Origin of the sequence: Sphingomonas paucimobilis NBRC 13935, from assembly GCF_000739895.2 — a bacterium.
GTDB lineage: Bacteria > Pseudomonadota > Alphaproteobacteria > Sphingomonadales > Sphingomonadaceae > Sphingomonas > Sphingomonas paucimobilis.
On record NZ_BBJS01000063.1, the window covers coordinates 1 to 57,671 of the forward strand.

A 57,671-nucleotide genomic window follows, 5' to 3' on the forward strand; every position below is an offset into this window, starting at 1 on the left:
CACGCCGCTGCCGCTTGATGACTGCCTCTACGCATTGCAGCCGTCGATCCCGCACCTGACGCGGTCAGCGCTGCATCGGTGCCTCCAGCGACACGGTATCTCCCGCCTGCCAGATGTCGAAGGCGGCAAGCCGAAGCGCCAGCGCTTCAAGGGCTATCCCATCGGCTTCTTCCACATGGATATAGCCGAGGTGCAGACAGCCGAAGGCAAGCTTTACCTGTTCGTCGCCATTGATCGCACGAGCAAGTTCGCAGTCACCCAGTTGGTCGACAAGGCCGACAGGCGAACCGCGTGGGAGTTCCTCGAGCATCTGTTGAAAGCCGTGCCCCGTCGGCACGGCAAACCGCCTTCCACGGCCGCAACAATCCGGTCCCGCAGATCACGCAATAGAGCTCGACCCATTCGTGCCAGCCTCCTTCGCCAGCACGGATCGTGAATCAGAAAACGCTCACCGTATGGGTCCCCGACGATTCAGTTCGGCCGAAAAACGCTTTAATGGGTCTGGCAGCGTCGATCGGGCTACGTGCCACCGCACCGCTTGGAACATTGACCGGCGTGCGATGGCTGTTCGTGCTGACCGAAACGCTTGGAACGCTGGTCAGCGTCCTAGCCTTCCTGTCCCGCAAGCTACGCGGGCGATAGGAAGATCATAAGGACCATGCCGCGCCGATCCTGATGGTTCGAGGTTGCAAGGGCGTCCACTGCGTTCGCCTCATATAGGCCAGCGGATTGCCCACGGCGAAGCGGTTGCCCGCGACATCAAGCAGGTTGGAGACATCGAGGGTCAGCGTCCTGTGTCGGTGGGTCCAGGCTAGTCCCATATCCGCCTGCGCATAATCGCCCTGCGGCAGATGGAGCGGCCCGACACCGACCCACGAGCGTCCCGCATAGCGAACTGAGCCGCGCAGCAGGAGGTCGTCGCCGGTGGCAAGCGACCATCGCCGGTCCAGCGCTACCCGCGTCGAAACCGCCGGAGTGTTAGGAAGAGCCTGCTGTCGGCCGCGGACAAAGGGCGGAGCAGGATCGGTCAAGACGCTGCGGGTCAGGACGAGCGCGCCGGTCAACCGAATGTTCCAGGCGGGCCGCCACTGCGCCGTCGTCTCCAGCGACCAGACTTGCCCATCGCCGATATTGGTGGTGTGCGGTCCCGCCATCCCGTAAAGGTCCGCCTGGATGCTACGCCAACTCGCGAAGGACAGCGCGGTTTGCCCGTGGAAGCGCGATGCGGGATCGCCGAACCGCAGGCCCGCTTCGATGGTGTCCAGCGTGTCGGGTCGGAACACGACATAGCCATCATCCGGCGATATGTCATCTGGATCGACCGACATTTCGGTGTCCAAGCCATAACCACCGACGCGCAGCCCGCGCTGGTAACGGAGATAGCCGGTCAGGCCGGGCTTCCAGTCCCAGCGCAGGGCGGCACTGGGCAAAAAGGTCACGTCGCCGCCATTGGGCACCTCCACCGCGAGCCCCTGCTCGCGCCCGCCGGGCAGGATGGTGGTGCCCGAAAAGTCGAGATAGGTCGCGCGCAAACCCATGGTCGCCATCAGCCCATGCCCCAACGCCAGAGTCGCTTCGCCGAACAGCGCCACGTCGACCACGCGGTTGCCAATACCGCGCAGCACCGTCCCGCCATCGCGACCCACGGTTGAATGGGTCAGCCAGTCGTCGCTGACCGTGGCATAACTGCCCAGTACGAAACCGTTGCCGCTGTCGCGGTGCCGGGCCAGGCGCAGTTCTCCGGTCAGGACCCGCGAGCTGCTTGCCGTCTCCAGCGCGGTGGCATCGCGCACCAGCCCCGCCGCATCATAGCGCGCCATGACGTTGTTCCTGACCAGTGACAGCGCCGCCGTCAGCGTCTGTCCCCCGGCGCTGCGACGCTGGACCGTGACCGAGCCCATTCGAAAGTCGTTCGACGACGGCTCCGCGACCGGCACCGCACGGGTCAACGGCGGGGCCGCGCCATCGACATATTGGGCATCGCGATTGTCGATCCGCTGATAGACGCCGCCGATATCGATCGTCCAGACATCGCTGGGGCGGATGCGCAAGGTGGCCCGGCCACCGCCCACGTCGCTGCGGTTCACGCCTTTCCCGCCCCGAAGCGTATCGTCGATATAGCCCGGCGTGCGCGATCCATAGCTCAGGATGCGCAGCGCGACGCTGTCACCCATTGGCGCGTTAAGGACCGCCATGGCGTCGCCGCCGGCCCCGCCATGTGCGATCCCCGTCGCCCCCAGGCCGACCGCACCCGACCAGCGCCCCAGTTCCGGCGGTTTGGGTGTGACGCGCATCACCCCGCCCAGCGCCCCCGTGCCGTAGAGCGTACCTTGCGGCCCCTCCAGCAATTCGACCGAGGCGATGTCATAGAGCGCGAGGTTCGGATCGGGCGCGCTATAATTAAGCTGAACTTCGCCCAGATACTGACCGACGGTCGCCTGGCTGCCGCCCACGAAACTGCTGTCGGCGATCCCCCGGACGAACAGCTTCTCGCGCCCCGGCCCCAAGCTCGTCGTCGTCAGCACCGGCAACAAATTCGCCAATGCGCGAGTGTCGGCATGCCCCCCGCTACCGATCGTCAGATCGTCGGCGGTCAACATATGGGCGTAACCGGGATAACCGTCGATCGGGACGCCGCGCTTGCTGGCCATCACGACAATCTCCGCCCCGACGACCGGAGGCGGAGGCGGATCGTGGCGCGGCGGCGGGGGTGCGGGATCGACGACGTGAGGAGCGCGCTCGATCCGATAGACCTCGGACGCGGTCCGCACCGCGACCAGGCCTGTACCTGCCAACAGGCGGGCAAGCGCCTGTTCGACGGTCATGCGGCCCCGGATGGGTGCACGCAAACGGCGCTGTGCCAGGATCGGGTCGGTGCCCGCCACGCTGACACCGCCTTGCAATCCGACCGTCACCAGGGCGCGAGACAGGGGCACCATCCCAATATCGAACCAGCGCACGTCGCCGCTCGCCGGACCTCGTCCGGCGGCGGCTATCGCAGACAGGATCATCGGGATCGTCACCCCGACGGCATGCAAAGCCCTCACCGTCGCACAAGCTCGTCCGGCATCAGGGGCCCATCCCCGCTCTAGCGCGCCGGGACGAACGACAAACGACCATGGGTCGTCTTCATACGAATAGGCAGTGCCGCCTCGATCTGGCGGCGGAACTGCGATCGGTCAGCGACCTGGAAGATCGCGCTGATCTTCATGCCGCGCAGCGCCGGGTCCACCGAAATGGGCGCGCCCATATAGCGGGACAGGGTGTGTGCAATCGACTCGATCGGCTTGTCGGTGAACACCAATTGCCCGTGCTCCCAGGCCAGCGCCTGATCGGGATCGATCCGCTCGACCGTATCGACCCGCGCGCCCCGCTCCCGGCTGAGCGCCGTTCCGGCTGGCAGCTTCGTGACGACGCCGCCGTCGACTGCGGGCGAGACGGATACCAGCCCCCGGCGGACCGCGACCGCGAAATTGCCCCCTTCATCGAGCACGTCGAATTCGGTTCCCAGCACCCGGACGTCACGCCCCGCCGCCATGACCGTGAAGGGCCGCGCCGCTTCATGGTGCACGTCGAACAAGACCTCGCCGGTCGCAAGCGTCGCTGTGCGCCGGTCATCCTCCAGCTGGACCGTCACCGCGCTGTTGCGGTTGAGGGTCAGCCGTGACCCGTCCGCCAGCGTTACAACCTTCGTCTCCTCGCCGCCGGTGCGATAGGTCTCGCCCGGGGGGTCGATCATCCACGTGATCTGCGGACCGGCCAGCACCGCCACCGCCGCAGCAGCAGCCATGCTCAGAAGTGGGAGCGCCCATCGCCGCGACCGGTCACGCTTCGCGCGCGCCTCGGCTAGGGAATGGACCGCCGCCCTCTCGCTCTGCGCGGCAAGCGGCGCTGCATCGCGCAGATCATCCGCCGCAACCCACAGGTTTTCGACCCTAGCATAGGCGGCGGCATGCGCCGGATCGGACTGAAGCCATGCGAGATGCGCCTCCCATAGCTGTTCGTCCTCGCAATCCTGCAGCCGAACGAACCACTGGATGGCTACCTCGTCCGCATCATCGGTCGTCATTGGTGCCATCGCGCTACCGCCCCGTCCTCCACTGGTCCCCCGATATCATGGACGAAGTCATTCCATGGGCTCCGCAAAATCTTTTGATGTCCGGGCACAGGACTATCGGTCAAGGCGCTGCGAGAGGTGCCGGAGGGCCGACATCATATGCTTTTCGATCAGGCTCCGCGACACGCCCATCCGCTCGGCCACCTGCGCATGCGTCAGCCCGTCGATCTTGTGCAGCCGAAAACTCGTCTGCACTGCCTGGGGCAGGTCGGCAAGCGCGAGACGCATCCGTTGCAATTGATCGCGGGCGATCAGCGCTTCGTCCTGGGGGACCGTGTCGCTGACCTCTTCGCCGCCGACCGAGGCATGATGATGCACCTCGTGCCAGTCGCTGTCTCGCCGGACACGGGCACGGTCCTGCCGCAGACGGTCGAGCAGGATATTGTTGCCCAGCCGATAGAGATAGCCGCCGGGGTGCAGCACCTCGGCATTACCGCGCGCCGAAACGACGCGTAGATAGATTTCCTGGACGATGTCTTGTGCGTCGGCCTCCCCTATCCGGGCCGCGAAATAACGGAGCAGCGCCGCCCTGCGCCCCAGGAAGGCGTCGAGCAGCGCCGTGGACGGCGACGGGGGCGGCACGATGTCGTTCATCGGTGACTTTTGCACGGGTGGTTCAGGATCGGGACGATCGGCTATCATCCCCGACGCGCGCGGCCAATGGAGCGCCGCGCCATCTCCACACGGCCTCCACGGGGTCTCCACAGAAGCGTTCGTTCCCGACGCGGGACGCGCGATGGCGTGGGTCACCGTGCGCCCTGCCAGTCCCGTATCCGCATACGCTCGACGAACAGCTCGCGCCGGGCGAACCGGCGGCCCAGCCAGCGGAAATAGCGGTCCTTCAGCGCGAAGGGTGTCAGATGATAGGCCACCCGCTCCGTGAGCGTCCAGCGTATCGGCACCCGCCGTCGTTCGGACGGACTGCACCAATGAGATGGCGTCATGCGCTGGCGTCCCAGCTTCATGACGCGATGCATGACCTCATGATCTCCTAGGACATAGGGCCAGCGGCACATGTCATAGCCGCCCGCCGCCCGCAGGGCGTCGGTGCGAAAGCAATGCCCCGCCGCACCGACATGGGTCTGCCGCGGCAATAGGAGATTGGCGATACATTGATGCATCGTCATGACGGCTGCCCTGGCTCCAAGGTTGTCCGAGGGCACGAAACAGGCCGACGCCGCAACGGTTCGCCCGCTGCGGTCGTCGAGCAGACGCTCGGCCTGCGCCAGATAGCAAAACGGATAGTAGGTATCGGCATCGCAGGTCGCGACGAACTCCGTTTCCACACGCGTCAGCCCGGCGGTGAAGGCGGCAGTCTGCCCGGGGATCTCGCTTTGGTGCAGGACGACATAATCGATGCCGCGACCGGCCAGGGCGCCATGGCATAGCGCGACCGAACAATCGGTCGAGCCATTGTCGATCAGGATCAGCTTGAACGGCCGCGTCTGGCGGCGAAGCTGCCGCAGCGTCGCGACGATCGTATCGGCTTCGTTGTAGAAGGCCAGCAGGATCGTCCACCTCGGGGCGGTGGCGACACCGGCAACCGGTTTATGCCACCAATCCTCATCAAAGGCGATCGTCTCATCGTCGGGTTCGTATCCTGGCATGCGCCATAGACGAAGACCACGCGCCTCCACCTCAAACCGGTTACGACTTTTCGAATTGCTGGCGTTGAGGTGCCCATTCGACCGCGTCGTCTCCTGATCAGACCGATGGAAATTAAGCGTGCGTGCCGTTGCGGCACCGGCCGAAGGGGGCATTGCGTTGATTGCTGCACCGATGATGGCATTGCTGGCGACGATGTCCTCGCCTTTGCAAGGGACGGTTCCGCCGGCCGGGGATTTCGACGCGGTCTCGATCACCGTCCCGCAGGTCCATGCGTTCGACCCGGCGGACTTCGACCCAGCCCCCACGAAAGAAGGCGCCCCCAACACGGACGATGAAATTGTGGTTACGGCGAGCCGCCACCGAGCGGACGATCCCCTGCGGCAGGTGAATAAGGCATCCTTCGCGCTAACTGAGACGGTGGACCACGCGGTCATGGCGCCGGTCGCCCATGCCTATGAACGCACGACCCCGAAGCCGATCCGAACCGGCTTGCGCAACATGTTCGCCAATCTGCGCGAGCCCGTGGCCTTCGCCAATTTCCTGCTCCAGCTCAAATTCGGCAAGGCGGTGGAAACGGCGGGCCGCTTCGCGATCAACTCGACGCTGGGCCTGGCCGGGGTCATCGACGTCGCGCGCCGGTGCCCGTTCAACCTTCCGCGCCGCCCGAACGGCTTTTCGGATACGCTGGGCTTTTACGGCGTGACGCCGGGGCCCTTTCTATTCGTGCCACTGATCGGGCCAACGACGCTGCGCGACCTGGTCGGCGGTACTGTGGACGGCGTCGCATCGCCGCTGATCATCGGCGGGCCGTTCCGCAACCGGGCTTATATCATCACCAGCAACGTTTTCCGCACACTCGATCGGCGCGCCGAAATGGATGAGGAATTGCGCGCGATGCGCGAGCAACCCGATCCCTATGCAGCACGGCGGGATCGCTATCTCGATCGGCGAGAGGCGCGGGTGCGGCGGTTGAAGGGGCAGGCCGATGGCGAGATATCGGTGGCGGAAACGCCCTATGGCCGGATCGATCCGTCAGCGAACGCCCATGCCTGCTACCATGGCCGAGACCATCGCGAGTGACCGCGACCGTCAAAGCTCCATCTTTTTTCTGATAGACGGATTGCGGAGCCCCCGCATCGACTTCGTCCATCGCACATCACCGCCATGCTTCAGGCGAACGGATGACAGGACGAATGATGCGACTTCTTGCCTTTTGCCTGGCCTCTCTTCTGCTCTCGGCAACGCTGATCCCCAACACCGCGCACGGCCAGAGCTGGCACTGGGATGGATATGATCGCAGTGGGTATCACGACTATCGTGACGGCTATGACGATGGCGGAGCCGACGGGTATCGCGACGGTCATGATGACGGTTACGAGCAGGGGCGTGGCGACGGCTATCATCGCGGCTATGCCGATGCCCGGGACGATGACCGTCCTGTCCACAATCCCTGCCGCGCCCAGGGTGGCGCCGGGGCCCTGCTGGGTGCGGTGGGCGGTGGCCTGGCGGGACATCTGGTCGCAGGACGCCGCGACAAGCTAATCGGAACGGCGCTCGGCGCGCTGGCGGGCGGGGTCGCAGGCGATGCCATCCACCGCCGGGACCGCTGCCGGTAATCGACACCCAATAAGAATAATGTTCCGACCGGTTGAGGTGATCCCCGAGCCATTTCGTCACAGCATCGATGGACGACGCCATCGACAAATATATTACGATACCGGGATTTTATCGACATGCCCAAAGTCTATACCCTGCTGATCCTTTCCATCGTTGCCGCTGGAACTGCCCTGTCGACACCGGCCTCGGCCCAGACAACTATCGGCGGACCCTATATCGTCGGCCGCGTCGGTTCGCTGATCGATTCCGATCTGAAGATGAAGGGACCGAATATGGCGCCGCCCTCAACCTTCCCGGCGAATGTCGACTTCCGGCGCGGCAAGTCGCTGGAGGGCGGCCTGGGCTATGATCTGGGCGGCTTCCGGCTCGAAGCGACGGTCGGCTACACCGCAGCCCGCGCCAATGCCAAGCGCCTTGATAGCGCGTCGCTGGTATCCGATGGTCGGTCCAAGACGCTCAGCCTGGGCCTGGCAGGCTATGTCGACGTGCCGGTGGAAGGCCCGCTCCGTCCCTTCGTCGGTGGTGGTATCGATGTCGTCCGCGTGACCGAACGCCTGTCACGCACGACGCGGGCCGGCGGCCAGGGCAGCTCCATGAACGGGCGCGACTGGGGCCTGCGTTGGCACGCCGATGCGGGTGTCGGCTATTCGTTGAGCGACAGCACCACGGTCGAACTCGCGGGCCGCTACGCGCAGACCACCGGGCTTCAGTTCGCAGCGCGGATGCCGCTCGCCAATGGCGGGACCGTCGCCACCAGCTACAAGCCGAAACTTACGGCTACCTCGATCACCGTCGGACTGCGCCAGCGCTTCTGACGGTGCGGCTGGCGGGCGGACACTCCCTGCCATCCGCCAGCCCCCCTTCTTCATCACCCGAGCCGATCCCGGTGTCCCATGGCCTGTCCCGGGGGCGTATCATGCCCTGTCGGCCGCCCGTTCCCTTCAGACTGGACGTTCGCTTCATGCCGCTGATCTGTTGTGCTGGAACGCCCTTTTGAAAGCTCACTCAGGGCTCCATGACTTTCAAATCGTCAGGCCGACGAAGATGGCCCCCGTCCGGCCACGATCCTGTGCCACCTCGAACGCCTCGTTGATTTGGTCGAGCGGGAAGCGATGGGTAATCAGCGCCTGCGTCTGCAGCGCGCCGCGCGCCACCAGATCGAGCACCTCGACCTGTTCGGCATGGATGTCGTGAAAGGCGAAGCTGGCGCTGGGGATCAGGGTGATCTCTGACATCTGGATGCGCTGCCATTCCAGCGGGATGGCGATGTCGCCAGCATCGAAGCCACCGACGATGACGACCTTGCCGCCGCGCCGCACCAGCCGCGTGGCGAGCGGCAACGTCTCGGGCATGGACTCGCCGCCCGCGCATTCGAACACGATGTCGGCGCCCCGATCATCGGTCAGCGCGCGGATCGCGGCCTCGGGCTCCTCGTCATCCGAATGGATGGTGCGGTCCGCGCCCAGCCGCGCTGCCAATGCGAGGGCGTGCGGCATCTTGTCGATGATCGTCACGGTCGCGCCGCTGGCCTTGGCGAGCATCAGCTGGCCCAACCCGATCGGCCCCGCCCCGATGATCGCCACGCGCGCCCCGATGGTCAGGCCGGACAGATGCTGGGCATGTAGCGCCACGGCATAGGTATCGAGCAGCGCGGCGTCGTCGAACCCCACGCTGTCAGGCAGGCGGTGGAACTTGTGCTGCGGACCGACGACATATTCGGCATAGGCGCGCGAGACGCTGGCGCGGCGGGTAGGATAGAGATCGGGGCAGCGATTATATTGCTGCACCCGGCACCATTCGCAGTGGCCACAGCCGAGCACGGATTCGACCAGCACCCGGTCACCGACCGCGACGTGGGTGACCGCCGGACCGATCTCGACCACCTCGCCCGCCAGTTCATGGCCCATGATACAGCAATGCAGTTCTTCTTCGGCCTTTTCCCAATGGCGCAAGTCGGTGCCGCAGATACCCGCCATCCGCACCCGCGCCTTGACCCAGTTGTCGGCGGGCAGGCGCGGTTCCTCGACCTCGGCGATCTCAAAACGGCCATCGGCGGTCTTGCGGGCGGCTTTCATGGCGTCGCTCCCGGATGGGCGGCGGGTAGCTCCTGCCCCGCCGCTATGGTGGTGGATGTCAGCCCCCTGCCCCCAAACGGGATGTCGCCGTCCGCCAGAGCAGCGACCAGCGCCCGCCCGTCGCGCAGCCCCGCATCCCACCGCGCCCGCACGGAGCGGGGCGAGAAATCCAGCGCCTTGCCCGCGACTTCATCCTGCTGGTCGGTATAACGCAGCTGCACCAACGTGACCGATGCCGCCGCCTTGTCTTGAGCGGTGGCATAATGCTCCTGCCAGCGCACCATGGTCCGGCGCGACTGGGCGGCGAAGACCAGGTCCTGCGTTCGACTGATCAGACCGCCAAGAGTCGGCGCGCGCGGGCCAGCCAATGGCAACAGGTCGACGGCAATGCATAGCAGCGGTGCGTCGCCAGGATCGGCCAGCACGGGATCGAGCGGTAGATTGGCCGACAACCCGCCATCGACATACAGCGCGCCGTCGATCGCAACCGGAGGAAAGGCAGGCGGCATGGCGCAGCTTGCGCGGACATGGTAGGGCATGATCGGGTCACGCGCGCTGTCGAAGACGACTTCCTCACCGGTATCGAGCGTCACCGCCTGCGCCATGTAGCGGACTCTGCCATCATTCAGCCGGTCGAAATCAACAAGACGCCTCAGCGTATGCGCCAGCGGGGTCGTGTCATAGAGCGCGGGCGCGTCGCGCTCGGCCAGGGCGGTGCCCAGCGGCGCGAACAGGCCCCGCCGCCCGCCGAGGAGCGTCGCGATCACCTCGCCGCTGCGCCGCCAGCTGTCGATCATATCATCCCAGGCCGAGACGGTGATGGCGCCCGTCCCTTCGGGCCGCCACAGGTCGGACAGCCGCGATAGACGATACGACGGTGCATTGCCCGCGATGATCGCGCCGTTGATCGCGCCCACCGAGGTACCGACGACCCAGTCGGGTGAGATACCGACCCCATGCAGGGCCTCATAGACCCCGGCCTGATAGGCACCCAGCGCATTGCCCCCGGCCAGGACCATGGCGATGCGGAGATCGGGCGGCAGGAGCAGCGTCATGGACCGACAAACCCGCGAACGCCGGGATGGTGGCGTGGCAGGCGCAGTAATATCGTTAAAACTCAATGATATGGATCAGTCCCCGCGGACATTGATGGCAACCCCGGCCGCAAGCGGGGCGTTGCCCGACACCCATGCCCCTGGACCCGCAAACCGAGCTGACCACCGCCGATCGCGAGCGCGGCTTGCGGCTGCTTGTCGTCGAGGCGGGGTTTTCGGGCGGCGCGGCCGCGCTGACCAGCGGGGTGATCCTGACCGCCTTCGCGCTGCATCTGGGGGCGTCGAACGTGATGGTCGGCATCCTCGCCGCGATGCCGTTCCTCGCGCAGTTGCTTCAGCTTCCCGCCATCCAACTGGTCGAGCGATGGCGGCGGCGCAAGCGGATCGCGGTCCTGTCCAGCCTGGTCGGGCGCACCATGTTGGCGGTGATGGCGGTACTCGCCTTTTTCAGCGGGACGACCGCGCTGCTGATCTTCCTGGGCGCGCAGATGCTGCTCTGCGGACTGGGTGCGGTCGGCGGATGCGCCTGGAATAGCTGGATGCGCGATCTCGCGCCCGATGATCGATTGGGCGACGTCTTTGCCCGGCGGACGGTATGGCTGACGGCGATCAGCCTGATCCTGGGGCTGGTCGCCGCGCTGGCACTCGATTGGACGCGCACGGGATCACCCGCGCGAGACATGGTGTTCGCCGCGATGTTCGCGAGTGGCTGCGTCACCGGGCTGATCAGCGCACGGATCGTCGCGATGATGCCGGAACCGCTGATGCCGCACGCCCCCGGCCCCATCAGACTGCGCGCCCTGCTGGCCCAGCCGCTCCACGACCCCAATTTCCGCCGATTGCTGGTCTTCGTGGCCAGCTGGCAGTTCGCGATCAACCTCGCGACACCCTTCTTCACCGTCTTCATCGTCCGCCAGCTGCATTTCGCAGTCAGTTTCGTGCTGCTACTCAGCGTCGCCAGTCAGGTCGCCAATATCCTGGCGCTGCGCCTTTGGGGGCGGCTCAGCGACCGGTTCGCCAACAAGTCGGTGCTGGCGGTGTGCGCCCCGGCCTATATCTTGGCGATCGTCGCGATGATCGGCGCGTCGCAATTGGGCGACCGGGGCGCGGTGAAACTGTGGCTAATCATGCTTCACCTCGTCATGGGCGCGACGATCGCGGGTGTGACGCTGGTCAGCACCAATATCGCCTTGAAACTGTCGCCAAAGGGGTCCGCCACCGCCTATGTCGCGGCCAATGCGATGACCACCGCCATCGCGGCCGGGATCGCACCGATCCTGGGCGGGTTGCTGGCGCAGTTCTTCGCCGCCCGCCAGTTCGAGCTGGTGGCGCGCTGGCGCAGCCCCAACGGCATCTTCTCCCTGCCGATCACCCTCACCGCCTGGGACTTTTATTTCCTGCTGGCCGGGCTGATCGGCCTCTATGCGATCCACCGCCTGTCGCTGGTGCGCGAGCAGGGTGAGATCGAGCGGCGGGCCATGGTCGGGCAGGTGCTGAACGAGACGCGGCGCAGTATCCGCAACATATCCTCGGTCGCGGGGCTGCGTGCCGCGACCGATCTGCCCGGCGCACTCCTGCGCGATGCCCGCACCCGCATCCGGTTGAAGCGCGCGCAGGCGGCGCGGGCGGGACGAATGCACTGACCCAGTTTAGCGGAACGTAATTCGTCAGGAACTCCACACTTTCTCAACGGGTTGGCGATCATCCCGTCCCCCTTTCGGAGTTGTGGCATGCCCCGAACAGCGACGGCCGAAGCGCCGCCCGCGATCAGCCCTCATCTGCTGGACCTGCGCGAGCTGCTGCGCGACGAACCCGCGCCGCTGGCTGATTTCGCCGTCGGCGATCTGACGATCCGGCTGCATCGGACCGCGACTTCGGTGTTCGCGATCGTGCGGCGCAAGGGCAGCACCGGCGGGCTGGCGGTGCGCGCCGCCTTTGTGCCGACCAGCTTCGATTGCGCGGTTCTACCGCCCGAGGATGGCGAGGTCGCCCGGCTCCGCCTGACCAGCGCCATGGGCGAGCATATCGTCTCCTGTTTCTCCGACCGGCTGGCGGTGGAGCGACTGCGCATCACCACGCGCTTCACGCCGGCCCGACCGATGATCCTGCCCCCCGCCCCGCGCGACCTCTACCCCTTTGGCACGAACGACGATCCCTTGCGCGCGCAAGGCGTGGTCGAGGCGTCGCAGCGCGGGCTGAATACCGGGCTTCTCTATTTCCGGATCGACGCGCCCGCCTTTGGCAACATCCTCTACATCCAGAATTTCACCGCCTCGAACACGTATTTTCAAGCCACCGGCACCGTCCCGCGCGAGGCGGTGGCGGGCAGCTGGCCCGAGCTGGGCTATGCGCTGCCCGTTCCCGAGGCCGACGCCGATCCCGCCGAGGTCGCGTTACCGGCGGGAGAGTGCGTGACGCTGTCTGACACGATCCTGGTCTTTCGCCACCGCGCGCCCCCGCACGAACGCGAAGCCGCGCGCCAGTTCGTGCAGATGCTCGGCAGCGCCTATGATCTGCTCGATCCGTCACCCGTCGCCTATCGCGACTGGATCGACCGCGCCGAGCGGGCCGCGCGCGATCTGGACGAAGCCCCCGCCGCCACGATCCGCCATTACGGCCATCGCTATGTCCACCCCTATACCGCTGCCGAATATCCCGACATCATGGTGCAGCTGTCGGTCATCGCCGCACTGCACCGATGGGGCAATTGGTGCGGCGAGCCGCATCCGCTGGAAGCCGCGTTCAAGGCGGGGTTGCCGCGCTTCTTCGACGAAAAGCTCGGCACGTTCCGCCGCTACCTGCCCAATGTCGGCAAGGATAAGAATGCCGACGCGGTCGACAGCTGGTATCTCTATCACCCGCTGCTCAACCTCGGCACACTGGCGCTGGACGGTGATGAGGATGCGCGGGCGCTGTTTCTGAAGGCGATCGATTACGGCGTGCGGGTCGCGCGGCATTTCGATTATCGCTGGCCGATCGAATATGACGTCACCGACTTCTCGATCATCACCCTGGAAGCTCCGGTCGACGGGCGCGGGCAGACTGATGTCGGCGGCATCTATGCCTGGGTTATGCTCCAGGCGTTCGAGCTGACCGACGACAAGACCTATCTCGACGAAGCACGCGCGGCAATCGACGCCGCCATCGGCCTGGGCTTCAACCTCAACTATCAGGCCAATCTGACCGCCTGGGGCGCGGCGGCCTGCATGCGGCTGTGGCGGATCACCAATCGCGACGTCTATCGCGAGCAGAGCTATGTCTATCTCGCCAGCTTCCTGCACAATGCGGTGATCTGGGACAGCCGGATCGGCCATGCCGCGCATTACGAGACGTTCCTGGCGGTCACCTGTCTTCAGGACGCGCCGTACATGGCGATGTACGAATGTTTCGACAGCTATGTCGCGTTCGAGCGCTATCTGGACGATGGCGGCCCCGACCTCGACCCCGAGGCGCGGATGCTGATCGGCGAATATTGCCGCCATGCCCTATCGCGCGCCTGGTATTATTATCCCGACGCGCTGCCCCCCGAGGCGATCTCCGGGAAGCAACGCGAGGCCAATGGCCATATCGACCACGCGCTCTCCTTCCCGCTGGAGGATCTCTATCCCGATGGCCAGCCCGCCGGACAGGTGGGACAGGAGGTGTACGGCGCAGGCGCGGCGTTCATCTTCGCGACCAGCGCGTTCCACACCGTCGAAGGCGCCCCCTTCCGCCTCTATTGCGACATGCTGGTCCGCGCGGTCGAGCGGGTCGGCGACCATGCGCTGTCGATCACGCTCGACGGGGGCGAGACGCGCACCGCCTGGCTGCGCCTCGTCCGGCTCAAGCGACGCACGCTGACAGACAGCCGCGTCACCACCGCGAGAGGCGAGACCATCGAACCCGATACGGTCAGCGCCGACCGCATCGATTACCGCGTGCCCGCACATGGCCGCCTGATCCTGACCTGGGAATAACGATGACCAAAAACCCCACCATGCTGTCCGGCCGCCGCATCCTGCTGACCGGGGGTACCACCGGCATCGGCCGCGCCGCGCTGAAGGCACTGGCGAACGAGGGCGCCCGCGTCCTGACCTTCGGGCGGCATCGCGACACGCTCGACGCCGCGCTCGCCGGGATCGATGGCGAGGTGATCGGCATCGTCGAGGATGCGGCGACGCGCGAAGGCATCGACCGGGTCTTTGGCGCCGTCGACGATCGGCTGGGGGGCATCGACATGCTGGTCGCCTGCGCCGCACTCGGCGCGCAGCCAATCCATGAGATGGCGGACGATGACTGGCGCTACGTCATCGACGCCAATCTGACCGGCTATCTCGCCTGCGCCCGCGCCGCGATCCTGCGCATGCAGGACCAGGGCGGCGGCCATCTGCTGTTCGTCGGATCGATCAGCGCCGAGATCAAGGCGGCGGGCGAAAGCGTCTATGCCGCGACCAAGGCGGGCATCCAGGCCTTTGCCGAGACGCTGCGCAAGGAGGTCGCCGACAAGCGCATCCGCGTCAGCGTGATCCAGCCCGGATCGGTCGACACCGAGATGCAGGAATGCAGCGAAGAGGAGAAACAGGCCGCCGTCGCGGAAGGCCGGATGCTGCCCGCCGAGGATGTCGCCGACGCGATCCTGTTCGTCCTCAGCCGGTCGGCCAATTGCGACATCGTCAATCTGCGCATCGAGCCGCTGATCCAGAAGACCGCCTGAGGCGGGACGTTAAAGCCCCACCCGCCTTACGACCAACCCCACCGCCGCGATCCGTTCGACATCGACATAGGTCGGCTTTTCCAATTCGTCGCCAAAGATGTCGGGATCGAGCTCGGAGTAATCGATCTCAAAGCCGATAGCGGGCAGATGCTCGGCCAGCGCCATGCGCAGCACGTCCTGCCCGTCGACGACCGAGGCTCCCGTATGCAGGATCAGCCGTCCCCTCGGCTTGAGCAGTGCCAGGGCCTGTACCGTCCAGTCGAGCGAAAGCTGGCCACCATACAGGTCGCCCCCATCGCGGTAAGCCCGGCGATCCGCATCGATCATGAACGGCGGATGGGTGACGATCTGGTCGAAGGAGTCGCTGAGTTCCTTTGGCGCCAACACCCGCTTCACGCTGTGCGCGACACCGGCATGTTCGGCGTTGATCGACGCGAGGAACAGCCCGCGCGGATTGATGTCGGCCAGCGTCAGATGCGAGCCGCGCGCAACCCGCGCCGCGACGATCCCGCCGACCCCGGCACCCGCGCCATAATCGAGGATGCATTTCGCGCCCGTATCCATCCGCCCGATGATCAGCTTGGCGAACCGATAGCTGTCCGGCCCCAGAAACACGGCGTCCGTGGCCGTGGTCGGATAGGCGGAATGGAGGAACAGCGTCCCCTCGACGCGTGACACACGCAACGTGGCTTGCAAGAAGCCGTCATCGCGCTCGACCAGCATCTCCGCAGCGTCCAAGGCGGCGCGAAGCTCGGCGTCCAGCACCGACGCCGAAAAGGGCAGGCTCCAGCCCAATATGTCCCGCACATCGGTCGCAGGCCGATCCCCGCGATTGACGAGGACCCGCGCGTGGGTGGCGGGCGTCGGCGTCACGAACGCATAACCCCGTACTTCCAGCAATTGCAGAAGGCGCAACAGGCCCTCGCGCTGCTTTGCCGATCCGGTTGGGGCCTGGATCGCTCCCGGAGGCTGGTTCGTTTCCTCTATCACATTATTATCCCTATGTTTTCTCCCTCAATATCAAAGGCTAAGCGCGGTTCCCGGGTTCAATATGGATCAGCCTGTTGGTCGGCCCGGCTGCGCTTGCTCGATCGCTTTTTGCCGTCCACGCCCGGCTCCGAAAACCAACATGGCCAAGATACCCGCCGCCCCGGCGACGAGCACCGAAGGACGGACCCCGAGGCGGACCGCCGTACGGTCAAGCATCACCTCTCCTCGACCGACGGCGTTGACCAGTCGCGGCACTAGCTCCGTGTCGATGAAGAATTTGGGGGCCGAAGGGCCCGTCGTCTTTTTTAGCATATAGTCGCGGCCGACCGTCATGGCATTTCTCCTTTTTAAATCCGTATCTTAGATCAAATTTGGGATAGCCGCCGCCGCCACAGGGTTAACGACAAGACCCGGCGAATGTTTCGCAAGGAAACGCCCGCCACCCCGGCCGGAGATACCCGATGAAAGCCACGTACAAGCCGTATCGCCTCCCCTCCGGCGGATGGGGCTCTGCTCGCTCGGTCGGCAACATTCTGCGCCGGGAGGGCGTGCTGGGCAGCGCCAGCGTCGCGCTGTCGCGGCATAACAAGGTCGATGGCTATCAGTGCAACAGCTGCGCCTGGGTCAAACCCGCCACACCGCTTCCGTTCGAGTTCTGCGAGAACGGCGTGAAGGCGGTGGCGTGGGAATTGACCGCGCATCGCTGCACACCCGCCTTCTTCGCCGAACATACGGTCAGCGAGTTGCTGACGTGGGACGACTATCATCTGGAACAGCCCGGCCGCCTGACCCATCCGCTGCGCTATTATCCCGCGACCGACAAATATATGCCGGTGTCGTGGGGCCATGCCATCGCGGAGATCGCCCACGAACTTCGCGCCGTGGAAGACAAGCAACACGGCACCGTCTTCTACAGCTCCGGCCGGTTGTCGAATGAAGGCAGCTATCTTTATCAGCTGTTCGCCCGGCTTTACGGCAACAACAACCTGCCCGACAGTTCGAACATGTGCCACGAGACGACCTCGGTCGCCCTGCCCGCCAGCATCGGCCAGGGCGTCGGCACGGTTGATCTGGGGGACTTTGCGACCACCGACTGCCTGATGTTCTTCGGTCAGAATCCGGGCAGCAATTCGCCGCGCATGCTGCACCCGCTTCAGGAGGCCAGCCAGCGCGGGGTGCCGATCATCACCTTCAATCCGCTGCGCGAACGGGGACTGGAACGGTTCCTGAACCCCCAGTCGCCGACCGAGATGCTGACGGGCAAGAATACGCGGATCAGCTCGGACTATCATCAGGTCAAGAATGGCGGCGATCTGGCCGCGATCGCGGGCATCTGCAAGGCGGTGCTGACGCTGCATGACGACGCCTTGGCGGCGGGTGAGCCGCCGATCCTCGACCTGGCCTTCATCGAAGAGCACACGCACGGCTTTGAGCGCTTCGCCGAATGGCTGCGGGTACAGGATTGGGACGAGCTGGAACGGCGGTCGGGTCTCCATCGTGCCGATCTCGAAGCGACCGCGCTCATCTATGCGCGCGCGCACTCGACCATCGGCATTTACGGCATGGGCCTGACCCAGCACCGTGCGGGGGTTGAGACGGTGCAGATGCTGGTCAACCTGCTCCTGATGCGCGGCAATATCGGGCGGTCCGGCGCGGGCATCTGTCCGGTGCGCGGCCACAGCAATGTCCAGGGCCAGCGGACGGTCGGCATCACCGAAAAGCCCGAGCTATTCCCGCTCGACCGGCTGGGCGAGCAGTTCGGCTTCGAGCCGCCGCGCGAGGCGGGATACAACACGGTCGAGGCATGTGAGGCGATCCTCGAAGGCCGGGTGAAAGCGTTCTTCATGCTGGGCGGCAATTTCGCCCGCGCCATTCCCGACCAGGGCCGGATAGAGCCCGCCTGGCGCCGGATGCGGCTGACCGTCAACGTCCTGACCAAGCTCAACCGCACGGCGCTGCTCCCCGGCGAGATCAGCTATATCCTGCCGGTGATCGGGCGGCTGGAGATAGACGAGACCGCAGCCGGGCAGCAGGTGCTGTCGATGGAGGACACCTCCGGCTGCGTCCACGGCAATCGCGGGATTCGCACACCGGCCTCTCCGCATCTCATCAGCGAGATACGGCTGCTGTGCGAACTGGCCAAACAGGTATTCGAGCCCCACCCCAAGGTGCGGTGGGACGATTATATGACCGACTATGCCGAAATCCGGCGGGAGATCGCGGACACCCTGCCCGACAATTTCCACGACTATGAAACGCGGATGTGGGAGCCCGGCGGCTTCCAGCGCGATCTGCCCGCCAAACGGCGCGAATGGCAAACCGATACCGGCCGCGCCAATTTCGTCACACCGGAGGCACTCGACGAGGATCTCGACATGCCGGACGTCGGGCATGACGTGCTGCGGCTGATGACCCTGCGCAGCAACGACCAGTTCAACACCACGGTCTATGGCTATAATGATCGCTTCCGGGGTATCGACGGCATCCGCAACGTCGTGCTGATGAACCGCTCCGACATCGAACGCCGCGGTCTGAAGGTCGGGCAGGCGGTAACGTTGCGCACCGTCTCCGATGACGGCGTCGACCGGCATCTGTCGGGGATGATCGTCGTCGCCTACGACATTCCGGTCGGGTGCATCGGCGGCTATTATCCTGAGTGCAACGTCCTGATGCCGGTGTGGCATTATGCCGTGGGCAGCAAGACGCCGGCCGCCAAATCCATTCCAGTGACGGTCGAAAGCGACGGCGACGCGATCCTGGAGCCGGGAATGGAGGATCGTTCGACGGCATGACCGCCGTGAACAGGTTTTTGACGATCGGCGGTCAATCCAGGGTATAGAGATAGGCCGCGATCGCGCGCGCTTCCGCCTCGCTCAGCCCTTGTTCCGGCATACCAGTGCCGGGACGCATGCTCTGGGGACGCATCAGCCAGCGTGTCATCGTGTCGGGATCGTTGGGCAAGGCGCCCGCAATATGCGCACGGGTGGCGATCCTGGACAGGGGTGGCCCTACCCTGCCGGACGCGCCCGTGATTCCGGGAATATCGTGACAGCCGCCGCACCCGCGTCGCACGATGGCCACACGCCCGCGATCGATCCGTCCACCGGTGATCGCCTCGGCATGCGTGCGCGTCTTTGCGCGGGTCTCGGCATAAAGGGCTATCCCTCCGATGACCGCCGCGAGCATCGCGAGCCCGAACAAGGCGGCAAGCCACATCAGTGTCGCAGGCACCGGGCGTCTATACATCGGCAGTCCTCAGCAGACGCCGCATGACGATCAACGCGGCAGCCGCATGGACGACACCGCCCGGCACCCACATCAGCAGGCCCGCCAGTTGCTGATCCTCGGCGGGCGTCAGACCGAAGGGCGCAAGGCCCAGCCGGGCATAACCGACATACCACGGGCTCGTCGCAAAGGCCATCAAGGCCCCCAGCGCGCCCGAGACGATCGAGGTCGCGACCAGGCACAATGCGGCGGTTCCGGCCGCGACGTGGCGGCCGAGCATTGCACTCCAAAAGAACAGCGCACTGGCCAGAAACGACAGGTGCTGCGCCGCGTGCCAGCCTTCATGGGCGAGCGCCAGGTCGAACAGGACGGGCGCATGCCACAACCACAAGGCCGTCGCCTGAACCAGCGTCGCCGTCACGGGGGCCGAAACCATGCGCCACGGCACCGCGATGACGGGCGCCATGACCAGCGAACCGATGGCGCGCCGCCCGGCCGCCGGGAAAGCCCACAGCATCACGGGCAAAGGCTCGGCCAGCACCAGCAACGGCGCGGCGACCAGCATGATCAACTCATGCTCGAACATATGCGCCGCGAAGGATCGCTCCCCCGCGTCATGGAGCGGCGAGACGAGCGCGATGCCGAGGATCAACCACCCCGTCGCGAATAACCATGCCCGCCGCCCCCATGGCGCCCTGCCCCGGCCCGAACGCCGTGCCAGCCGCCGCCACCCGGTCGCGAACAGCAGCAGCGCGAACAGCAGTGGTACGATGATCCAGGGATCGAGAGTCCAGCCGGGTGGCTCGTCATGGGGCTGCCCAGTGTCATGCGCCCAGGCGGGCGCGGCGAGGAACGCCAGCGCGGCCATAGCTTTCACGCGACGCATGACGGAATCCATAGAATGGCGAGCGTCTGGAAGAGGATCGCGAGCGCGAAGAAGCCCGCTACCAGCATGGCGGACCGTGTCAGCCAGACATCCGAAAGCGGGCTCTGCCGCGTCCGATACGGCCAACCGAACCACAGGGCACCAAGGCACAGGGCGAGGCTGATGACACCCCAGCCGATCCCCAAGCCCGAGCGCGTGCAATCGCCGTGCAGCACCGCCGACAGCCCCTGCTCGAAGGCGAACCAGATGATCGGCGGCAGGACGAGCGCGATCCAGGCTCGGGCACGGATCCTCATAGCGCCCTCGGCGCCCAATAGATCAACGCATAGAGCGGCAGCCAGGTCAGGACGACAAAGGACCAGTAATTGGCATTGTCCTCCACGTCGGAGAATTGGTCGTCACCGATCTCATGGGTGAACAGCCAGATCGCCTGGACCGCGCATTCGGCCCATTCGGTCACGATATGCGTCGTATGGAGCACCAGCAGCAGCCACAGGACCGAGCCATAGCCGTCCCGGTCCCATCGCACCCCCAGATGAGCGAACTCCGCCGCGCGCAGAGCCATCAGGATCAGGCCGATCAGGACCAGCCCTGCCATGCCCCAGCGCACCGCCGCCGCCTTTTTGGCGCGGGCGCAACGCAGCACCCAGAGGTTCGGCACGGTGCTGAGCACCAGCGCGGCGGTGAAGACCCCGCCCCACAACAGTCCGGGCAGCGCATCTCCGACTGGTGGCCAGACGGTGCTCTGCGTCATCAGATAGAGATAGGCCGCCGCCGCCAGTGCGAAGCCCGTCCCTTCGATGACCATGAAACCGACATTGCCCCACCAGACCAGGTGCCGAGCGCCGATCGCACCGGACGGCAGGCTCGACAGGTCGGCGACGACCTCGAACGGGCGTGGGGGTGACGTGGTCATCCGCAGTTCCTTCGCGGGCGCTGCGGCCAGAACCAGCCGGTCAGGGCCGCGCCGATCGGCACCGCTCCGACCACGATCGCCCAGGGCGTGAAGATGCTGGCGATGAACATCACGCTGACCGCCAGCGCGGACAGAAGCGGCCAGATCGAGGGCGACGCGCTTTTCTGGCGATAAAGCGGATCGGCATCGGTGACGGAGGTGATGAGTACCTCGCGTCGCTCGATCGCCACCCCGTCCGCGACGCGCAACGGAGCGCCGCCGTTCCACATCGGCGTCAGGCTGTCGACCATCGGGGTATAGGCGAGGTTCCAGGACGGCGCGGGCGCCTCGCCCGCCCATTCCAGCGTCGAGCCGCCCCATGGGTCCGCCCCGGACGGCGCCCCCCGCCAGTAACAGACCAGGGCATTGGCGACGAACACCAGACCGCCCGCCACCGCAATCACGCTGCCCAGGGTCGCGACCTGGTTCAGCCCTTCCCACCCCATGCCCGCAGGATAGGTATAGACCCGGCGCGGCATGCCCAGCAGGCCGAGCAGGTGCATCGGGAAAAAGCCCAGATTGAACCCGCCGACGATCAGCGCAAAGGCGATCCGCCCCCAGCGCTCCGACATCATCCGCCCGGTCGCCTTGGGATACCAGTAACAGAACGCCCCGAAGAGCGGGAACATCGCGCCGCCGACCAGCACATAATGGAAATGCGCCACGATGAAGTAGCTGTCGGTCAGTTGCAGGTCGAGCGCCGCCGACGCGGTCATCACCCCCGACAGGCCGCCGATCACGAAGGTCGTGACGAAGCCGATCACCCACAGCATCGGCGTCGCCAGCCAGGGCCGTCCGCTCCATATCGTGGCGATCCAGCAAAAGATCTGCAGTCCGGCGGGCAGAGCGATCGCCATGCTGGCGGCGGTGTAGAAATTGTTGCCGAGACGCGGGAGCCCGACCGCGAACATGTGGTGCACCCACAGACCAAAAGCGAGCGCGCCGATCGACAGGATCGCCAGCACGATTACCGAATGCCCAAAGAGCGGGCGGCGCGAAAACGTCTCGACGATCGCCGAGACGAATCCGGTTGCGGGCACGAAGATGATGTACACCTCCGGATGGCCGAAGAACCAGAAGAGGTGCTGGAACAGCAGCACGTCCCCGCCCCCGGCGGGCGAGAAGAAATGGGTCGAGACCAGGCGGTCGGCGATCAGCATCGACGTCACCAGCATGATCGCGGGCATCGACAGGATCGTCATGATCGACGCGACGAGCATCGCCCACAAAAAGACCGGCATCCGCGCCAGCGTCATGCCGGGCGGTCGCATCTTCAGGATCGTCGCCGCGACATTGACCGAGGCGGCGAGAGCCGCGACCTCGGTAAAGGTGATCATCTGCGCCCAGATATCGGCGCGGTGGCCGGGGGCATAGGCAGGGCCGCTGAGCGGGGGATATTCGAACCAGCCCAGATCGGGGGTGATGTCCAGGGCATGGCTGATCCACAGCGTCAGCACACCACCGAGATACAGCCAATAGCTGAACGCCCCCAGTCGGGGAAACGCCATGTTGCGCTGTCCCAGCATCAAGGGAACCAGCCAGAAGGCCATGGCCTCCATGACCGGCACCGAGACGAGGAACAGCATCGTCGACCCGTGCAGCGAGAAGCTCTCATTATAGAGCTGCGGCCCCATGCGGACATTTTCAGGTGTCGACAGCTGCCACCGCATGTCGAGCGCCAACATGCCCGCGAGGAACATCAGGAGCAGCGCGGTGACGATATAGCGCGCCGCGATCCGCTTGTGATCGACGGTGGTCAGGAACCCCCACAACCCCGGCGGGTCGCGCCACGTCAGCGACAGCCGGTCCAGCCGCGTCTGATCGGGCCTCATCGCAGGCGCTCCAGATAGGTGGCGAGCGCATCGGCATCGGGCCCCGACAATGGCACGCTCGGCATCGCGGTGCCGGGCTTCAAGGCCTGGGGCTGGGCGATCCAACCCTGAAGATTGCCCCGCGTCATGGTCAATGTCCCTGCCGCGATCGAGCGGCGCGTTGCAACATGGGTCAGGTCCGGCCCCACCCGCCCCGACGCGCCTGTTCCGCGTATGGTGTGACAGGCGGCACACGACCCCGCGAAGACCGCCGCCCCGCGCGACGCGATGGCGGCGGCCGGTCGCGCCTGCGTCGCCAGCCAGGCATCGAACGCGGCGGGGCTCTCTATCTTCACGTCGAGCGCCATATGCGCGTGCTGGGTTCCACAGAATTCGGCGCACTGGCCGCGAAACCAGCCGATCCGGCGCGGCGTCAGGTCCAGGATATTGCGGCGCCCGGGGATCATGTCGAGCTTGCCCGCGACATTGGGCACCCAGAAGCTGTGGATCACATCCGCCGAGCCCAGCGCAAGCCGCGTCGTCCGGCCGCGTGGCAGGTGCAACTCGTTGGCGGTCTCGATCCAGCGGCCGGTGGCTGGGTCGCGATATTCGATCCGCCACCACCATTGGTGTCCGGTCACGCGCACGATCATCGCGCCGTGCGCTCGCGAGGCGAACACCGCGCGGTCTGCGACGAAGCTGCCGATGATGAGGATGGTGAGACCGACGACGATCACGATGGCCACCGCCCACAGGCCATGCTCGGGCACGTCCGCCGCCTCGCTTGCGGAACGGACGCGCCACAGGCTCCAGCCCAACCCGCCGAGAACCAGCGCATAGATGACGCCGCAAACGCCCATCATCAGGAGGAACAGACCGTGCAACGCCGCCGCCTGATCACCCCCCGGTGCCAGCGGCGACTGAATGCCCTGACACCCGGCCAGCGACAGCAGCGCACCCGTCACGATGATCCGCATCATTGCGGTCCCGACCATGCCGCCCCCCGGGGTTCGGCCTGCTGGTCGAGTGCCTGTCGCCGTCGCTTCTCGGGCGTGTGGCGCTGCAGATCGCGGGCATAGGCGGTCAACTGCCAAAGCTGCTCGACCGGAATGCGCGTCGCATAGGCCCGGTCGCCATGACCATGCGCGATCGATGTGAAGACCGTGGCAAAGCCCCCGCCCCGCTTCCATCGGCGATCGGTCAGGTCGCGCGGCTCCGGCGCGCCCTCGCCATGGCATCCGGCGCAACCATAATAGAGGAAATATCGGCCGCCCTGCGCGATCTGCCAGAAATTGTCCTGATAATACGGGATGCGCGGGTCCCGCTCGCCGATGGGTGCTGTTTGCGGCACGGTCGGACCGACCTCACGTGCCTCCTTGCTGCACCCGCAAAGCAGCATGGCGAGGATAGCAGATCGTGCCCCCCGCATATCAGTCGCGGACATGGTTCGATGCGCACCGGATCAGGCTGGCATCACTCCCCTGCTTTCGCCTCTCCGCCACACCGCGCTCCGACAACAATGACGGACATCTTTAATCGAAAATTCGAAGTTTTCGATGATCCATGTCAACATATCGTGCTCGCGGCTCTCATGGATCAGTGATCCACTTAAAGCTTCTAATATTTTACGTTATGCGCAAGAATTATAGCCTCCGCCAACAAACGATCAGAAATACAGAGCGGCTGTTCGCAATAACATGTTTGGCGAACCTGAATTCGGAACGCGCTCCTTCTACCCCCGTTATCCCTTATGAAGTGAGGAACGTGTGATGAAAGCAGCCGTCTGGCACGGTATCGGCGATGTCCGGAGCGACGCGGTGCCTAAACTCCGTATTCAGGAACCGGCCGACACCCTTGTTCGCCTGACTACATCGGCAATTTGCGGGGGTTCGGGTCGGCACGATCATCGGCCATGAAGGCGTCGGCGTGGTCGAGGCATTGGGAGACTTGGTGTGCGGGTCCAAGGTCGGCGATCGTGTCGTGATCTCGACCCATGGCCCGCAGCCATACTTCCTATGGTCGCGCCGGGCATTATGCCCAATGCGCCAGTCCGGCTGCCTGAAGGTCGGGCTCGAACCAGCGGTCTGAGCCATGGAGAGACCTTGCGTTAAAAGCCGTCATTTCGTGACCCGGAAAAGCCTGTTCCTATGGTTTGCCAGCATCCTGGGCGGGCTCTTCCTGCTGCTTGGTCTGGTGTTCGTGGTCATGCCAAAGGCTGGTGCCGCGATTTATGGCGTAGCGGGTGATGGTTCGGGCACGCTGCTCTACGTCCGTGCCTTGGGCTTTCGTGATCTGACCTTGTCAGCCTATCTGATCGGGTTGGCTTATGCGGGATCGGTGCGGGCCTTGGCGATCCTCAGCGCCGCGACGGTCGTCATTCCGATGGGCGACATGGCATTGCTGATCCTCTCACAGTGCAGCTCCGGCCTTCACTATGTCCTGCATGCGACCAGTGCGCTGTGCTTCGCGGCCATGGCATTTTGGGGACGCCGCCTCATCAAAACAGCCTCACCGGGAACGACAACCATCTGAAATCGTCGTGTTTTTCAATCCAAAGTCGAGGTGAACGGCATGGCAGGAAATCGAACAGCGAAACGCGTCGTCATAACCGGTGCCTCCAGTGGCATCGGCGCGGCGACGGCCATTGCGTTCGCCAGGCAGGGCGCGCGCTTGATGCTGGCCGCACGAGGGCAAGCGGGGCTCGACGATATTGCCGCGAAATGTCGTGCCGTGGGCGGGCAGGCCCATGTCCGGGTCCTCGACGTAACCGACGCGCCAGCCGTCGCCGAATTTGCGGCCGAGGCAGCCGAGACGCTTGGGGGGATCGACGTCTGGTTCAGCAATGTCGGCGTGGGAGTCGTCGGGCGGTATGAAGACGTACCGATCGCGAACCACGCGCAGGTCGTCGCCTCCAATCTGCTCGGCCATATGAATGACGCGCACGCGGTATTGCCGATCTTCCTGGCACAGGATCATGGCATTTTCATCAACATGATCTCGGTCGGTGGGTTTGTCGCGACCCCCTATGCGGCCGCCTATGCAGCCAGTAAATTCGGGCTGCGCGGGTTTAGCGAGGCGTTGCGCGGGGAGCTGTCGAAGCACCCGCGCATCCACATCTGCGACGTCTATCCGACCTTCGTCGATACGCCCGGCATCGATCACGCCGGGAATTACACGGGTGTGAAGCTGTCGCTACCCCCCGGTTCGCTGACGCCGGAAACCGTGGCCAAGGCGGTCGTCCGCCTTGCCGATCACCCGCGCAATACGACCGCGGTCGGTGCCCCCGCGATCGTCCTGAAGCTGAACCAGTTGCTCATCCCCAATCTGGCGGCCGGAATCATGAACGGCTTCATGGACAGTTGGACCAGCAAGGCCGATGGTGGTGGAGACAGTAGCGGCGCGCTGTTCACGCCACCCGCAACACCCAGTGGAGTCGATGGCGGTCGGCGCCACCCCGAACGGCGACGGAAGGCTGGCATCATGGGCGTGAGTGCCGCGCTCGGTGGTCTCGCCGTGATCAGCGCATTGGCGATGCGCCGCCAATAGCCTCGTCCTCGCCCTATCGATGCCCGCCGCTATCGGCATATGGGACGATCGGATGTCGAGGGCGTTACCTATCTGAAATGAGGAGGAAATGATGACCGACGACAAAAGCAAGCAAGGCCAACAAGATCGTAGCAGGGTCGCTGGCGAAGAACCCTATGAAGTCGCGTATTTTGCTTCGAAGCATGGGCTATCTCAGGGGCAGGCTCGCGAATTGATCGAGCGTATCGGCAATGATCGCGCCGAGCTGGACGCTGCAGCGGAAAAACTGACGGGTCGACGCGGCGCTGGATGAAACGGCTTGGCCGGTCGCTTGAATATTCCTAGCGCTCGCAGCCGCTTTTGGACGCGTATCGCCTGATCGCCAAAACACCTGGCCCCCATGCGCTGCTCGCCACCTTGGGCCGTCCGTCCACAACCGGAACTTGTGAGTATGGCCACCACGCCGTCACCCCTGAATGATAACTCGAACCGAGACGGGACCGACGGTTGGTGCATCCCCATGACGCGGGCGACCAATGATTGGGCGGCTTCCGTGCCATTTGCGCGCAAGTTCGGCCGTGCACCTCTCACGCCACACCATCCCGATGCACTGATCAACGACGTCATTTACGACCGGATGGTCGATCCGAATTGGTCCGTGTTACAACGGACCTTTGTGGACAAGGAAACGGCTAAGGCCGAGGCACAGCGACGTTTCCCCACCCTCCACGTCCCGGAGACGCTGGCCGTCATGCCGGTCGAGACATTGACCTCGCCCGAGGAACTCTTCGACCGGCTTCATCCGTATATCGATACGGACGCCGTCGCCAAGCCGACCCATGCCAGTGGCGGCGTCGTGTTCCTGCGCGATCTCGTTGATCCTGTGGCTTTGCGTGGACTATATGACCTGGCTTCGATCGATTACGCCGCGATCCTGCGCGAAATGCAATATTGGCGACTGCCGCGAAAGATCATCGTCGAAACGCTGATACCGGCGCATCGCTCGGGACCGCCCGACGATTACAAGTTCCATTGCATCCATGGCGAGCCGCTATTGTGCCAGATCGACCATGGGCGGTTCGAACACCCGTGGAGCCGTTTGTTCCATGTGCCGCAATTCGATGCGATGGACGAAAGCGATGGCCTGACCGCGCCAAACGGTTTCGCCATGGCGACGCGCGACCGGCTGGATACGATGATCGCCGCCGCCCGAGCGCTATCGGCGCCGTTCGAGTTCGTCCGCATCGACCTGTACGACGGTCGCGACGGCATCTATTTCGGAGAACTCACCTTCACGCCCGCCGCGTCGCTGGGCATCGCGCCATCCAGCGCCGGTGTTCATCGGGAAACGGCGACGCACCATATCTATAGCCGCACCCTCATGGACGCGCTCCGCAAGGCGTGGAAGGCGATCTAGCCCCCTTCGATCAGCGCCTTGATCCGCGTCGCCATGGCTTCCATGGCAAAGGGCTTGGTCATGACATGCATACCCGGTTCGAGCTGCCCGTTGCCAACCGCGGCATTCTGCGCAAAGCCGGTGATGAACAGGACTTTCAAATCAGGTCGGGTCACCCGGGCAGCATCGGCCATCTGACGCCCATTCATCCCACCCGGCAAACCGACATCCGAAACCAGAAGATCGATCCGCACATCGGATTGCAGAACGCTCAGCCCCGCCGCTCCGTCGGCCGCCTCGATCGCGGTATAACCCAGTTCTTCCAGCACGTCGGTGACCAGCATTCGCACCGATGGCTCATCATCGACGATCAGCACGGTCTCGCCCGACCTGGCGGGGGGGCATCGGCCAGGTCGGCGACATCGTCTTCCGCCTCGGCGCGGCCGATATGCGCGGGCAGATAGATACAGACGGTCGTGCCCTGTCCGGGATGGGAATGGATGCGAACGTTGCCACCCTACTGGCGGGCAAAGCCATAGATCATCGACAGGCCAAGGCCGGTGCCGACGCCGATCGGCTTGGTAGTGAAGAACGGGTCGAACGCCTTGGCGACGACATCGGGCGTCATCCCGGTCCCCGTATCGGACACGCACACGGCGACATAGCGCCCCGGCTCCATTTCGTGGAAACGTGCCATGCGTTCGTTCAGTATCCGATTGGGCGCTTCGATGGTTAGCTTCCCCCCATCCGGCATCGCGTCCCGTGCGTTGATGCAGAGATTGAGCAGGGCATTTTCCAACCGATTGGGATCTACCAGAGCAGCCCATAGATCCGCCTGCGCGACATAACGGGTATGGATGCGGACAGAAAGACGATGCAGGTCGACGTGCACGACAGGGCGTGACGTCGTGGCGATCGACTGAAGGCGCGGAAAAGGCGGCCTCGGCGGTGCGGCGGCGGTTCTCCCCTTCCTCACAAAGTCGTCACGGCCGAGCAGCAACGCGATGTCGCCGTGATTGCCGAACATCAGGCCCGCGAACGCGACGAGGCGAGTAAGAATCGCTACGGGCCACCGCCCAGCACACCCTTAATTTCCCGCGCCAGTTGCCATCGAACGACACGGCGATACCCCGCGCGCTAGCCGCTTCGGCGATGGCAGTTTTGGCAGCTATGGGGCCCAGTGCCGGGGTGATGCCCGAGAGATGCAGCCGATCGCCCCCCCATCCGCCCCCGCGCCAATGTCACGCCCCCAAAGACAATCCGGACGAGGTCTCCGACCTGATCCCGCTGGTCCATCCAGGAGATCCACCGCATCGTCCATCCGGCCGGTCCAGCACCGTATCGAACCTCGCCACATCGTCGCCCGGTCATGCTGGCGACATGCACGTCAGGCCACCGCGCAATGCGTCCACAGCCAATCAAAAACACATGTAATGCTAGTCCGGCACACTTATGCGCGGTGTACCGGTTTTCTGTGCAAGGATGACGTGCCACCGGGCTCGGCGGCCTATGGTCCGTATCCGCCAGGAAGCATCGGTCAGGCGCAGAAAGCGCTCCTGAATAGCGGCGGCATGCTGCGCAAAGTCGTAATAGTCGATACGGTGATGCGCCAGCACCAGACGTCCTCCCGGCCGTAGCGCTTCGGCGACGCTGGTCGCGACATGCCGCATCGCGCGAGGCGACAGATAATAGAGCAGTTCGGCAATGACGATCGCATCATAGTCCCGCCGGGGGAGCCGGGCGGGCAGTGCCAGCGTGATCGCCTGCGCGCGGGGCCAGGATGCGATCGCCCGCGCGGTCAGGCGGGTGCCCTCCCCCGTACCCTCCGTCGCATCCAGCCGAAGCGCGCGTGGGGCGATGGCGCGGCTGTTCGATCCATTGCCGCTTCCCAGTTCCAGGACCCTGCCCAGCGGACCTGGGCCGAGCGCGTGCAGGATCGCCGCGCGCTTCACCGCCTCATCCCGGTTGGAGAAGGTTCGCCAGGGGTCCTCGTCCGCCGCGAACTTCGCGGCAAAGCCGCTGAGGTCGATCGCCTTCATCGCCTTGCCTCGACGAAATGCTCGACCGGATGGGCAAAGACCTCCAATTCATGCCGGGCGATGGAAAAGCCCTGAGGATCGTCGGTGATCGCGCCCAATTGGGTCCGATGCACCCGGATCAGCGACCGCTTCGCCGCCGCGCCGCGCGATAGCGAGACAGTTCGACCACGCGCCGCCATCCGGCGCTGCGGCGGCCAGACCTGATAGGTCAGGCGCCGTCCATCATAACGGAAGGCCTGAAGCACCATCGCAACCGCTCGGTGATCGGGATGCGCATCCGTAACGGCGGGGCCGACCAGCAAATCCATGTCCGGGTGATGGCGAAGTTGCCGATGCAGCCCTTTGCGGCAACGGTTATGAGCGTCCGGCAAACCCCCATCCGGCAGGCGCAGGAACGTCACCGCGCCCTTGTAGACGCCCAGACGGCGCAGCGCGTGCCGCGTCTCCCGCTCCCGCGCGGCGATCAGGCGAGCTGAGGGCCATTTCTCGCTGTTCGGATGCGATGCCGCCCCGTCGCTGACCACGATGACCCGTACTTTGCTGCCCTGCCGCTGCAAGGCGTGGATCAGTCCGGCCGCCCCGATCACCTCGTCATCGGGATGCGGTGCGACGATGATCGCCTTTCGAACGCCTCCAAGCCTCAGTCTCACAGAGATGGTACCAGGAGGCCCTGTTGCGCCGCCCGCCCGACCCGAAGGCGTTGGGCATCGGGGGCCGGCTGGCGCAGATAGACGGCCAGATCGCTGAGCAGGGCCGATAGCGGATGCTGCACGAACTGCCCGGCCAGCCCCACCGCCTCCCGCGCGACCATGATGGCGCGCTCGGCCGCATCGGTCACGGCCAGCCGTGCGGCGGCGACCCGCGCCAACCGCGCCTCATCCCCGGCCGTTTCCTCGAACCACAGCCGCGCCGTCCTCCTCAGGATGGCCGCCGCGCTATCCGCCAGCCCGAACAATTCGGCCAGACGCGCGGATTGGAAGGGATCCTCGGCGCGCCCCGTCTCCACCAGATGAGCACGGGCCTGATCGAAAATCCCGGCCATACCACCGGCATGGACCGCCACGAACCGCAACGCCCCGCCGCTGAAAAAGGGCTCGCGGGCATAAAGGCCGGGCGCGCCGATCCGATCCGCCTCCTCGATCAACGCGCCATCCCACCGGACCTGATGCGTTTCGGACCGCTGCATGCCCGTCACCCGCCACCAGTCGCGATCGATCAATGGCACGACCCGCGCCAGATCGAGCAGCAGCAATTGCGGACCGCTTGGCCTATCCACCGTGACCAGCGCGTGGCTCAAGACCCCGGCACCCGATGCGTAGCTCTTACCACCGGTCAGCCTATCGCCATCCAGCCGCACCGCCTCTCCCGCCAGCGACGCATTCCACACCCCGAGCGTTGCACCTTTCGCGAGCAGATATTTCAGCCGATCGACCTGAGTCGTCGATCCGTAACGCTGCACGATCTGGACCGCATCGACATGCCCCTCGACCAGGCGGCCGAGCGGCAGATCACGACGGCCGATGTCGTATAGGCGCGTCAGCAGCGCGATATAATCCCCGGCGGACTGCGGATCGCCGGGGGGATGATCCGCCCAGCCGGACTCCGCAATCGCGCTTTGCAGGCTGACGGCCATGGCGCTCATGCCGCGATGTCGCACCATCGGGTTTCCAATTCGGTCAGGATATCTTCCGCCTCCGATAGTGAGACCATGCCGGCATGGACCGGGGGCGCCGGGACGACGCGCATCGCGAATGCCTCTGCATTGGGGCAATCCCGGGCGACCCCCAGCAGGTGGTCCGCGGTAAGACCAAGCCGCTCGCCCAGTATGATACGGACATCGCTGCGGTCCATCATGGCGAAGCTCCGCCGAGCATCCGCCTGGCCCCGCCATTGCCATGCCGCGCCGCGCGGATCGGCCAGGACTGGCTGCTCGCCTTGGTCGAGCGCGCGCAGCAGGCCCGCCAGCCCCCCTGCGATCCGCCCCTGACGGCGAGAGGATGTCTCCACCACCATCGCCGCGTCGCGACGGACCCGCAACCCGCCACGCGCCGCATCGTCGAGCAACCGAGCGTCCTCGCCGGAGGGAAGCGGCACGAAACCTCCGATCATGCGATAAGAGGATGCCCGTATCGCCATATTGGCACCGCCGCTGAAATGATGAGTGTCCCGCGCCTCCCACGGTACCGGGTCGATGGCGCGCCTGTATCGGTGCAGCCGGTCATAATAATGCTCGATCCGGCATTGCTGGGCATCGGCCGCGCCATGGATGCGAATGATGCGCCCCGCGACGACCTCCGCCTCTCGCAAACCCCTGCGCCCCGCCACGATCCAGTCGCGATGCGGCCGGCTGTCGGCGTCGGTCGTGAGCAACAGCCCTTCGCGTCCGGCGAGAAGGTCCAGGCCCATTGCCAGCGCGGCGCGCCTGGCGCCCCCCGCATTGGGCTCCCCGCCCCGGCCACCATGCGCGACGGTCAGGCGGAAAGGCAAGGTCGGGCCGATCTGGCTGAGCAGCTCGACGCTGCCGTCCGCGCAATCGTCAAGATAAAGGCAGACGTGCAACGCGTCGCAATCGATGGACAATTGGCCGATGGCCGCAAACAGGCCCGGTAACATCGCCTCCTCATTGCGAGCAGGGATGCAAATGATCACGGGCGCGTCATCAAGCAGATCCGTCCTCCTCTGCACCGGCGGCCAAGATTCCGAAGACGCAAAAGCCGCCGGGACCGGACCGCCAATCCCGATCAACATTATGCTTCTACGCCAGTGGAGTCGACCATGCCTTGATCAATATCAAGCATTTAGTGGGAAGGCGAATGGGCGATCCGCGCGTTGGTATGGTGATCCCTTCAACAGCGAAAGACACCATCATGGCCAATCAGAGCAGCAAACGCGGTGACGGCAAGGCAAAGGGAGAAGCACCGGCCCAGACCCCTTCCCGCCCCGTCGGAGCCGATCAGCCGACCCGCTATGCCGAGCCGCAGGGGCATGGCGGCGAAACCCATCAGAGCACCGAAGACGCCGCCCATACCCTGACCACCCAACAGGGCGTTCCCGTCGCTGATGATCAGAACAGCCTGCGGGCCGGCGAGCGCGGGCCGACGCTGCTCGAAGACTTCATCCTGCGCGAGAAGATCTTCCACTTCGACCATGAACGCATCCCCGAGCGCGTCGTCCATGCGCGGGGCTATGGCGCGCACGGCGTGTTCGAGCTGACCGACAGCCTGGCCGACTATACGCAGGCCGATGTGCTGAGCACCGTCGGCCAGCAGACCGAGGTGTTCGTCCGCTTCTCGACGGTGGCGGGCAATAAGGGGTCGATGGACCTCGCGCGCGACGTGCGTGGCTTCGCGGTCAAATTCTATACGAAGGAAGGCAATTGGGACATTGTCGGCAACAACATCCCAGTCTTCTTCATCCAGGACCCGATCAAGTTCCCCGACCTCGTCCATGCCGTGAAACAGGAGCCCGACCGCGCCTTTCCACAGGCGCAGTCCGCGCATGACAATTACTGGGACTTCGCGAGCCTCAGCCCCGAAGCGTGGCACATGGTGATGTGGCAGATGTCCGACCGGACGATCCCGCGCTCCTTCCGCACCATGGAAGGGTTCGGGGTCCACAGCTTCCGTCTGGTCAATGCCGAGGGCAAATCGACCTTCGTCAAATTCCATTGGAAGCCGCGCCAGGGCCTGCAATCAGTGCTGTGGAACGAGGCGGTCAAGATCAACGGTGCCGACCCCGATTTCCATCGCCGCGACCTGTGGACGGCAATCGAAGGCGGCGACTTTCCGCAATGGGATCTGGGTGTCCAGCTCTTCGACCAGGAAACGGCCGATCGTCTGCCCTTCGATCATCTCGATTCGACCAAGCTGATCCCCGAGGAAGAGGTGCCGGTCCGCATCATCGGCACGCTGACGCTCAATCGCAATGTCGACAATTTCTTCGCCAATACCGAACAGGTCGCCTTCTGCACCCAGAATGTCGTGCCCGGCATCGACTTCTCGGACGATCCGCTGCTCCACGGCCGCAATTTTTCCTATCTCGATACGCAGTTGAAGCGACTGGGCGGACCCAATTTCACCCATATCCCGGTCAACGCGCCGCGCTGTCCCGTGATGAATTTCCAGCAGGACGGCCATATGGCCATGCGCAATCCCAAGGGACGCGCCAATTACGAGCCGAATAGCTGGGGTGCGGACGGCGGTCCCCGCGAAAATCCGACCATCGGCTATCGCAGCTTCCCCGCCGAGGTGCAGGGCACCAAGCAGCGCATCCGGGCGGAGACCTTCGCCGACCATTATAGCCAGGCACGGCAATTCTTCGTCAGCCAGTTGCCGATCGAACAGAAGCATATCGGTGACGCGCTGGTGTTCGAACTGTCCAAGGTCGAACGCGTCGACATCCGCGCCCGCGCCGTATCGCACCTGCGCCTGATCGACGAAGGGCTTGCCGCGACGGTCGCCGATGGGCTCGGCCTCGACCTGCCCGAGCCGGCTCAGGCTGCCAAGCCAACGCTGGACCTGCCGCCTTCGTCGAAGTTGAGCATTGTGTCCAACGGCCCGAAGGATTTCAAAGGCCGCAAGATGGGTATTTTGCTGACCGACGGCAGCAGCGCCGAACTGTTCACCGCCGTGACGAAAGCGCTCGAGGCGGAAGGCGCGCTTTGGGAAGCCGTGGCGCCCAAGATCGGCGGCGTGACCCTGGACGACGGGACGAAGGTCGCCGCCAAGCAGAAGATCGATGGCGGCCCCTCCGTCCTGTACGACGCGGTGGCGGTCCTTCCCTCGGATGCCGGCGTCGCCATGCTCGCCAAGGATGCCACGGCCAAGGACTTCGTCGCCGATGCCTTCGCACACTGCAAATTCATCGGCCATAACTCGGCCGCTGATATCCTGTTCGAAGCAGCCGGGGTGACTGAGCGCGACGAAGGCTTCATCGCTCTGGCCGAGGCAAAGGACGCCAAGGCCTTCATCGGCCAGTGCCGCGAGCTACGCTTCTGGCCGCGAGAGCTGAACGTCGATCTCGACGCAGCATCGCTTCAAGCCGGCGCGTAACTATCACCGGGACGGGAAGGGTTTGAGAAAGCCCTTCCCGTCCGCCTATCGGCTTCCGGCGCTATCGCAGCGCGCGGACCATGAGAAATGGCCATCCGACCAAGGACTCGGGGCGCCGACGCCGTCTATCGTTCATATCCGGCCCGCAAATGGCGAGGTCTTTTGATACGGAGATAGGACGATGAAGATGATAGCGGTAAGCGCATTGTCGATGGCGTTGGGCCTGTGTGCCTGCGCTTCTGGCAGCGCCAATCAGCACAGCCGTGTGACGAGTTGCAGGCCCGATGCTGCCGCGACACTGGTGGGTCAATTGGTGCCCGACGATTCGACAATCCTTCGCCGCACGGGCGGCACAACGGTCCGGCGCATCGCCCCCGGCGATCCGACGACCAAGGACTATCGCATCGACCGTATCACCGTGACCATCGCCGACAACCGGGTGGTCGCCGCTGCTTGCGGCTAAATACCGACAGGGCCCTCGGGGCGCTCGATACGTCTGTGGCGGATCACCTCCGTCAATCGCTCCGCAAGTCCAAGCGGATAGGGTAATCCGGGCATCTCCCGAGTGCCGGTATTCGCTCGGAGCGAAAGCTTCCGAATGGCTGTTCGCTCGTTCAACTCCTTTTCGTATCAGCCCTAAATCCTAAGGCGAATTGTGGTCGGCGACCGGGACACCAGCTCGACCGATCCGCCATGCGCTTGGGCGATCTGGCGGGCGAGGCTCAAGCCGATGCCCGTTCCTGCCGGCTTGGTCGTGACGAACGGGCGGAACATGGTCGATGCGCGATCCGGGGGCACCCCGGGCCCATTGTCGACGACATGGATCGCCAGCGCATCATCCTCACGCAGAGCAAGCAGATGGACATGCGGAGCCGCCGTGGCTTCGACGGCTGCCTCGACAGCGTTCTGGAGCAACGCCCAGATCGCCTGGTTCACCTGATCGCGATCGAATATGCCCCGCATATCCTCCGCCACATTTACCGTCAGCGTCACGTCCGGCCACCGGCTGGCGAAAAGTCGCGCCAGATCCTCGACCAGTTCCGTCACGCCGACCTCCTGCCTCATCGGCGGTGGCAGCCGCGCGAGCGAGCGATACGCCTCGGTGAAGCGCTGCAGCCCCTCCGCCCGGCGGGCCAGCGTGTTGAGGATCTCGACCAGCAACGCCGGGTCGCGCTCCTCCGCCAGGGCGGCGGTGACGCCGCTCTCGGCCAGCGCGACGATCGGCATCAGGCCGTTGAGCATCTCGTGCCCCAGCACCTGGATCATCTCGGCGCTCGCACGCGCTTCGGCGGTGCGCTCCTCGCTCTCGACGTCGATCAAGGCGACCACCGACTGCGTCCCGACCTCCACGCGGTCCACCCGCCAGCTCCGCCCGGCGTGACGCAGATGCGTGGCATCGGGGTCGAGCAGCGGCGGTGGCGGCGGCAGCACCCGGTCGTCGGTGTCGAACATCCGCCGCGCGGCCCGATTGAGCGCGCGGACGACACCGCCATCAATGCGCAGCAAGGCGGTCGGCGAGGCATCGAGTAGCAACCGCTGAAGCGCCGCGTCCCGCTCGGGCTCGCCTGTGGTGGGCGATGCCGACAGCGGAGGTCGGCGCATCGTTGACACGATCAACATGGCGAACCAGCCCATGGCCAGCAGGGCCCCCACCAGCGTCAGCCACAGGCCATACGACCAGGCCGCCCCAGCCGCGCCGCCCGCCAAGGCGAGCGAAAGCGCCAGCACCAAAGCGGCGCGGGTCGGCCTAGAGACCATGCTGCGCCATGCGCCGGTAGAGCGTGCCACGGCTGATCCCCAGCGCCGTGGCCGCACGCGAGATATTATGGCGATGCTCCTTCAGCGCCGCCTCGATCATCAGCTTTTCGGCATCGTCCAGTCCGAAGACGGGGCCGTCATCGGGCCTGGCGGAGGCGCCGCCAGCCGGTCGGATGGCAGCGGCGTCGACCACACCGTCGTCGGACAGCAGCACCGCCCGCTCGATCGCTGCCGCGAGGCCACGCACCTCGTCGGGCCAGTCGGTCACCGCGATGATCGCCTCGGCGGCCGGGGTGATCCGGACCTGCATATGGCCATAGGTCTCGCCCGCCAGCGCGGCGAAATGGCGCGCGAGGATCACCGCATCGTCCCGCCGCGCGGCGAGCGGCGGGACGGCGATGTCGATCGTGCACAGCCGACGGTGCAGCGGCGCCGACAAGGGCGCAAGGCCGTCGGCAATGCTGATGCAGCGCAGGCCCGGTGTCAGCCGGTCGAGCAGTCGCGCCTGGGTGACAGCATCAAGCCGATCCGGATGACGCAGCAATACGGTGCCGCTTACATCATTGAGCAGCTCCCACTGTTCGGGATCGCGCAAATCGATGCGGGGCAATGTCCCGCCGCCATCCATCGACACCGCATGAAGCGCATGGGCGACCAGCGTCCGGCCCGATCCCGAGCGGCCGGTGACGCAGACATTGGCGACGGTGGGCCCAACGCGGCGGACCAGCGCTCGCACCTCCCGGATCGCGGCGGACTCGCCCAGAATGCCGCCGCTGCCACCAGCGGCCACGCGAACCGGTGCCGCGATCGGCTCGGCCGCCTTCGCCATGACTGCAGCACATTTGCCAAGGAGCTCATCCTTGCGCCACGGCTTCATCAGGAAGTCGCGCGCGCCCGCCTGCATCGCGGCGACCGCGATGCGGATGCCGCTATGCGCGGTGATGACGATCACCCGCGCACCGGGATCGTCCGCCATGATCCGACCGATACAGGCCAGACCTTCATCACCGCTCGACCGACCGGGGGTGAAGTTCATGTCGAGCAGGATCAGGTCATAAGGGCGACGTGCCAGCATCGAGAAGGCCGCGTCGGGATCGCCCGCGATGTCCAGGCGATGCCTGGCGAGGCGGAAGAGGATTTCCGTCGTCCGCGCCACCACCGGATCATCTTCGACCAACAAGACATCCCAACCGGTTGACGGCGCTTGCGACTGTCCAGTTCCGGACAAAGTGTCCGCCACTGTCGCGCCATGATTCGGCAAGCACGGAAAATTGTCTTTCGTCATAGCAAGTTGGCATTTCCGGCGCTGGACAGTGACACTCCATCCATGATGACGGAACAGCTGATACACGCAAGCATCGCTCCCGGCGCGGCGATGGACCGCCCGGTGGAACGGCCGGCGCGACCCTGGTGGCGGCGACGGGCGTTGCTGGTGGGTCTGGCGATCATGCTGGCTGGCGTCATGCTGTGGCGGCTGATCCCGGCGGCGGGCTCCACCGATATTGCCGGGGCCGATATTGAAACGGGCGAGGTGACGCGCGCACCGTTCGCCGACTATCTGCCGGTCCGCGCGACGGTGGCGCCGCGGGTGACGACGCTGGTCGGCGTGCTGGCGGGCGGACAGGTCGAAAAGCTGATCGTCCAGGACGGCGCGATGGTGACCGAGGGTGAGCCGCTGGCGACCCTGGCCAATCCGTCGCTCAAGCTCGACGTGCTGACCCGCGAAGCGCAGATCGCCAGCCAGCTCGGCGGTCTCGCGGGCGAAAATCTCGGCATCGAGCGCAACCGCCTCGACCGCGCCGGCCAGATCGCCCAGGCCAATTACGACCTGATCAAGGCACGTCGCGACCTCGGCATCCGCCAGCTGCTCCACGACAAGGGCTTCGTGTCGGACGCCGGGGTGAAAAGCTATGCCGAAGAGGCCGTCTATCAGGAAAGGCGCGTCGCCCAGCTCCAGGCAGGCGGTGCCGCCGAAGCGCGGATCACCGCCATACAGGGCCGCCGCCTCGACGACACGCGCGGGCGGCTGGAGCGCAATCTCGCCGCCGTGCGCGCCGGTCTCGACGCGCTCATCATCCGCGCGCCGATGGCGGGCCGCCTCACCAATTTCACCATCCAGCCGGGGCAGGCGCTCAAGCCCGGTGATCCGGCGGGCCAGGTCGATAGCGAGGGATCGTGGAAGCTGACCGCCGATGTCGACGAATATTATCTCGGTCGCGTTCGCGTCGGCCAGCGTGCGAGCGCCGGCGGCACGGCGTTGACCGTGTCGAAGGTGCTGCCGGCCGTGAAGGATGGCCGCTTCCGCATCGAACTCACCTTCGACGCCGCGCCCCCGGCCGGGCTCAACCGTGGCCAGACGCTCGATATGCGGGTGACGCTGGGCAGCACCGCGCCCGCCCTCGTCGCGCCGGTCGGCGGATGGCTGGAGGCGGGCGGCGGCACGTCCGCCTTCGTCCTCGATGCCGACGGCGCCCATGCCCGTCGCCGCAGCGTGAAGACCGGCCGCCGCAATCCCGAACAGGTCGAGATCCTGGCCGGGCTTCAGCGCGGCGAGCGCATCGTCACCAGCAACACATCGTCCGTGAAGGGCGATATCCTTAACATCCGCTAACGGGGGCCAACCGTGATCCGTCTCGAGAATATCCAGCGCCGCTACATCTCCGACGAGGTCGAGACGACCGCGCTCGCCGACATCAACCTGCATGTCGAGGCGGGCGAGTTCCTCGCCATCATGGGACCATCGGGCTGTGGCAAGTCCACGCTGCTCAACACGCTGGGCACCGTCGACCGGCCCACCGCCGGTCGCTATCTGTTTGGCGACCGCGATCTGGCCGCGCTGGACGAGAAGGAACTGGCCAAGTTCCGCGGCGCGACACTGGGTTTCGTCTTCCAGAGCTTCAACCTGATCGACGAGCTGACGATCGAGGAGAATGTCGCGCTCGGCGTCGCCTATCGCAAGGATAGCGGTGGGGACCGCCGTACGCGCGTCGCGGCGGCGATGGACAAGGTCGGCATCGCCCACCGCGCGCGCCACTTCCCGCACCAACTGTCCGGCGGCCAGCAACAGCGCGCCGCCATCGCCCGGGCGATCGTCGGCGATCCCAGGCTGATCCTGGCGGACGAGCCGACCGGCAATCTCGACACCGCCAATGGCGAGCAGGTGATGAACATCCTGACCGGCCTCAACGCCGAGGGCGCGACGATCGTGATGGTCACCCACTCGCCGTCCCATGCCGACATGGCCAAGCGCCGCATCGACATGCTCGACGGCCGCATCGTCGCCAACGCCATGCGCGCGATGTGAGGAGCCGGTGATGAACAGCTTCGCCCTCGCCCCGCTTTACCGCACCCTGACGGGCCACAAATTCTACGCCGCGCTGAACATCGGCGGATTGGCGGTCGGGATCGCCGTATTCTTCGTCCTCACCCTCTATGTGCGGTTCGAGACCAGCTTCGAAAAATGGCTGCCGCACCATGACGAGATCTATGTGGTCCAGACCGACTGGAAACGCACCGATGATCCGTTCACCGGCACTTATCCGAACACCATGGGCGGCCTTCTCGACGAATTGCGACAGGATTTTCCCGGTGTCGTGGGCACCCGTTTCATGGGCGGCGCCGACCTGGACGGCAAGGATGGCGGCAGCGTGGTCCGCAACGGAATCGCCACCTTCGACGATATCGGTCAGGTGGATGCAAGCTTCCTTCAAGTCTTCGATCTGCCATGGGTGGCGGGTGACAAGACAACCGCGCTAACCGCCCCGGCAAGCATCGTGCTCAGCCGATCAGCGGCGAGGAAATATTTCGGCGATACCGATCCGATCGGCCAGACCCTGACGCTTGCGCTCGACAAGACCGTCCCGCACCGCGTCACGGGTGTGTTCGAGGATTTGCCCAAGGCATCCGATTTCAAATTCTCGATCCTCGCGCGCCTGCCAACCAGCGACCTGGGCGAGTGGTGGAATCACTGGGGCAGCACTTCGCTCAAGACCTATCTACGCTTCCCTGACGAAGCCGCGGCAAAGGCCTTCGAACAGAAAATGCCCGCCTTCGTAGCGCGGCACGGCGCGCGCGATCTGGGGGATGATGCGGCGATGCGCATGGCGCTCCCACTGCTTCCGCTCACCAAGGCGCATCTGCAGCCTGCCGGGCAGGAAAGCGCAAGCCGCAAGCTGACCGTCGTCACATTGGGACTGGTCGGCATACTCACGCTGCTCATCGCGATCGTAAACTACGTCAACCTAGCGAGCGCGCGCGCCGGCCTGCGGGCGCGAGAAGTCGCCATGCGCAAGGTGTTGGGCGCCGATCGGGCGACCCTGATTCGCCAGTTCCTTGGCGAGGCGGTGCTTGCCGTCGCCGTGGCGGCCTTGTTCGGGCTGGTACTGGCGGAGATCGGATTGCCCTTGATCAACGCTGCCGGCGGTCTATCGCTCGCCATGCCCTATGCCATCGTCGTTCCGCTGCTGCTGACATTCGCCATCGGTATCGGGATTCTAGCCGGTTTCTATCCGGCGATCCTTCTTTCCCACTATCCTGCTGCTGCAGTCCTTGCCTCTGCCCGCGCTCCGGGCGGTGGTCACGCAGGCACCCGGGCACGCGAAACACTCGTCATGGCACAGTTCGCAATGGTGATCGCCTTCCTGATCGGCACGGCCGTTCTCGTCGCGCAGACCCGCCATGTCCGTAACGCCGACCTGGGCTTCCAGCGTGAGGGGCTGCTCGTCGCACCTTGGTTGGGCTATGTCGAGAAGGCCAAGCATCCCGCGCTGATCGCCGCCTTGCGCGCCGTCCCCGGTGTTTCGATAGTAACCACGTCGGATACGGGGGTCGGCGACGTCGGTAACAACAATAGCGACAATCTACTTCTGTCCGGGCGCCCCGGTCCGGGGCCGGCCGCCAGGCATATCAATGTCGGAACGGACTTTTTCCGGCTGTTCGGCACACGGCCGATCGCTGGCCGACTCCTCGACGACGTCCACCGGATGGATGACAGGACGAACAGTCAGAAAGGCCTGCCCAGCAACATCGTCATTTCTCGCAAGGCCGTCACGGCTTTAGGGTTCCGCTCTCCGAAAGATGCGATCGGCCAGACAATAGTCCAACCGAGCCCGATGACCATTGTCGGTGTGGTCGACGATCTGCGTTTCTTCTCGCCACGCCTGCCTGCCACGCCGGTCTACTATACCTATACGCGTGGCATCGTGCCCTATCCCGTCGCCACGATGCGCTTTTCCGGTGATCCCCGTGCCGTGGCGGAGGGAGTCCGCGCCGCCTGGATCAGGGTGGCGCCGGAAGCGCCATTCCGCGCAGACACCGGAGAGCGGCTGTTGCAGAATTTCTATGATGAAGACGATCGCGCCACGCGTCTGTTCGGTATCGGTGCAGGCCTAGCCGTCCTGATCGGCTGCGTCGGACTTTGGGGCCTTGCCTCGTTCAACACGCAACGCCGGGCGATGGAAATCGGCATACGAAAGACGCTGGGGGCTTCCTCCAGCGATATCGTCAAGCTGCTGGTCGGCCAGTTCCTCCGGCCCGTGCTGCTGGCGAACCTTATCGCTTGGCCGCTCGCATTCGTAGCCATGCGGACATGGCTGGCCGGGTTCGACGATCGCATAACGCTGTCACCGCTCTATTTCCTCGGCGCGACGGCACTTGCCGTCGTCATCGCCGTGCTGACGGTGCTGGGTCAGGCATTGCGGGCGAGCCGTACCGCTCCGGCTTGGGCACTCCGCCATGACTGAGCGGTTCCTGGGCACGGCTCTTCTGCCGACCTGCGCGCCGGCATCCGCGCAAACTCTGCGCGAGGCGATCGTTCAGGCTGATGTCAGCCACCCGCAGCTTGCCGCAGCGCGGGCGCGACAAGAGGCGCTGGAGGAGACGTCGGAACAAGCGCCGGCCGGCTTCCGGCGGCCAAGCCGCGATTGATGAGCTTGTCGCGGGCGCCGAAGGGCTGCGCGACACTGCTGCCGCGATCCCGTAGGTGGTGTTTGCGCCGTGAGCGCGGGCGAGTAGTCACGATCGGCCGCTCATACTGCCCACCAACCGCGCGTCAGCCGCGCCCGATTACATTTTCGATACGGGAGGACCGCACCCGGCCATCGGCGAAGCTGAGCCTATGGGTGTGATAAGGCAGCAAAGCCTCGTCATGAATGACACTGATGATCGTGGCCTGCGGAAGGCTCACGCTTAGGCGGTCATAGAAATAGCGTGCATTCTCGGCATCCAGCGCACTGGTCGCTTCGTCGAGGACCAACAGGGTCGGACGATGCAACAGGATACGCGCCAGGGCGAGACGCTGTTGCTCGCCGGGCGACAATTCTTCCTGCCACAGCCGCAGGCCGTGGATTTCGTCCGCCAGATGCCCCAAGCGGACCTGCTCCAGCAGGGCATGGACGGCCGCATCGTCATGCGCCTCGGGCCGGTCGGGGAAACAGATCGCGGCCTTCAGCGTACCGAGCGGCAGATAGAGACGCTGTGGCACGAACATCGCGCGGCTGTCATTCGCCATGGTCACCCGGCCTGCACCATCGGGCCACAATCCGGCGAGCGCCCGGATCAGCGTCGACTTGCCGGCCGCGGAGGCGCCACATAGCGCCCAGCGCTCACCCTCACCGACACGCCAGTCGCCGACCGCGACCAGAGCCTCGCCATGCGGACGATGCAGCGTCAGGTCCTGCGTCGCCAGGGCCACACCGGGCGGGGCCCCCGCTCCCACCGTGATGCCGGCCGGACACGCATCGTCGATCGCGTCGTCCAGCCCCTTGATGCGGTTGAAATAGCTGATCTGCTGGCCGATCAATTGATAGCTTTTGACGAAATAGCCAAGCTGCATGCCGAGTTGCCCGAACGCTTCGCGCCCCGCCATCAACTGGCCAAAGCTCATGCCGCCGGCAAAATAGGTCGGCACCATGATGAACAGTGGCAGCACCGTCCCCAGCCGGTCATAGACGCTGCCCGCCGCCGTGATGCCCAGCGAACTGTAGATGACCGAACGGAAGTTCAGCCGCACCGCATCGAACGAATATTCCAGCGCCTGCCGCTCGGTCGAAACCGCGCCCGCCAAGCCGATCTGGGCGGCGTTGCGCCGGACATGGATCAGGCCGGATCGGAAATCCGCCTCACGATGTTGCTGACGCATCATCGCACGGATGAAGGGCTGGCCGATCCTGGCGGTCAGGTAAGAACCGATGAGCGCATAAGCGACGGCGTACCAGACCGTGCTTCCGGGGATCGAAAAAGCCATACCACCCAGCGAGACGCGAATGGGTGGCGCGGTTTCCAGCAGGACCATGGCAAAAGTGATGCCGGTCACGATCGAACCGATCAGGCGCATGACGATATGCAGCGCCCCCACCGTCATGCCGAGCGCGGCGGTGATCGCGTTCAGGTCATCGGCAATGCGCTGGTCGGGATTGTCGATGATCCGCAACCGCTCGATCTCCGCGTAGCGATTACGGCTCATCCAGCGATTGAGATAGTCACGGGTCAGATAGGTTCGCCAACGGATCGACAGCAGGCCATCAACGAAATTCTCCGTCATGATCATGAGGACCTGCATCGCCATGATGCCGAGGAATATGATCATCAACGGCACGAGCTGATCGGCTTCACGCTGTTCGATGGCGTCGAAGAATTGACGCTGCCAGCGATTGGTGCGCAGCAGGATGAAGGCCGTGCCGAACTGGAAAAAGAACAGCGTGATCAGCGCGAACCACGCAAATTTCCAGTCCGACGACGTCCAATAGCCGCGGACCAGCCGCCAGGCGTCCCGCCATCGTGCCGTAGTGGACTGGGGTGGGGCGAGGCCCGTCTCGCGACGGACCTCCCCGCTCTGGCTGGGTTGCGGCATCATGGATCAGATGTCCTGTCGATCAGAAGAAACGATAGCCGACCGTGAGGCGCCAGGTACGCGGCTCGCCGAGCGGGACGTAACTGGTCGCGCGCGTCGGATTATAATTCTGACGATCGAAAAGATTGCGCACACCGATATTCAGATCAAGCCGACCGATCGATAGGAACCCGTTGAGGTTCGCCTGCACCGCGGCGGGAATTTCATACAGGCCGCGCGTGTCGATCAGCGAACGCGACCGCCCGGTAACCCCGGCACCCAATCCCGCCCTCGTCTTGTCGCCGATGCGATGCATGTAGGAGGCATAGAGATTGTACACGTCGCGCGGCTGCCCCGCGACGACGAACCCGATATTCGCCGAGGGCTTGAGATAGGAATAATCGGTGCGCGTAAACGCACCTGACACCGTCAACCCGCGCAGCGGTTCGCCACTGAGGTTCAGGTCAATACCCCGGCCGAGAATGCCCGGCACAGCGACCTGGAAGCGCGGATCGACCGCATCGCGATCGAGAAGGTTGCTCTGGCGGATGCTGAACCACGATGCGTTGATCAGCATCCGCTTGTTGAACAGATCCCATTTCACGCCCGTTTCGGTGTTCCGCGTCCGCACATCGGGCAGCCGATCACCGAACCGATCGATCGCGAATGTGGGGATATAGCCATAGGCCAGCGTCCCAAAGACCGACAAATTGCCGGTTATGTCGACTACCGCGCCATAGTTGGGCGCGGACGCCGAGACCTTGGTGTTCGAATTGCTGGGGCGGCGACCGGTGATGATGCTACCAACCTCGATATCGGTCCGGCGGACGCCCGCCAGAAGATGGATTGGGCCGAAACCGACCAGATACTGGCCGTAATAGCCACGCTGTTCCATATTGACGGTCGAGGTCTCGTTGCCGAACTTGATCGCCAGCGGGCGCAGCGTGCCTGTGGGGTTCAGGAAGTTATACGGAAACATCCCGCCGTCATCGGCGTAGAATGCCTTCACGTCATTCTCGACGCGGGTGAAACCCGCCACCAGCTTGTGCGTCACGCCACCGGTGTCGAACGCAATCCGAGCGAAGGTGTCGATCGCATTGCTCTTCGAGCGCTGACGCACCCCGCTGCTCGACAAAAGCAGCAGCCCGTTATTGTTGAGGACCACGAAGGGAGAATATTGCTTCAACGAGAAGCTGACATCCTGATGCTGCGCGCGGCCGACGAGGGTCAGCCAATCCGTCACCTTCTGCGTGATCTCGGCATTGAACTGCGTGGTGCCGATCCGCACCCCTTGATCCGCATCGCCGACCAGCCTGCGGCCATCCGGCAGTTCGAACGGTTTCTTCGTCGTGGTGTTGAGCAGGGTATAGGGGACCATGCCGAACAGCTGGGTGCCCAGCGTCGTCGAGACGATGATGTCGGTATCCGCGTTCTTGTAACGCAGCGAGGGCGCGAACAGATAATCCTGGTCGCCGCGATAGCCGCCGAAATTCCGGTCGGCGGTCGCCGCCGTGGCGATGATACGCCCGCTGAAGCGATCGTCGCTCGAGATCGCGCGATTGGCATCGATCGTGCCGCGTGCCAACCCGAACGAACCGGTATCGACCGAGACGTAAAGCCGCTCCTCGGCATTGGGCTTTTTAGTGACGATGTTGATCGTACCGCCCAGATTATCCCCACCCAGCAGGATCGCGTCGGGGCCCTTCAACACCTCGATCCGTTCGATATTGGCGAGCGACTGGGTGGTTCCCGCCGCGAAGCTGGAACTGGATGCCGACGGCAGGCCATTGACCGCACCCTGCGCCGAAAAGCCGCGCACCGAATAACCGACGCCGCCCTGAACCGTGGCGGTGTTGACGACGACGCCGCCGGCATTGGCAAGGGCTTCGGCCATCGTCAGCGCCTGTTGCTGCTCGAGCAGCTTGGCGGAAATGACCTGGGTGTTGCGCGGCTGATCGCGCAGCGACTGGCCGAGCCGCGAGGAACTGGTCGGCCCGCGCACCAGCACGCTGGTTTCCGCCTCATTGGGCCGCGCGATGACCAGGACATCGTTGACGATCGCGATACGACCGTTGTCGTCGACGTTCACCGCCACGGGCAGGCCGCGTGTCGCCTGCGCCACCGCATCCCGTTCGCTGTGCGCATCGACCACGGGCCGGGCCGTCATGCCCTTGACCGCGTCGGGGTCGATATTCAGCGGCACCCCCCATTGTGCCGCAATCCGCTGAAGCGCCTGACCAAGCGGCAACGCAGGTTGTGACAGCGTCTGATCCTGCGCCCAGGCCACGCCCGGTGTGGCGGTGGTGGCCAGTGCCAAAAGACTGGCCGCAAGCATATGGCGTGTATTCATAGGAGTCCCCCCTGACATTTGACGATCGAACTGCGCGGCACTCTCCCCATGCTTGCGCTTCCGACATATTGCGGAGTCTATCAGCGTGCCGGTTCGATCACCTCCGGCACGCCAAGCTTCAAATCCTTGAACTGATTGCGAATCTGCGCCCAGTCACCGACCAGGACCCAATGGACCGTGGCCGGATCGTCAAAGGCGCGCGCGGCCTGCTTGACCTGATCCAAAGTCAGGGCGCGCAGCCGCATCGGCCGATGTGCGATATCGTCATAGGGCAGGCCGTCCGACTGGGCGTCCGCCATGGCGGACAGCAGATCGGCATTGCTCTCAAGCTGCGCGGCGGCACTGTTCGCGGCCGTGGTCACGATACGGCCGAGCTCGACTTGGTCGGGCGGCCGATCGCTGGTCAGCATGCGCATCTCTTTGCCGAGTTCGGCCACCGAGTCGCCGCTATGCGCACGATCGACCGTGCCGGCGATGATCCAGCGCCGCTGGCCACGCGTGTCATACACGCCAGAGCCGATGCCATAGGTCCAGCCCTTGTCCCCACGCAGGTTCGCACCGATGCGTGATGTCGAATTGCCGCCATAGACCTCGTTGCCGACCCAGGTCGCGGCGGCATCCGTGCCACCCGGCATATCCGCGGCCGGGATCACCTTGCCGGCCATGATATAGGTCTGGGCGGCGCCCGGCTTATCGATGACGGTCAGCGAGGGCGCCGCGCGACCGCGCGCTGGCGGAATGGGCATCGGGGGTACCGCAGGGCCCTCCGCTTTCCACGAATTCAGTGCCTTTTCGAGCAGCGGCTTGAGCGTCACCATATCGGCGTCGGCGGCAATATAGAGCGTCGCACGATCGGGACGGAGATGGGTGCGGAGCCACGCCCGGACTGCCGTCGGATCGATCGCCTCGACCTGCGCAATCGCATCGGCGGCCGTCGCCGGCGGGGCATAGGGATGCCCGGTCCCATAGATCGCGGTGTAGAGCGCGCGTTCGGCCCCCGCACCGCGGTTGATCGTCTCGGTCCGCAGCCGGTCGATCCGCGCAGATTTGAGCGATGCGAGTGCATCCGGCGCAACGTCGGGCCGGGTCAACATCCGGCCGAACAATGCCAGCCCCGATGACAATTGTGCCGCGTCCCAGTTGAAGATCAGGTCGGCGTGATCGAGACCGATCTTGTCGTTCAGCCAGCCATTCAGCGCATCGACCTGCTCCTTGGCGGCCAGTTGGCCCGAAGTCTTGCCCTTGGCCGCCAGCAGATCCAGCACGATCGGCGCGATTTCATGCGACGCGCCCGCACTGCCACCATCGTCGAACCGCAGCAGCAACGTGTCGGACAGGCCGCCGGGGCGCGAAACCAGGATGACGTTCAGTCCGTTCGACAATTGCGCTTGCTGGACGGCCGGAAAGGTGATCGGCGCCATCGGCCCTATCGGAGGTGCCCCCTGGGTCAGGTCATAGCCGCCCGGTATCGCTTTCAGCGGCGGCTTGGGCAGGATCGCGAGCTGGTAGCCCGGCCGGCCATAGACATCCGCCGCCACACGGCGGACGCTTTCGGGTGTCGCGCTCAACAATTGCTGAAGATAGGCCTCGGCATAATCATCCTCCTGATTCTGCCGCGCGCCGCGTGCCAGCAGGAATGCCTTGCCGGACGTGCTGCCCTGCAGGCCCAGGAGATATTGGATGCGGGCCGCGCGGGCGCTTTCCAACTCGGCCTGGGTCGGCCCCTCGGCAACGAAGCGCGCCAAGGCCGCGTCGACCTCCGCCTCGACCCGCGCCATCTGATCGCCCTTGATACCGGCGACGGTGAAACCCATGCGGCTCGACAGCAGGCCTTCGTCGAAGGTGACGAACGCCGCTTGCGCGAGGCCCAGTTCCTCGATCAGCCGCCGGTTCAAACGCGATCGTGCGCCATTGGCCATGATCTGCGCGATCAGATCGAGCGCGGCGATGGCTGGCGATCCCGCCGGGGGTGCGAAATAGCTTACATAGAGGCGGCCGTCGGGCACGGACGCGAACATCTGCCGGCGCATCGCCCCGGGCAGCGACATCGATCGTGTCAGCAGCCGATCGACAGGCAACCGAGGCGCTAGACCCCCGAAATACTTCGCCACCAGCGCGCGTGCCTCGTCGCCACCGATATCGCCCGCCAGGATCAGCGTGACGTTCGACGGACCATAATAGGTGTCGAACCAGCCGCGCGCGCCTTCCACCGTCACCGCATCCAGATCGGCCTCATCACCGATGACGCTATGGTGATAGGGATGGTCGGCGGGGTACATATCCCCCAGGATCGTCGCATCGAGCCCGCCAAAAGGCTCGCTCGCCCGCAATCGCTTCTCGTTCAGCACCACGCCGACTTCGCGCTTGATCCGCTCCGGCGTCAGCGCCGCGCCGATATGCCCCATCCGGTCGGCCTCGAGAAACAAGACCCGGTCCAGCGCGGCACGTGGGAAAGTCTCGAAGAAGGTGGTGGTGTCCTGGGTCGTGATGGCGTTGATGTTCGTGGCGCCCATATCCTGGAGCGACCGCAGGGCGCCTTCATTCCAATGTGCACTGCCATCGAGCGCCAGATGTTCGAACAGATGGGCATAGCCATGTTGCCCGGCCCCTTCGTCCTTCGAGCCGACGTCATAAACCACCGTCGCCGATATCAGTGGCACGCGCCTGCTGGTCTGAACGATCACCTTCAATCCATTGGGCAGCGTGAAGCGTGTCACCGGATCGGTGATCGCGCGGTTCGGCAGCTTGGTCGAGGGAATGGTAGAGATCGCCGGGCCGGGCACACGCTGCCGAGCCTCGGTCGCCGGGGCGAGGATCGCATTCGACGCCGTGGCGGCCATCAGAGCAACAACTGCAAACGCTTTTGCCATTCGGCGAACATTACTGATTGCAAGCCGAGTTTCTTGCAGCCAAAAATATAAAACATGACCGGACTGTCCTACTCCACCGACCAGGACACTTTTGGGGGACCCCAGGGCCGCCGTGACGGGCAAGGCGGGCAGACCGCACGGGTGATCCGGGCGGTCGCGCAGGGCATTGCCGATGGCGTGTTGATCGCCGATCAGCGCCTGCCCTCGATCCGTGCCATGGCGGACGAACATGGCGTCAGTCGCGACACCGTACAGCGCGCCTACGACAAGCTGGTGGCAGGCGGGCAGATTTACGCGCGGCGCGGATCGGGCTTCTATGTCTCCTCCCCTCCGGTCCTGCCGACCGTACCGGCGATCAAGGTCGCGCCCGTCGATCTCGCGCCGTTCCAGCTCATCCATTCGTCCCACCCGCTCGACCGCTCGCCGGGCAGTGGTGTGCTCCGTCACGAACCATCGGCCGTCGAGGAATTGAACCGGGTTCTGAAAAGCGTGGCATCCTCAGCGTTGCGCACAACCGGCTATGGCGACCCCGCCGGCTATCTGCCGCTGCGCGAACAATTGCGTAACAAGCTGGGGATCGACGGCGTCGACGTGCCTGTCGATGCGATCCTGACGGTACCGGGCTCTATCGCGGGACTGGGGGTCGTGATCCGCGCATTCGTGCGGCCAGGCGGGCGGATCGTGGTGGAGGACCCGTGCTCCTTTGCGCATGTCGCCGCGCTTCTGTCGCAAGGGGCGGAAATCCTGCACGTGCCGCGCAAGGCGGACGGGCCGGACCTCGACGTGCTGCGGCTGCTATGCGAACGCTATCGCCCCGCGATGTTCCTGATGTCGTCGCTGATCCAGAATCCGACCGGCAGTTGCATCTCGCTGCACAAGGCGCGGCAGTTGATCGACATCGCCACCGAGTTCGAGATGATCCTGGTCGACGATGTCGGCCAGGCCGATCTCCTGCCCCCGGCCGGCAACCGGCCCGTGGCGCCCCTGTTGCTGCTCGATCATCTCGACCATGTCATCCATGTCGGCGGCTCGTCGCGGATCCTCGCCCCCGAGGTCGGCGTGGGCTACATCGTGGCCGGGGAACGCTATGGCGACATGCTGCGTCGCTTTCGGCCGCTGCAAGGGCTCGGCAACATGCTGATTCAGGAACGCGTGCTGTACCGCTTTCTCGACGAAGGGCTTTATCGCCGCCGTTGCGAGCGGATACGCGGGCAGCTGGCCAAGGGGACGATCGCGCTGCGCCAGCAATTCGCCAGGATGGGCATTGCCGCGGCGCCGTCGATGGGCGGGTTGTTCCTCTGGGCCGATCTGGGAAATTCCATCGACACGCTGGATCTTGCCAAGCGTCTGCTGGCGCGCGGCTTTTTGACCGCACCGGGCAAGCATTTCCGCCCGGCCGGGATGACCTCGTCCGAAATGCGGTTCAACGTCACCACCACCAGCGAGGCCGCGTTGCAGGCTTTGGCGGAAAGCCTGCCGCCCATACGGGATTGAGACGCTTCAACCGCCCGGATCGATCAGCCCGGAAAGCGGGGCGCGCGGTCGAAATCGGCCTTACCGAAGGGGCGGTCGCGGAACATATAGCCATAATAGAATTCGCGAAGGTCGCGGTGAAAGGCGCGGATGCGATCCTGATAGGCCAGTTGCGCCGCCAGATCGGTATGCGCCAGGCGCGTCAGCAGCGCCTGAACGCCGACGGACGGCAAGACCCAGCCCAGATCGTTCGCGACGGCCGCCCGCCGCTCCAGAGCCTGGCGATAGGCGCGAACCCGATCGGCGACGCTTTCGTCCCCCACCTGATGGAAGGCGAAATACCATTTATAGTGGAAGGCGGGCGGCAGCGGCGGTGAGTTCGCCCATTGCGGATGGGTGGCATAAAAGCGCCGCATGGTTTCCTCGCGCGGGATTTCCCAGGCACCATGCACCCGCTCGCGCTGGGCCAGCGCGATCTCGCTGCCCTGCCCGACCGGTATCGCGCGGTTGATCGCGACATTGGCAAAGGTCGGGATCACCAGCACGAGCACCAGCCACAGCCCGGCGAGCGTCGCGGCATTGGCGGTCGAGCCATGCCCCCAACGCGAGACCAACGCGGCCAGTCCGATCCAGAAGAGCAGATAGAGCGCCGCGACCACGACGATCAGCACTATCGCCCATGCGGCCACGCCGGACAGGACCGCCCCCACCACAAACGGGACGATCAGGGCAGCCAGCAACAGCACGAAACGCACCATCGCGCGCCGGAACCAGAGCCGCCGTCCGTTGGGCATCGCATCGAGCATCCGCGCCCGCCCGGCTTCTCGCTCGGCGGACTTCAGGTCATGAAACAGCGCGATGGCGAAGAGCGGCGCCAGAAACACCAGCACGAAGGCGAAGTCGAACCGCCCCGGCAAGGCCAGTTCGGGATTGAAGGTATCGCCGTCATAGATCTGCGCCTCCAGCCCCAAGGCACGGACCCGCAGGATATAGGGTGCGACATCGCGCATCCCGATCGCCGCAAAGGCCAGCGGCGACGGCGAGTCCCAGGTCGGGTGGAAGCTGTAATAGGCCGCACTCCCCCCATCCTTGGTGCGATCGACATAGTCGGCGACCGCGGCGATATCCTCGGCCTGGGCCGTCGCCACCGCATCGATCGCGGCGCGCTGACGCGCCACCTCCGCCATGCCCGCCGCAACCGCAGCCGCGCTGAGCAATGCCATCAGCAGCAACGCGGCCAGTGCCAGCCGCGAGCGGAGCAGCAACCGCGCTTCGTGAATCCAGATCGCCATCACCGCGCTCCCAGCCGACGCGTGGCGGCGACCAGCGCCACACCGATCACCACCAACCAACCGGACAGGACCGCCAGCCCCGGCAGGCCCGCCCGCACCAGCGTATCGGCCCCGGCCGCGCGGAAGGTGAATTCGGGCAGCTTGCGCCAATGATCGGCGGTGATCCGCTTGCGCTTGTCGGCGCCCGCATCCTCGGCGGTATCGTCGGCATAGCTGACCGCCTCCGCCTGTAGCCGATTGAGCCGCTGGATCAGGTCGTAGCGATAGGCCTCGGCCTGTTCCAGGAAACGGCGATGCCCTTCGAAATCGGTACCCGCCGCCGCCATCGAGGTCTGGCGCAGCGCGATCGCCGAGCTGAGCAGGCCGAGGGCGCCGACCAATGCGTTTTGCGACGCCTGCGCCGCGAAATCGCGCGCCGCGTAGCGATCAAACAGGCGGCTGCTCAGCGCCTCGCCTTCCAGCGCCAACAGCCCCTTGTAGTTGACCGGCAGATCCTCGATCCGGGTCACGCCATAGTGCGCCAGCGTCTGTTTCTTGAACGCCGCGAAATGCGGGTCGTCGGGATTGTGGCTGTCGCCCATTTGGCGAAGGTCGCGGGCGATGGCGACATCGGTCTGCAACCGGTTGGACAGCGGATAGGCGCGATTGGCGATTTCGGGGGCGACGCGCGGCAGCAGCACGACCGTCACCGCCCAGATCGCCAGCAGTGCCAGCAGCGCATCGCGCCGCCGCCGGACCAGCATCGACACCAGTGTGACGATCCCCACCCACAGCGCGAGATAGACGGCATAAGCCAGGATGATGGTCGCCATCGGCCCGGCATAGGCCCCCGCCTGCCCCGCGATCAGCGCAAAGCCGATCAACGCGGGCAGTGCGATGAGCAACGCCACCGAGCCAAGCGCCAGCAGCTTGCCGAGCACGATCGAGCGCGCCGACGCACCCTGCAACATCAAGGGCCTGAGCGTGCCACGCTCGGTCTCCCGCGCGACCGCACCATAGCCCAGGAAGATGAGCAACAAGGGTGCGACCGCCTGCAGCACGAAGGCCGGGGTCAGTTGCCCGAAGCGGATCAGGGGCGAACTCTGGCGCACATCGCCGAAATTCGCGGTGTTCTGGCGATGCCCCTCCAGGAACATGCTGTTGCCGGTAAAGGCATCGACACCGGGATCGAATGCGGCGAGCGGTCCGAGCGGGCGGAAGATGAAATGGCCATAATGGACGACGCGGTGCGGGTGCCGGTCGGGCTGGGCCTCGAAGGCATGATCGGCATGCGATTGATGCTGGGCACGCGAGGCGGCGATGCCTTGCTGATGGGTCCAGGACGTGACCACCGCGACCAGCGTCAGGATGACGAGCAGCACCAGGGCCGTCACCGCGACCCGGTTGCGCCGCATCAGCCGCAGTTCATCCCGTGCGATCAGCGACACCGCGCTCATGCGGCGAGCGCCCGGCCGGCGAAACGGTCACGCAAGGCCCGCACATCGAACCGCGCTGGTCCCTCCGCCGCCACTTCCTCCACGATGCGGCCGCCCTCCAGAAAGCCGATGCGATCGGCGACATCGGCGGCGCTCAGCAGATCATGGGTGACCATTAGTACGGCCGTGCCCCGATCGCGCACCGCATGGAGCAGCGCGTTGAAATCGGAGGTCGCACGCGGATCAAGACCCGAGGTCGGTTCGTCGAGCAGCAACACCGGCACCTCGCGCAACAAGGCGACCGCGATCGCGACCTTCTGACGCATCCCTTTGGAAAAGCCGGCAAGACGCTGATCATAGGCCCGGTCCTGCAAGCCCGCCGCCGCCAGTGCCTCGACAATGGCTGCGCGGGGTCGCGGCGTGCCGGACAGCGCGAGCAGATAATCGGCATTCTCGACCGCGCTCAGATGCTCGTAGAGAGCGACATTCTCAGGTAGATAGGCAATGCGCCGCCGCGCCCCATCGGGATCGCGCGCGGGATCGATCCCGCCGACCTCGACCTGTCCGGCATCGGCGCGCAAGAAGCCGAGCAACGTCGACAGCGTCGTCGATTTGCCCGCGCCATTGCCCCCCAGCAGCGCATAGACTTCGCCCCCCGAAACACGCAGCGACAGACCATCCAGGACACGATGCGGGCCATAGGCCAATTGCACGGCGTCGATCAGGATTTCGGTATTGGGGTTCGGCATTGCCGTCTCCTGCATCATCGATTGGCTTCGCGCCGGGGTGAATCGGCGCGACTTTTAGCCACCATCGCCTCGCACACAACCGTCACTTTGTAACATCTCATTAACCGTGGAAAATGGACAAATCCGCCCCCTAAACTCCTCCCCCTAAACTCCTCCCTTGCAGGGGAGGATGGAGGAAATGCCATGACAAGCACTCAGTTTAGTTCGCGCGCGATCGGGTAGCGCAAGGGATAGGGATGCCCCGGCCCCGCCTGCGCATAAAGCCACGCCAATCGCGCATCGGAATCGGCGGCAAAGCCCGGCTCCGCGCGAAGCTTGGCATCGAACCGGGCTTTGAGATCGGGGTCGGACGCCAGCATCCGGTCGCCAAGCGCCGCCAGCACGAAGGCATCCGTGTTCGGTGCCGACGCCAGCATCTCGGGGAAGAAACCCCATGCCAGAAAGGAATCCTGGCTCTCCGGCTCCAGCAGCGACGCCGCGAGCAGCCCCAGCGGCTGGTCGGCGGGGACGCGCACGCTGCCGACCGGCATTACCTGCTCGGCGGACTCGTGAACGAAGCGCGCGGTGATCGGATAGCGCCCCTCCATCGGCTGCAACTGTTTCGGATCGACCAGGCGGACATGGTCGAGCGTCAGGGTTCGGGGGACCTCGATCGTCTCGAACCGGATGCCATGCACGCGCAGCCGGTCGATCACCTCCGTTTGCGCGGGCGGCACCCACCAAGCCTTGGGCAAGCGGACGCTCTCGGTCGGGGTCTGCCCGATGATCGGCATGCGGAAGGTGATCGGCTTGCCATTCCAGCGCTGCTCCAGCCGCCCCGAGGCGGGCGACATATAGGTGTCGAACGCAACGCCCTTGAACTGCTCGATCCAGCCGATCGGCTGTGCCGCCGGGGTCCAGCGGGTGAGAAGCTCGGCCGGGCGGCTCGCACGGTCCTGCGCCTTGGCGGCCGCGATGCGCGCGGCGTCGGTCGCCGCGATCTTCAGCGCGGCTTCCAGCAGCACATAGGTGCCGAGCACGCGCTGGCGATAGGGCTTGAGCATATGGTTTTCGACCAGCACGGTCGGCATGCCGATGAAATCGCCATAGCCGGTCGAATAACGCGGCCCCTCCGGACTGTAGCGGATGCCCTTGTTCGGCTGTCGCGTGTCGATGGGGCTGGGATATTTGATCGGGATATGGCCCGCGTCCGCCAGCGCCTTCGACACCGCAGGGCCGAAACGCCCATCCAGCCAGTCGGCGGTCGCGCGGTGGCGCGCATAGGTGCCCCAACCGGCATAGGTGAAGGTGATGTCATACTGCATGTCGAAGCCTTCGCTGACATGGCAGTCGATATAGAGGATCGGATCGAGCGAACGGATCAGCCCGATCATCGCCCGCGTCTCCGGCGCATCGACCTTCGCATAGTCGCGGTTCAGGTCGATGTTGCGCGCATTGGCGTCGCGCCCCTTTTCGGCGGGGCCCCGGATGTGCGGGTAGTTGTACGCGCTCATCTGCTCATGACCGTCGATATTATAGATCGGAACGAAGACCAGATCGACCGTGTCGAGCAGGCTGTCCTTCCCCCGCAGCGCGATGTCGCGCAGCAGCATCAGCCCGGCATCCTTGCCATCGATCTCGCCCGAATGGATGCCGCCCTGGACCAGAACGACCGGCTTGCCGGCCCCGCCCTTGCTCGCCCGGACATAGATCATGTCGCGCCCCTCGGTCGTCCGGCCAAAGGTGCCGACGGTGATCAGCGGCGATGCGGCGTCCAGCCGCTCCAACCAGGCGCGCACCTCGGCATAGCGCGGCGTCGTCGCGAATCCCGCCGCCTCGGCCGGGGTGATCCAGGGGTCGCCGGGCTTGGCGATCAGGGCCTCGCTCTTGCCCGACCAAGGGAGTGCCGCCGGCAGGGGCGCTGGGCCTTGGGCATGGGATGCGGTGGTCATGGCAGAAAAAACAAGGCCCAGGATCATGGTTGCACGTGAGAACAAAGATCAACTTCCAATGTGATGCCCGAGGGTTATCCGAACCAGGCCGACCGGACGCCCCGGTGCCGCCGATCGGCCGCATGCCGGCCCCCAGGTCTGACAGGGTTCGACATGGTTGCGTTGCAGCGCAACCCCATTATGAGACGTTGCAACATACCGCAACCCAATGGTGCCGATCGAAGCGCCGCTGTCTGGAGCCCCGATGTCTCTAAACACCTCTCTTCTTCCGCGTCGATCGATGTCGGCCCTGGCCTGGGCCCTTTCGTTGGGCGCTGCGCCGTTCGCCGTCGAGGCCCAGGAGCTTCCGGAACAGCAGGAGTTCACCGACCAGGACGAATCGGGCGGCAGCGATATCGTCGTGCTCGGCACGCGCAGCACAGTGGACCGCACCCAGTCGTCCGACCGCGTCACCGAGCGCATGTCGCAGTCGAGCCGTTCGATCGAGCGCGACATTCTGGACGCGGCCGGCACCTATCGCCTCAGCGACGCGCTGGAACTGGTCAGCGGGTTCAGCCAGCAGAATAATCGCGGCGGCGTGATCGACAATTTCGCGGTGCGCGGTTTTCTGGGCACGCCCGACGGCGGAGCGGAATATTATTTGAACGGCTTCCTCGCCAATCGCGGCATGGCCCCGCCGCGCGACCCCGCCACCACCGAGCGGATCGAGGTTCTGAAGGGGCCGGCCGGCGCGCTGTTCGGCGATGTCGATCCCGGCGGCCGGGTGAATATCGTGACCAAGGTGCCGCGCTTCACCCCCCATGCCAACGCCATGGTCAGCTATGGCTCGTTCAACACGCGCCGCGTGGAATTGGACGCGACGGGGCCGCTGTCGCGCACGCTGGCGGCGCGCATCGTCGTCGCGGGCGAGGATAGCGACGGGTGGCGCGACACCGTCACGCTGCGCCGGCGGGTCGTGTCGC

The 57,671-nt window shown here is 65.2% G+C and carries 48 protein-coding genes and 3 pseudogenes (1 of these 51 running past the window's edge); 22 read left to right on the top strand and 29 right to left on the bottom strand.

Translation table 11 applies throughout. The features are described from left to right. Together SP6_RS20605 and SP6_RS21110 are read left to right on the top strand one after the other, a co-directional pair. Positions 1–328: pseudogene (locus SP6_RS20605) on the top strand (transposase family protein); the annotation flags it as partial. Positions 329–495: 167 nt separating this feature from the next. After that, positions 496–642, top strand: a complete 147-nt coding sequence (locus SP6_RS21110; protein ID WP_007404562.1) for a hypothetical protein — start codon at positions 496–498, stop codon at positions 640–642. Between the two features lie 5 nt (positions 643–647). Here the strand turns inward: SP6_RS21110 and SP6_RS18760 are convergent, their stop codons facing one another. The 4 genes from SP6_RS18760 to SP6_RS20610 form a co-directional block, all read right to left on the bottom strand. Then, positions 648–3,011: a TonB-dependent receptor gene (locus SP6_RS18760; protein WP_130120070.1), complete on the bottom strand. Its 2,364-nt coding sequence runs from the start codon at positions 3,009–3,011 to the stop codon at positions 648–650. A 77-nt stretch (positions 3,012–3,088) separates the two neighbouring features. Continuing rightward, on the bottom strand, positions 3,089–4,069 hold the full coding sequence (locus SP6_RS18765) for a FecR family protein (RefSeq protein ID WP_007404690.1): 981 nt from the start codon (positions 4,067–4,069) through the stop codon (positions 3,089–3,091). 102 nt (positions 4,070–4,171) lie between these two features. Then, the gene (locus SP6_RS18770) at positions 4,172–4,711 is read right to left on the bottom strand and encodes a sigma-70 family RNA polymerase sigma factor (protein WP_042469504.1); all 540 of its coding nucleotides are present in this window, start codon (positions 4,709–4,711) and stop codon (positions 4,172–4,174) included. A gap of 152 nt (positions 4,712–4,863) precedes the next feature. Then, positions 4,864–5,724, bottom strand: a complete 861-nt coding sequence (locus SP6_RS20610) for a glycosyltransferase (RefSeq protein ID WP_007404497.1) — start codon at positions 5,722–5,724, stop codon at positions 4,864–4,866. A gap of 118 nt (positions 5,725–5,842) precedes the next feature. Between SP6_RS20610 and SP6_RS18780 the strand changes: the two genes are divergently transcribed. The 3 genes from SP6_RS18780 to SP6_RS18790 all read left to right on the top strand — a co-directional run bounded on the left by SP6_RS18780 (position 5,843) and on the right by SP6_RS18790 (position 8,157). Continuing rightward, positions 5,843–6,805 (top strand): MlaA family lipoprotein, encoded by a 963-nt coding sequence (locus SP6_RS18780; RefSeq protein WP_158005306.1) that lies wholly within the window; start codon positions 5,843–5,845, stop codon positions 6,803–6,805. Positions 6,806–6,918: 113 nt separating this feature from the next. Next, positions 6,919–7,341: a glycine zipper 2TM domain-containing protein gene (locus SP6_RS18785; RefSeq protein WP_050794153.1), complete on the top strand. Its 423-nt coding sequence runs from the start codon at positions 6,919–6,921 to the stop codon at positions 7,339–7,341. A 117-nt stretch (positions 7,342–7,458) separates the two neighbouring features. Further along, complete coding sequence (locus SP6_RS18790) at positions 7,459–8,157, top strand: outer membrane protein (protein ID WP_007404594.1); 699 nt, start codon at positions 7,459–7,461, stop codon at positions 8,155–8,157. 207 nt (positions 8,158–8,364) lie between these two features. On the opposite strand, the gene SP6_RS18795 is transcribed toward SP6_RS18790, so the two are convergent. Then, the gene (locus tag SP6_RS18795) at positions 8,365–9,417 is read right to left on the bottom strand and encodes a zinc-dependent alcohol dehydrogenase (protein WP_007404682.1); all 1,053 of its coding nucleotides are present in this window, start codon (positions 9,415–9,417) and stop codon (positions 8,365–8,367) included. Beyond that, entirely contained in the window at positions 9,414–10,472 is a 1,059-nt protein-coding gene (locus SP6_RS18800; RefSeq protein WP_007404698.1) for a patatin-like phospholipase family protein, read from the bottom strand. Before SP6_RS18800 ends, SP6_RS18795 begins: the two co-directional genes overlap by 4 nt. Positions 10,473–10,606: 134 nt before the next feature. Between SP6_RS18800 and SP6_RS18805 the strand changes: the two genes are divergently transcribed. From SP6_RS18805 to SP6_RS18815, 3 genes are all read left to right on the top strand, one after another. Next, a complete protein-coding gene (locus SP6_RS18805) occupies positions 10,607–12,115 on the top strand; it encodes an MFS transporter (RefSeq protein WP_007404649.1) in 1,509 nt (502 codons plus the stop codon). Between the two features lie 87 nt (positions 12,116–12,202). Then, positions 12,203–14,428, top strand: coding sequence for a hypothetical protein (locus SP6_RS18810; RefSeq protein WP_007404647.1), 2,226 nt, complete (start codon positions 12,203–12,205; stop codon positions 14,426–14,428). A gap of 2 nt (positions 14,429–14,430) precedes the next feature. After that, positions 14,431–15,165 (top strand): SDR family oxidoreductase, encoded by a 735-nt coding sequence (locus SP6_RS18815; protein WP_037568257.1) that lies wholly within the window; start codon positions 14,431–14,433, stop codon positions 15,163–15,165. Positions 15,166–15,174: 9 nt separating this feature from the next. On the opposite strand, the gene SP6_RS18820 is transcribed toward SP6_RS18815, so the two are convergent. Both SP6_RS18820 and SP6_RS18825 read right to left on the bottom strand, forming a co-directional pair. Continuing rightward, positions 15,175–16,155 carry a methyltransferase gene (locus SP6_RS18820; protein ID WP_007404684.1) on the bottom strand — a complete coding sequence of 327 codons (981 nt, stop codon included), beginning with the start codon at positions 16,153–16,155 and terminating at the stop codon, positions 15,175–15,177. Between the two features lie 66 nt (positions 16,156–16,221). Further along, positions 16,222–16,488, bottom strand: coding sequence for a hypothetical protein (locus SP6_RS18825; RefSeq protein ID WP_007404621.1), 267 nt, complete (start codon positions 16,486–16,488; stop codon positions 16,222–16,224). 128 nt (positions 16,489–16,616) lie between these two features. Between SP6_RS18825 and SP6_RS18830 the strand changes: the two genes are divergently transcribed. Next, positions 16,617–18,947, top strand: a complete 2,331-nt coding sequence (locus SP6_RS18830) for an FdhF/YdeP family oxidoreductase (RefSeq protein ID WP_042469505.1) — start codon at positions 16,617–16,619, stop codon at positions 18,945–18,947. Between the two features lie 31 nt (positions 18,948–18,978). Here SP6_RS18830 and SP6_RS18835 read toward each other — a convergent pair whose 3' ends face one another. The 7 genes from SP6_RS18835 to SP6_RS18865 are packed head-to-tail and all read right to left on the bottom strand — an operon-like array spanning position 18,979 to position 24,476. Then, a complete protein-coding gene (locus tag SP6_RS18835) occupies positions 18,979–19,401 on the bottom strand; it encodes a c-type cytochrome (RefSeq protein WP_037568258.1) in 423 nt (140 codons plus the stop codon). Then, entirely contained in the window at positions 19,394–20,266 is an 873-nt protein-coding gene (locus SP6_RS18840; protein ID WP_042469506.1) for a cytochrome c oxidase assembly protein, read from the bottom strand. The genes SP6_RS18835 and SP6_RS18840 overlap by 8 nt, the downstream gene beginning before the upstream one ends. Further along, positions 20,254–20,562: a hypothetical protein gene (locus SP6_RS18845; RefSeq protein WP_007404688.1), complete on the bottom strand. Its 309-nt coding sequence runs from the start codon at positions 20,560–20,562 to the stop codon at positions 20,254–20,256. The genes SP6_RS18840 and SP6_RS18845 overlap by 13 nt, the downstream gene beginning before the upstream one ends. Next, positions 20,559–21,182, bottom strand: coding sequence for a cytochrome c oxidase subunit 3 (locus SP6_RS18850; protein WP_007404585.1), 624 nt, complete (start codon positions 21,180–21,182; stop codon positions 20,559–20,561). The genes SP6_RS18845 and SP6_RS18850 overlap by 4 nt, the downstream gene beginning before the upstream one ends. Continuing rightward, on the bottom strand, positions 21,179–23,053 hold the full coding sequence (locus SP6_RS18855) for a cbb3-type cytochrome c oxidase subunit I (RefSeq protein ID WP_007404650.1): 1,875 nt from the start codon (positions 23,051–23,053) through the stop codon (positions 21,179–21,181). The genes SP6_RS18850 and SP6_RS18855 overlap by 4 nt, the downstream gene beginning before the upstream one ends. Then, positions 23,050–24,027 (bottom strand): cytochrome c oxidase subunit II, encoded by a 978-nt coding sequence (locus SP6_RS21390; RefSeq protein ID WP_197913049.1) that lies wholly within the window; start codon positions 24,025–24,027, stop codon positions 23,050–23,052. The genes SP6_RS18855 and SP6_RS21390 overlap by 4 nt, the downstream gene beginning before the upstream one ends. Beyond that, positions 24,009–24,476 (bottom strand): c-type cytochrome, encoded by a 468-nt coding sequence (locus tag SP6_RS18865; protein WP_007404495.1) that lies wholly within the window; start codon positions 24,474–24,476, stop codon positions 24,009–24,011. The genes SP6_RS21390 and SP6_RS18865 overlap by 19 nt, the downstream gene beginning before the upstream one ends. A gap of 452 nt (positions 24,477–24,928) precedes the next feature. Between SP6_RS18865 and SP6_RS21730 the strand changes: the two are divergent. From SP6_RS21730 to SP6_RS20180, 5 genes and pseudogenes are all read left to right on the top strand, one after another. After that, a pseudogene (locus SP6_RS21730) lies at positions 24,929–25,120 on the top strand (alcohol dehydrogenase catalytic domain-containing protein); the annotation flags it as partial. Between the two features lie 36 nt (positions 25,121–25,156). Continuing rightward, positions 25,157–25,564 (top strand): DUF4267 domain-containing protein, encoded by a 408-nt coding sequence (locus SP6_RS18870; RefSeq protein WP_007404574.1) that lies wholly within the window; start codon positions 25,157–25,159, stop codon positions 25,562–25,564. Positions 25,565–25,603: 39 nt separating this feature from the next. Beyond that, complete coding sequence (locus SP6_RS18875) at positions 25,604–26,578, top strand: SDR family oxidoreductase (protein WP_037568300.1); 975 nt, start codon at positions 25,604–25,606, stop codon at positions 26,576–26,578. Between the two features lie 91 nt (positions 26,579–26,669). Further along, on the top strand, positions 26,670–26,870 hold the full coding sequence (locus SP6_RS18880; RefSeq protein WP_037568301.1) for a DUF3606 domain-containing protein: 201 nt from the start codon (positions 26,670–26,672) through the stop codon (positions 26,868–26,870). Between the two features lie 207 nt (positions 26,871–27,077). Beyond that, entirely contained in the window at positions 27,078–27,974 is an 897-nt protein-coding gene (locus SP6_RS20180) for an ATP-grasp fold amidoligase family protein (RefSeq protein WP_050794156.1), read from the top strand. Here SP6_RS20180 and SP6_RS20620 read toward each other — a convergent pair. The 5 genes and pseudogenes from SP6_RS20620 to SP6_RS21580 form a co-directional block, all read right to left on the bottom strand. After that, positions 27,971–28,812, bottom strand: a pseudogene (locus tag SP6_RS20620) (ATP-binding protein); the annotation flags it as partial. The gene SP6_RS20180 and the pseudogene SP6_RS20620 overlap by 4 nt on opposite strands. A 577-nt stretch (positions 28,813–29,389) precedes the next feature. Further along, positions 29,390–29,992, bottom strand: a complete 603-nt coding sequence (locus SP6_RS18895; protein WP_007404538.1) for a class I SAM-dependent methyltransferase — start codon at positions 29,990–29,992, stop codon at positions 29,390–29,392. Then, the gene (locus SP6_RS18900; RefSeq protein ID WP_007404508.1) at positions 29,989–30,642 is read right to left on the bottom strand and encodes a PIG-L deacetylase family protein; all 654 of its coding nucleotides are present in this window, start codon (positions 30,640–30,642) and stop codon (positions 29,989–29,991) included. Before SP6_RS18900 ends, SP6_RS18895 begins: the two co-directional genes overlap by 4 nt. Beyond that, complete coding sequence (locus SP6_RS18905; RefSeq protein ID WP_227876597.1) at positions 30,639–31,652, bottom strand: acyl-CoA dehydrogenase family protein; 1,014 nt, start codon at positions 31,650–31,652, stop codon at positions 30,639–30,641. Before SP6_RS18905 ends, SP6_RS18900 begins: the two co-directional genes overlap by 4 nt. Further along, a complete protein-coding gene (locus SP6_RS21580) occupies positions 31,631–32,605 on the bottom strand; it encodes a glycosyltransferase family protein (protein ID WP_007404686.1) in 975 nt (324 codons plus the stop codon). Before SP6_RS21580 ends, SP6_RS18905 begins: the two co-directional genes overlap by 22 nt. Positions 32,606–32,859: 254 nt before the next feature. Here SP6_RS21580 and SP6_RS18915 point away from each other — a divergent pair, with 254 nt between their 5' ends. Both SP6_RS18915 and SP6_RS20625 read left to right on the top strand, forming a co-directional pair. Further along, the gene (locus tag SP6_RS18915) at positions 32,860–35,043 is read left to right on the top strand and encodes a catalase (RefSeq protein ID WP_037568305.1); all 2,184 of its coding nucleotides are present in this window, start codon (positions 32,860–32,862) and stop codon (positions 35,041–35,043) included. A gap of 181 nt (positions 35,044–35,224) precedes the next feature. Continuing rightward, positions 35,225–35,506: an I78 family peptidase inhibitor gene (locus SP6_RS20625; protein WP_047866871.1), complete on the top strand. Its 282-nt coding sequence runs from the start codon at positions 35,225–35,227 to the stop codon at positions 35,504–35,506. 173 nt (positions 35,507–35,679) lie between these two features. On the opposite strand, the gene SP6_RS18925 is transcribed toward SP6_RS20625, so the two are convergent. Then, on the bottom strand, positions 35,680–36,831 hold the full coding sequence (locus tag SP6_RS18925) for a sensor histidine kinase (RefSeq protein WP_227876596.1): 1,152 nt from the start codon (positions 36,829–36,831) through the stop codon (positions 35,680–35,682). Continuing rightward, complete coding sequence (locus tag SP6_RS18930; RefSeq protein WP_232093359.1) at positions 36,791–37,978, bottom strand: sigma-54-dependent transcriptional regulator; 1,188 nt, start codon at positions 37,976–37,978, stop codon at positions 36,791–36,793. The genes SP6_RS18925 and SP6_RS18930 overlap by 41 nt, the downstream gene beginning before the upstream one ends. A 150-nt stretch (positions 37,979–38,128) precedes the next feature. On the opposite strand from SP6_RS18930, the gene SP6_RS18935 reads away from it, so the two are divergent. The 4 genes from SP6_RS18935 to SP6_RS21125 are packed head-to-tail and all read left to right on the top strand — an operon-like array spanning position 38,129 to position 42,726. Beyond that, a complete protein-coding gene (locus SP6_RS18935) occupies positions 38,129–39,412 on the top strand; it encodes an efflux RND transporter periplasmic adaptor subunit (protein ID WP_007404641.1) in 1,284 nt (427 codons plus the stop codon). Between the two features lie 12 nt (positions 39,413–39,424). After that, positions 39,425–40,105: an ABC transporter ATP-binding protein gene (locus SP6_RS18940; RefSeq protein WP_042469507.1), complete on the top strand. Its 681-nt coding sequence runs from the start codon at positions 39,425–39,427 to the stop codon at positions 40,103–40,105. A 10-nt stretch (positions 40,106–40,115) separates the two neighbouring features. Next, positions 40,116–42,542, top strand: coding sequence for an ABC transporter permease (locus SP6_RS18945; RefSeq protein ID WP_007404517.1), 2,427 nt, complete (start codon positions 40,116–40,118; stop codon positions 42,540–42,542). Next, a complete protein-coding gene (locus SP6_RS21125) occupies positions 42,535–42,726 on the top strand; it encodes a hypothetical protein (RefSeq protein ID WP_007404500.1) in 192 nt (63 codons plus the stop codon). Before SP6_RS18945 ends, SP6_RS21125 begins: the two co-directional genes overlap by 8 nt. Before the next feature lie 124 nt (positions 42,727–42,850). On the opposite strand, the gene SP6_RS18950 is transcribed toward SP6_RS21125, so the two are convergent. From SP6_RS18950 to SP6_RS18960, 3 genes are all read right to left on the bottom strand, one after another. Continuing rightward, positions 42,851–44,653, bottom strand: a complete 1,803-nt coding sequence (locus tag SP6_RS18950) for an ABC transporter ATP-binding protein/permease (protein WP_113667653.1) — start codon at positions 44,651–44,653, stop codon at positions 42,851–42,853. Between the two features lie 19 nt (positions 44,654–44,672). Beyond that, positions 44,673–46,979, bottom strand: a complete 2,307-nt coding sequence (locus SP6_RS18955; RefSeq protein WP_007404584.1) for a TonB-dependent siderophore receptor — start codon at positions 46,977–46,979, stop codon at positions 44,673–44,675. Between the two features lie 80 nt (positions 46,980–47,059). Continuing rightward, positions 47,060–49,819, bottom strand: coding sequence for a M16 family metallopeptidase (locus SP6_RS18960; protein WP_007404505.1), 2,760 nt, complete (start codon positions 49,817–49,819; stop codon positions 47,060–47,062). Between the two features lie 84 nt (positions 49,820–49,903). Between SP6_RS18960 and SP6_RS21130 the strand changes: the two genes are divergently transcribed. Further along, on the top strand, positions 49,904–51,343 hold the full coding sequence (locus SP6_RS21130) for an aminotransferase-like domain-containing protein (RefSeq protein ID WP_037568261.1): 1,440 nt from the start codon (positions 49,904–49,906) through the stop codon (positions 51,341–51,343). Positions 51,344–51,366: 23 nt separating this feature from the next. Here SP6_RS21130 and SP6_RS18970 read toward each other — a convergent pair whose 3' ends face one another. From SP6_RS18970 to SP6_RS18985, 4 genes are all read right to left on the bottom strand, one after another. Next, positions 51,367–52,614 carry an ABC transporter permease gene (locus SP6_RS18970; RefSeq protein ID WP_007404528.1) on the bottom strand — a complete coding sequence of 416 codons (1,248 nt, stop codon included), beginning with the start codon at positions 52,612–52,614 and terminating at the stop codon, positions 51,367–51,369. Next, positions 52,614–54,050: an ABC transporter permease gene (locus tag SP6_RS18975; RefSeq protein WP_007404560.1), complete on the bottom strand. Its 1,437-nt coding sequence runs from the start codon at positions 54,048–54,050 to the stop codon at positions 52,614–52,616. Before SP6_RS18975 ends, SP6_RS18970 begins: the two co-directional genes overlap by 1 nt. Further along, positions 54,047–54,778 (bottom strand): ABC transporter ATP-binding protein, encoded by a 732-nt coding sequence (locus SP6_RS18980; protein WP_007404557.1) that lies wholly within the window; start codon positions 54,776–54,778, stop codon positions 54,047–54,049. The genes SP6_RS18975 and SP6_RS18980 overlap by 4 nt, the downstream gene beginning before the upstream one ends. A gap of 194 nt (positions 54,779–54,972) precedes the next feature. Then, positions 54,973–56,709, bottom strand: coding sequence for a M14 family metallopeptidase (locus tag SP6_RS18985; RefSeq protein ID WP_227876594.1), 1,737 nt, complete (start codon positions 56,707–56,709; stop codon positions 54,973–54,975). 244 nt (positions 56,710–56,953) lie between these two features. Here SP6_RS18985 and SP6_RS18990 point away from each other — a divergent pair, with 244 nt between their 5' ends. Beyond that, positions 56,954–57,671 carry the 5' end (the start) of a TonB-dependent siderophore receptor gene (locus SP6_RS18990; protein WP_232252427.1) on the top strand. The gene runs 1,385 nt beyond the window's last position, so only the first 718 of its 2,103 coding nucleotides appear in the window; the start codon lies at positions 56,954–56,956; its stop codon lies beyond the right edge, outside the window.

Excerpts from the sequence above, each read along its gene's own strand:
- SP6_RS18960 (WP_007404505.1), bottom strand. The coding sequence starts at position 49,819 with ATGGCCGCCACGGCGTCGAATGCGATCCTCGCCCCGGCGACCGAGGCT.
- SP6_RS18880 (WP_037568301.1), top strand. The coding sequence starts at position 26,670 with ATGACCGACGACAAAAGCAAGCAAGGCCAACAAGATCGTAGCAGGGTC.
- SP6_RS18810 (WP_007404647.1), top strand. The coding sequence starts at position 12,203 with ATGCCCCGAACAGCGACGGCCGAAGCGCCGCCCGCGATCAGCCCTCAT.
- SP6_RS20180 (WP_050794156.1), top strand. The coding sequence starts at position 27,078 with ATGACGCGGGCGACCAATGATTGGGCGGCTTCCGTGCCATTTGCGCGC.
- SP6_RS18795 (WP_007404682.1), bottom strand. The coding sequence starts at position 9,417 with ATGAAAGCCGCCCGCAAGACCGCCGATGGCCGTTTTGAGATCGCCGAG.
- SP6_RS18840 (WP_042469506.1), bottom strand. The coding sequence starts at position 20,266 with ATGCGTCGCGTGAAAGCTATGGCCGCGCTGGCGTTCCTCGCCGCGCCC.
- SP6_RS18760 (WP_130120070.1), bottom strand. The coding sequence starts at position 3,011 with ATGATCCTGTCTGCGATAGCCGCCGCCGGACGAGGTCCGGCGAGCGGC.
- SP6_RS21390 (WP_197913049.1), bottom strand. The coding sequence starts at position 24,027 with ATGGTCGGGACCGCAATGATGCGGATCATCGTGACGGGTGCGCTGCTG.
- SP6_RS18805 (WP_007404649.1), top strand. The coding sequence starts at position 10,607 with ATGCCCCTGGACCCGCAAACCGAGCTGACCACCGCCGATCGCGAGCGC.
- SP6_RS18975 (WP_007404560.1), bottom strand. The coding sequence starts at position 54,050 with ATGAGCGCGGTGTCGCTGATCGCACGGGATGAACTGCGGCTGATGCGG.
- SP6_RS18985 (WP_227876594.1), bottom strand. The coding sequence starts at position 56,709 with ATGACCACCGCATCCCATGCCCAAGGCCCAGCGCCCCTGCCGGCGGCA.
- SP6_RS21110 (WP_007404562.1), top strand. The coding sequence starts at position 496 with ATGGGTCTGGCAGCGTCGATCGGGCTACGTGCCACCGCACCGCTTGGA.
- SP6_RS18785 (WP_050794153.1), top strand. The coding sequence starts at position 6,919 with ATGATGCGACTTCTTGCCTTTTGCCTGGCCTCTCTTCTGCTCTCGGCA.
- SP6_RS18875 (WP_037568300.1), top strand. The coding sequence starts at position 25,604 with ATGGCAGGAAATCGAACAGCGAAACGCGTCGTCATAACCGGTGCCTCC.
- SP6_RS18800 (WP_007404698.1), bottom strand. The coding sequence starts at position 10,472 with ATGACGCTGCTCCTGCCGCCCGATCTCCGCATCGCCATGGTCCTGGCC.
- SP6_RS18835 (WP_037568258.1), bottom strand. The coding sequence starts at position 19,401 with ATGTATAGACGCCCGGTGCCTGCGACACTGATGTGGCTTGCCGCCTTG.
- SP6_RS18845 (WP_007404688.1), bottom strand. The coding sequence starts at position 20,562 with ATGAGGATCCGTGCCCGAGCCTGGATCGCGCTCGTCCTGCCGCCGATC.
- SP6_RS20610 (WP_007404497.1), bottom strand. The coding sequence starts at position 5,724 with ATGCCAGGATACGAACCCGACGATGAGACGATCGCCTTTGATGAGGAT.
- SP6_RS18945 (WP_007404517.1), top strand. The coding sequence starts at position 40,116 with ATGAACAGCTTCGCCCTCGCCCCGCTTTACCGCACCCTGACGGGCCAC.
- SP6_RS18855 (WP_007404650.1), bottom strand. The coding sequence starts at position 23,053 with ATGAGGCCCGATCAGACGCGGCTGGACCGGCTGTCGCTGACGTGGCGC.
- SP6_RS18850 (WP_007404585.1), bottom strand. The coding sequence starts at position 21,182 with ATGACCACGTCACCCCCACGCCCGTTCGAGGTCGTCGCCGACCTGTCG.
- SP6_RS18915 (WP_037568305.1), top strand. The coding sequence starts at position 32,860 with ATGGCCAATCAGAGCAGCAAACGCGGTGACGGCAAGGCAAAGGGAGAA.
- SP6_RS18950 (WP_113667653.1), bottom strand. The coding sequence starts at position 44,653 with ATGATGCCGCAACCCAGCCAGAGCGGGGAGGTCCGTCGCGAGACGGGC.
- SP6_RS21580 (WP_007404686.1), bottom strand. The coding sequence starts at position 32,605 with ATGTTACCGGGCCTGTTTGCGGCCATCGGCCAATTGTCCATCGATTGC.
- SP6_RS18970 (WP_007404528.1), bottom strand. The coding sequence starts at position 52,614 with ATGGCGATCTGGATTCACGAAGCGCGGTTGCTGCTCCGCTCGCGGCTG.
- SP6_RS18770 (WP_042469504.1), bottom strand. The coding sequence starts at position 4,711 with ATGAACGACATCGTGCCGCCCCCGTCGCCGTCCACGGCGCTGCTCGAC.
- SP6_RS18830 (WP_042469505.1), top strand. The coding sequence starts at position 16,617 with ATGAAAGCCACGTACAAGCCGTATCGCCTCCCCTCCGGCGGATGGGGC.
- SP6_RS18895 (WP_007404538.1), bottom strand. The coding sequence starts at position 29,992 with ATGAAGGCGATCGACCTCAGCGGCTTTGCCGCGAAGTTCGCGGCGGAC.
- SP6_RS18905 (WP_227876597.1), bottom strand. The coding sequence starts at position 31,652 with ATGGTGCGACATCGCGGCATGAGCGCCATGGCCGTCAGCCTGCAAAGC.
- SP6_RS21130 (WP_037568261.1), top strand. The coding sequence starts at position 49,904 with ATGACCGGACTGTCCTACTCCACCGACCAGGACACTTTTGGGGGACCC.
- SP6_RS18815 (WP_037568257.1), top strand. The coding sequence starts at position 14,431 with ATGACCAAAAACCCCACCATGCTGTCCGGCCGCCGCATCCTGCTGACC.
- SP6_RS18935 (WP_007404641.1), top strand. The coding sequence starts at position 38,129 with ATGATGACGGAACAGCTGATACACGCAAGCATCGCTCCCGGCGCGGCG.
- SP6_RS18825 (WP_007404621.1), bottom strand. The coding sequence starts at position 16,488 with ATGACGGTCGGCCGCGACTATATGCTAAAAAAGACGACGGGCCCTTCG.
- SP6_RS18765 (WP_007404690.1), bottom strand. The coding sequence starts at position 4,069 with ATGACGACCGATGATGCGGACGAGGTAGCCATCCAGTGGTTCGTTCGG.
- SP6_RS18955 (WP_007404584.1), bottom strand. The coding sequence starts at position 46,979 with ATGAATACACGCCATATGCTTGCGGCCAGTCTTTTGGCACTGGCCACC.
- SP6_RS18865 (WP_007404495.1), bottom strand. The coding sequence starts at position 24,476 with ATGTCCGCGACTGATATGCGGGGGGCACGATCTGCTATCCTCGCCATG.
- SP6_RS18980 (WP_007404557.1), bottom strand. The coding sequence starts at position 54,778 with ATGCCGAACCCCAATACCGAAATCCTGATCGACGCCGTGCAATTGGCC.
- SP6_RS21125 (WP_007404500.1), top strand. The coding sequence starts at position 42,535 with ATGACTGAGCGGTTCCTGGGCACGGCTCTTCTGCCGACCTGCGCGCCG.
- SP6_RS20625 (WP_047866871.1), top strand. The coding sequence starts at position 35,225 with ATGAAGATGATAGCGGTAAGCGCATTGTCGATGGCGTTGGGCCTGTGT.
- SP6_RS18790 (WP_007404594.1), top strand. The coding sequence starts at position 7,459 with ATGCCCAAAGTCTATACCCTGCTGATCCTTTCCATCGTTGCCGCTGGA.